Genomic DNA, 48,440 nt, shown 5'->3' on the forward strand with positions numbered 1-48,440 from the left:
GGTTTCAAACAGGCGCTCCGGCAGGTTGTCTCGGATCAGACCGAACAGCGCGTCCAGCCCATCCTCTTGTTCGAACAGGTCGAACACCGTTTGCGTGGTGCTGTTCATGCGGTCGATGTCATATTCAGCAAAGACCGGCAGATTGTTCACCGCCGACTGGATCTTGACCAGCTCCGACGTGCGGATGTTCTCGTCTGAGGCAGAGATCGCGACCATCAGGGCAACAAGGCAGTCCTGCGGCGTCATCGGGTGGGAGGGCGTATCGTCGTCTTCGGTGCTCACAAGACTGATCCTTGGAATAAGAGGAGGTTGCGTTGCAGATTATTGACCTATGCCCGCGCCCGCAATAGGTACGCGAGCGCTGCGTGCCCCAAGACGGGGCGCGCGACCCTAGGAGACTTTCCGCATGTCCGAGATCCGCGACGCCGCCCTTACCTCGAAAGCCTGGCCCTTCGAAGAAGCGCGCCGCGTGCTCAAACGCTATGAAAAGGCACCGCCCGAGAAGGGCTATGTGCTGTTCGAGACCGGCTATGGCCCCTCGGGGCTGCCGCATATCGGCACGTTTGGCGAAGTGGCGCGGACGACCATGATCAAGCGCGCCTTCGAGGAAATCTCGGACATTCCGACGCGGCTGATCTGTTTTTCGGACGATCTGGACGGGATGCGCAAGGTGCCGGGCAATGTGCCCAACCAGCAGGCGTTGCAGGAGCATCTGCAAAAGCCGCTGACATCGGTCCCCGATCCGTTTGGCGAATACGAAAGCTTCGGGCATCACAACAACGCCATGCTGCGCCGGTTTCTGGACACGTTCGGGTTTGAGTATGACTTCATCTCGGCCACCGAGTTCTACCGGTCCGGCCAGTTCGACGAGGTGCTGCTGCGCGCGGCAGAGCGCTATGACGACGTGATGAAGATCATGCTGAAATCGCTGCGGGACGAACGCCAGCAGACCTATTCGATCTTCCTGCCGATCCATCCCGAAACCGGTCGTGTGCTGTATGTGCCGATGAAAGAGGTCAACGCCAAGGATGGCACAGTCACCTTTGACGACCCGGATGGTCGCGAATGGACGCTGCCGATCACCGGCGGCAACGTGAAACTGCAATGGAAGCCGGATTTCGGCGCGCGTTGGGCTGCGCTGGGTGTCGATTTCGAGATGTACGGCAAGGATCACAGTACCAATACGCCGATCTATGACGGCATCTGCAAGGTGTTGGGCGTGCGTCCGCCCGAGCATTTCACCTATGAGCTGTTCCTGGACGATCAGGGGCACAAGATCTCGAAGTCGTCGGGAAATGGTGTGTCGATCGACCAGTGGCTGACCTATGCCTCCACGGAATCGCTGTCCTATTTCATGTATCTCAAGCCCAAGACGGCCAAACGGATGCACTTTGACGTGATCCCCAAGGCGGTGGACGAGTATCACCAGCAGTTGCGGGCCTATCCGACGCAGGACCTGAAAGGCCAGTTGAACAACCCGGTGTGGCATATCCACGGCGGCGATGTGCCCGAAAGCCGGATGGTGGTGCCGTTCTCGATGCTGTTGAACCTTGCCAGCGTGGCGGGCGCCGAGGACAAGGAAACCCTGTGGGGCTTCATGCGCCGCTATGCCCCGGAAGCCAGCCCGGAGACGCATCCCGATCTGGATCAGGCGGCAGGTTTTGCCGTGCGCTACTACAATTATTTTGTCAAACCTGCCAAGGTGTTCCGTGCCGCAACTGATCTGGAGCGTGAAGCCCTGATGGAGTTGCGCGACGGTCTGGCCGCCTGGGACGGACCTGCGGATGGCGAAGCCTTGCAGGGGCTGGTATTCTCATGCGGGCGCGAGCGGTTCGACCCGATGCGCGACTGGTTCAAAGCACTTTACGAAGTGCTTCTTGGTGCCAGCCAAGGCCCGCGCTTCGGGGGGTTCATCGCGCTTTACGGTGTCGATGAAACGGTCGCATTGATCGACAAGGCCCTCGCCGGAGAGTTGCTGGCGGCCTGAGGCACGTTTTGACCGTAGAGCAAACTGCGCCATCTCCCTGCCTAGATTGCAGGGAGATGGATCATGCGGAGTTTGATTTTTGGGCTGGTTGCAGCGGTGGCGTTAGCTGGCGGCGTGGCGGGACAGGACACACCTGAAACGGGCATCAAGGATGTGATCTCTTCCCAGTTGGAAGCATTCCGGCAGGATGATTTCGCACGGGCGTTCTCTTTCGCCAGCCCGTCCATCCAAGGCATGTTCGGATCGCCCGAGAATTTCGGCGGGATGGTGCAGAACGGCTATCCGATGGTCTGGCGTCCGGGGCGCGTGGATTTTCTGGAACTTCGCCAGATCGAGGGCAGTCTCTGGCAAAAAGTGCAGATCGTGGACCAGAGCGGCCGGGTGCATCTGCTGGACTATCAGATGGTCGAGGGCCGCGACGGCTGGCGCATCGGCGGTGTGCAGATGCTGGAACTGCCCGGCATGGCGGTGTGACGGCCCGGTTGATTTAACGAGACTGTCTAATCTATTGCAATGGCGTGCCTTTTTTGGGCGCGCCATTTTCGTTTCAGGAAGTAGTGCTGCATCGGGCGCAACACCTACCGTCACGGTGCTGTCGGGCGGCGTTAAGATCGCGTTGGTATTTCCCTCAAAGCGGCCGGGTGAGCACCCGGCACTGTTGATCAGCAGGTCGGGAAACCGGCCCTGCGGCGGGTGAGGCCCGTTTGCAGGTGGGCTGTGCGTGCGGAAAGGGAATGGAATGAACAAGGCAATCACCGACGGGGTGCAATTCATGCCGGCTGCTTTCGAGGCAGGGTTGGGAAACTGGTCGCGCGGCGATGGCGTGCCGGGGTCTGACAGCTATCACAATGTGGCGACGGCGGCCTATGTGCCAGCGGATCAGGATTTTGGCGGGTGTCTGGAGCTTCAGAAAACCGAAGGCGTCCAGAAACTGCGCTACAAGGGGCAGACGCCCATTTTGCCGGGATGCTACATTCGCGTGACCGCGCGGATCAAGGCGATGTCGGGCAATCTGCCCTCTGTCCGGATCGCGGGTTGGGCCGGATCTGCGGGCAGTGTCCATGTAGAGGGCTTGCCGGAAACCGATGTTGCGGTGCCGCTGACCGCGTATGGCAGCGTCGTCGAGGTTTCGACCATCATTGGCAGCGGCAACCGGCCGGGGGTGGACCTGGTCTGGGGGACAGAGCCGATCTATGGCCATTTCGGCATCGACCTGACGGGCCAGAACGGTGCAGTCGTCCGGATTGACGACATCCGGATCGAGGATGTCACCCAGGTCTTCTATCGCGACCTGATGAACTGGGTCGATGTGCGCGATTATGGTGCGGTGGGTGACGGCATCACAGATGACAGCGCGGCGTTTGAGGCTGCTGACGCGGCCGCCGATGGCAAACGCGTGCTGGTTTCCAAGGGGATCTACTACCTCGGTAGCAGTGTGACGCTGGAAAACCGTGTCCAGTTCGAGGGCAATGTCATCATGCCCGACAACGCCATCTTGTCGCTGACGCGTGATTTTCATCTGCCTGCCTATATCGACGCTTTCGGCAATGAAGAACTGGCGTTTCGCAAGGCGGTCCAGTCTTTGCTGAACAATTCCGACCATGAGGGTCTGGACCTTGGCGGGCGGCGGGTGTCCGTGACATCGCCGATCGACATGCAGGCAGCGGTCAACAACCGGACGACCTTTGCGCAACGCCGTCATATCCGTAATGGCCAGTTGCGTGCCGAAGGCGGCCCAGCCTGGGAAAACGACGTCGTGACCAGTCAGGCGAGCTACACGGCCTCAAAGCCGTTTACGCTGACCAACGTGATCAATGTCGCGAACATCCCCGTGGGGTCTCTGGTCGAAGCGAATGGCGTCGGGCGCGAGATCTATGTCCGCGACCGCAATGTGGCCGCGCAGCAAATCACCCTGTCGCAGCCACTGTCCGATGCGGTCGGCACGCAGAACTACACCTTCACGCGGTTCAAGTACCTGTTGGATTTCAGCGGCTTCGACAAGCTCACCTATTTCTCGATGTCGGATATCGAGTTTCAGTGCAACAACATGGCAAGCGGCGTTCTGATGCCCCCGTTGGGCGGCATCTTTCAGTTCCGCGACTGTTTCTTCAACCGTCCGCAGGATCGCGCCATCACCTCGCACGGGTCGGGCTGTCAGGGCATGCTGGTGGACCGCTGCAATTTTGAAAGCCCTGAAAATGGCCTGGCTGCACAGGACAGGACGGTTGTGGCGATCACCGCCAATGCAAATGACGTGAAATTGCGAGATAACCGGGCATCGCAGTTCCGGCATTTTGCGGTGCTGTCCGGATCGAACAATGTCGTCACCGGTAACCACTTCTTCCAAGGCTCAATGGGCGGGGTGCGCACGGCCGGTCTTGTTCTGGCGCTTCGGGCCTGCAACACCACGATCACCGGCAATTACGTTGATAACTGCTTCATCGAATGGACGAACGAGCGCGAACCCGAACCCGACTATACCGGTGGTTTCGGCTTTGCGGGCGTGTCGATCACCGATAATGTCTTCCTGGCGGGTGGCGTGGCGAGCTGGTTTTCGTTCATCGTGATCAAACCCTATGGTACGGGGCATTTCATCAACGGGTTGAACGTGTCGGGCAACACCTTCCGCTGTGTGGATGCGGTGATGAACCGGATCGAGCGTGTGGACACCAGCTATGCCAATCTGGAAATCGGGCAAATGCGCAAGCTCTACTTCTCTAACAATACGCATCACAACGTGGAGTACCCGACGCATAACCCGCTGACCGTCAAGCATAGTCAGAATACGGCGGCGCAAACCTGGCAGGTGGAATGCGCGCCGCATTTGCCGTTCAATGGCTACGCGCAGAATGTCGACGGGGTGGCATTGCGCGGCAGGATCGCAAACGCGTCCAACGCAGCCCAATATGTCTCGCCGCATGCGTTCGAACAGAAGGGACCAAACAGGTCTCAGGTCCATCTGGTCTGGCCGTCGTCAGTGAAGGGCGATGTGAACGTCCAGGTGCGGATGGACAAGTAAGCCTTCATGGGGCCGGGGCGTTTTGCACGCTTCGGCCCTATTCTGATTGGTACGGATCAGAAATCCTGCCAGAGACCGAATTTGATCCCAAAGTTTCGGCGTTCCAGCAGATCTGCCGAAGCGCCGACCTCCAGGTGACGGGACTTGCCGAAAGGCACGACGACAGACGGGGCTAACTGCGCGGTTGCGGCCCGACCAAACGGTTTTCCGGTTTGCAATTGCAGGATAAGCATCCGTCCGCGATCATCTTTCAGGCCTAAGGTCAGATCCAGTTTCAGGTCAGTTGCGCCGGTCATCTGGATCTCTGCCAGAGCATCCGCCGCCATCCAGCCTTTATCCAACCCGCGGCCCCAGGAAATGCCGGGGCGCAACACGATCTGCGTGTCGATGACGCCGAGCCCAAGCTCTGCCGCGATGGGGCTTCCGGCCTTCGTTGTGGACAGCGGCTGCCGGACAAAGACAATGGCGCGGGACGTTCCGTCGCTAGAGTATCCCGCATCCAGCCCAAGCGTATGGCGGCCGTTCAACCCGTATTCGAGATAGGCCGAACTGTACGAGGTGAGTGTCATAAAGGTGTCGTCAAAGCTCAGACGGGTCGCGACGCTGGCAAATCCCGTGCCTTCCTGCCGTGGCCAGGCACCCGCATTCGCAAGCGTCCCGGTCAGGCAAATCAGAAGGCAGAGACACTTCAGCATCGCAACCCGTCCTTTGCAGCCCCGCGTCCAGCATCGGACAGGGTTGGTTAATGGCGGGTTAAGGCGGAGCGAGCCTGGCTTTGCGCGGACAGGCGGGCTTGACGTGGCGATTTGCGCACCGCAGCTTGGCGCAAAGCCTGTCACCGCGGCAAGCGAATCGTCGGTCACCGGGCCGCAAGCAGAAGAGGCAGCTCTATGACAGGAAGCGTCATCACCGTCGCGCAGCAAAAGGGCGGGTCCGGCAAGACGACTGTGGCGGTGAACCTGGCCGTGGGTTTCGCCCGCGCAGGCAAGAGCGTCGCGGTGGTGGATGTGGACCCGCAGGGCAGTCTGGGCCGCTGGTTCATGGCCCGGCTGGACCGGCTGGAAGATGCGGGGATCGAGTTTGCGACCTCCTCGGCCTGGGGGGTGACGTATGAGTGCCGCAAGCTGGCCGACAGCCATGACATCGTGATCGTCGACACGCCGCCCAAGGCCGACAGTGATCTGCGGCCCGCCTTGCGCGCCGCCGATCTGGTCGTGGTGCCGGTCTCTATGAGCCATGTCGATCTGTGGGCCACCCAAGGCGTGCTGGATCTGGCACGACGTGAAAACCGGGTGTCACTGGTGGTGATGAACCGTGCGCGGGCAGGCACGCGGCTGGGCGCGGATGTCGCCGAGGCCGCCTCGAAGCTGGAGGCACAGCTTGCAACGGCGCAATTGGCGAACCGTGTTGTCTATGCTGAAACGCTGGGGCAGGGGCTTGGTGCCATTGAGGCACCGCGCGGTCCGGCCCGCGATGAGGTGACAGCACTGTGCGAAGAGGTGGCGCTTTTGCTGGAGGACGCGTAAGCACAGCCCAGCCGAAAGACGGAGCCGCCTGCCATGACCGACCTCGACGCGCTGATTGCGCTGATCAAAGCCGAACCCTCGACCAGAGGGCACACGATTTCCAAGTTGGGATATTTCTGTGCGCCGTTCCGGCCCGGTTCCGGCCCGCTGTCGGACAAGGTGATCAAGGTTTACCGGGGTATGCGCGATGATGCGGCGCTGGACCGGCTGAAACGCTGCCACGACGATTATTTCGACGCGCTGCGGCAATGCGATGTGACAATCCCCGACACCGAAATGCATCTGGTGACCATCGACGGCGCGCGCCAGCCGGTGATCGTGCAGGACGCGCTGCCGGAAAGCAGCCTGATGCGGCCGCTGATGCAAGGTGCCTCGCTTGACGACGCGCTCGCGATGATGGAGGCCGCAGGGCAGTGTATCGCAGGCTTCTGGCACGGGGCGCAAAAGATCGACACGCGCATCGGTTTTCACCCCTCGATCCGCAATTTCGCCATTGTTGATGGCGTGGCTGTTTTCTTCGACACGTTCCCGCCGCTGATCCACTATTCGCGGGACGAGATGGGCCGGATGTTGCTGCAATATTCCGACAAGCGGCTGATGCGGCTGGTGGGACCACTGATGCAGAAACGCGTGACAGGCATTCAGGATGAATGGTATTCGCCGCCCGAAACGCTTGTCGGGCTGGTCGGGTCAGCCTGCCGGTTGCGGCCGCCAGAGGCAGAGGCATTCCTGACCTGGGGACGCGATTTTGCCAACCGCCGCATGCAGCCCTGGGCCGAAGAGGCCTTGCGCGGGATGCAGGAACCGCCGCGCCTGCCGGGCTATTGGACGGGTTTCCGCAAGATATTGGGTCTTCAGGGCGAACCCAACGTCTGAGGCATGAATACAGGTCTTTGCCTGATCCTCCGAACCTGCCAGACTGGTACAAAACGGAGGATGCCATGCCGACAACCATCAATTTCCCCAGCAAGGTCCAGACGGTCATCACCACATTCGAGATGACGCCCGGCACCTGTCAGGATCTGCTGGACGAGCTGACCGAAGCCTATGAGGTCTTTATTTCCAAGCAGCCGGGCTTTGTTTCGGCAGGCCTGCATGTGAATGACGCACAGACCCGGATTGCCAATTATTCGCAGTGGAACCGCCGCGAGGATTTTCAGGCGATGCTGCGCACGCCCGAAATGCGCGAGCGGAATCGCCGGATCAACGGGCTGTGCCGCGCGTTCGAGCCTGTGATGTACGAGGTCGCCGGAACTTTCTGACATGTTTGCATCCTATACCGTCTGTCGCGGCATATCGCTAACTGGCTGTGATTCGGACTTCATATGTGCATTCATGGATGTGCGCGTCATCGCCCGGCATCAATGGAATGAACACGCTTGGCCGTCAGGCTGATGCGGGATTGGCAAAAAGGAGATCGCAGATGTATCGAAATATTCTGATTCCGATTTCGTTCGACGAGGATCGGGACGTCAAGGGCGCGCTGGAGGTCGCCCGAGCGCTTTCCATCGAAAGCGCCAAGATCACGCTGTTGCATGTCATGGAGCAGATGCCCACCTATGCGATCAGCTACATTCCAGAGGATTATCTTCAGGAAAGCCGCAAAGCGATCAACACCGAACTGGCCAAAATGGCCTCGACGCTGCCGAATGGCGAGGGGGTGCTGCGCGAAGGACATTCCGGGCGGACGATTCTGGATTTCGCTTCGGAAATCGGCGCGGATTGCATTGTCATCGCCTCGCACCGGCCGGGGATGCAGGACTATCTTCTTGGCTCGACCGCGCATCAGGTCGTGCGCCATGCGCGCTGCGCGGTCCACGTTCTGCGATAGGCTGATTGCAAGCAGGCCGATGCAGAACGCCGCGGGACTGCCCCGCGGCGTATGGCTTGGCGTTGTAGCCGGTCCTCTGCTCGCCAGATGATTGAGGGGGCTCTGTCAGATTTGCGCCGGGCAAGCCAAGTCCGCGCCTATCCTGCAAAGGTCAAATGTACCTTCACGGCGCGGGTGCGGTCGGCGGCGGTTTCAAACGCGGCCAAGGCGTCCTCTACCGGGAAACTCTGCGAGATCATCGGGCGCACATCGATGCGCCGGGAAGAGATCGCAGCAGCCGCCTGTTCAAATTCCGGGTGGAAGCGGTGCGTGCCCTGAAAGGCGACTTCCTTGCCGACCAGCAGGTTGACGGGCAGGGCGACATCGCCGGTCACGCCGACCTGCACAAGCGTGCCGCGTGGGCGGATCGCCTCTATCGCGCCACGGATCGCGGGCTGCGCGGCAGAGCATTCAAAGACCACGTCGAAATGGCCCTTGTTCTCGGTGAACCGGCTCATGGCGCTTGCGTTAGTGCTCATGTTGATGGTTTGCGTAGCCCCCATCGCCTCGGCGGCTTTCAGCGGCACGTCCTGAAGGTCGGTGACGACAATCTCCGACGCGCCGGCCTCGGCCGACACAGCGGCGCACAGCGCGCCGATCGGGCCTGCGCCGGTGACCAGCACGCGCTTGCCCGCCAGATCGCCCGCGTTGTTGCGGGCATGCAGGCAGACCGCCAGCGGTTCGGAACAGGCAGCCTCGGCCAGCGAGACATCCGTGGAAACCGGCACACATTGCGCCGCGCCAATCACGATACGGTCGCGAAACAGCCCCTGTTCGTGCGGAAACCGCATGGCAGAGCCGCGAAACCGCATATTGAGGCAATGCTGGTGCAGCCCTTCGGCGCAATAGGTGCAATCATTGCAGGGGCGGCTGGGATTGAGAGCAACATGCTGGCCCGGCGTCAGACCGGTCACACCGTCGCCCAGTTCCACGACAACACCGGCGGCCTCATGGCCCAGAATGATCGGTTCCTTCACCCGGATCGGCCCAAACCCGCCATCTTGAAAGTAATGCAGGTCAGACCCGCAAATCCCGCCTGCGGACAGCGCGACCAAGACTTCGCCGGGGCCGGGCGCGTCCAGTTCTGCGGTCTCGATACGGATGTCAGCGGCAGCATAAAGACGGCAGACGCGAGTTTGCATGGAAGCTCCAGTCTTGAAGGGTGGGTGATTGTTATTCAAGTATAGCCCGACAAAAGCGCGACTGCGAGTGGATTAAGCCGCAAGCCGATTACGAATCCAGCCGCATCTGTCCCAGCTCCTTGGCCAGCGCATCGCTCATCAGCATCTTCGCGGGCCCGATGGCGGCAGAGGCAGAAACCATGATGCCGATCCGTACTTTCGCCAGTGACGCCTGAATCAATGGCACGAAACAAAGATCCCCGCGCTCTACCTCGTCATAAAAGCCGATCTTGGTGTACAGTCCGATCCCCTGGTTCGACAGGATCATCTCTTTGGCCAGAAACAGCGTATTGGTGTAGACATGCGTGGACAGGGGCGTCACCAAAGTCGAGATTGCCTGATCTATGATCGAGTTGCCGCCGCGCGCATCGCTTGTGCGCACCAGCCTATAGCCGGCAAGATCACCGATCTTCACGCTGGGGCGGGTCGAAAGAGGATGATCGGGGCGCGTGATGATGCCAAAAGGCGCTGACTTTTCCGACAGCACGCGCACATCAGGATGTGGTGTGAAGATGAAGGCGACGCCGATCTCGGCATCGCCCGACGCCACCGTTTGCACCACGTCCTCTGGCTGGGCGGTGGTCACAGAGATCGAGATATCGGGGAATTTGCGCGCGAATTCATTCATCGCGCGGGGCAGTGCGGTGACGGCCATCGAATCCATCGTGTGAATGGTGATGTGGCCGGTCCGCAGGTCGCGCATATCATCCATCAAAACCTTGGCGCGTTCATAATCGTGCAATACTTTTCGGCAGTGTTCCAGGAGAATCGCCCCCATGGCGGTCAGCTCCACGCCTTCGGGGGTTCGGTCGAAAAGCCGCATTCCAAGGCTTTCCTCGACGCTCAGGATCTTGCGATTGACCGATGTGGATGACACGTTCAGCACCAGTGCGGCCTTGCGGATCGACCCTTGGCGCGCGGTTTCGTCGAAGTATTTCAAGAAGATGGAGTGCATGAAGCCGCTCGCCATTCGGGTGTTGTCAGGGGTGGTGCGTATTATGCATCGCCGTTGGCATATCTTTGTTCTACCTGCATCGCATCAGGAATCATAGGCTTACTAGGACAAGGCCGAACAACAGGCCGGTCCCGAAACCTCAACAGGAGAGTTTGACAATGACGCGAGACACCCAGAACGGACTTACCCGGCGTAGGGCGCTCACGACTTTCGGTGCGGCTGCAGGTGCTGCCTTTGCAGGCAACCTGGTCGGCATCCGGAAGGCTTGGGCCCAGGATATGCACACGGTATCGCTGCAACTTGGCTGGCTGGCATCGAACGGCATTCTGGGCGAGGTCGCCGCCGCCGATCAAGGTTTCTACGCGGATGAAGGGCTGGAGCTGGATGTCGTGGCCGGTGGCCCGAACATTGATGGCGTCGCTTCTGTCGCCTCTGGCCGTGCCGATATGGGGTCGATCTCTTCCAGCCCGTCACTGATGCTGGCGCGGTCGCAGGGATTGCCGATCAAATGTATCGCCGCAGGCTATCAGCAGCACCCGTTCACATATTTTTCGCTGAAAAAGAATCCGGTGCGCGAGCCCAAGGATCTGATCGGCAAGACCGTCGCCACCAATGGCACCGCGCGCATCCTGCTTCAGGCGATGCTGGCCGCGAATGACATCCCCGAGGATGAGGTGAACGTTCTGGTCATGGGGTCTGACATGTCGCCGCTGCTGACGGGGCAGGCGGATGTCGTGACCGGATGGCGCACCAATACAAGCGCGCTGGCCGTGCTGGGCGATGACCGGGTGGATATGTCTCTGTGGGATGCGGGCGTCAAGCTATACGCAAACCCCTATTACGTCACCGATCAGACACTGGCCGAAAACCCCGAACAGGTCGAAGGCATGCTGCGTGCCAGCGCCCGCGGATGGGCCTGGGTGCATGACAACCCCGAAGCGGCGGTGGATATTCTGGTCAAGCGCTACCCCAACATGGACCGCGACAATGAATTGGCGACGGTTCAGATGGTGCTGGACTACAGCTTCAACGCCAACACGGCAGAGAATGGCTGGGGCACGATGACCCGTGAAAACTGGCAGGCGCAGATCGACGCCTACGACAATCTTGGTCAGTTCGAAAACGCGGCACCCGCCGTGGATGAAATCATGACGCTCGATGTGCTGGAAAAGACCGCTGCATCGCGTGCCAATTACGGATGACAGGTATGATGGAAGCGAAAAACTCCCTTCAAGGACAAAAGGTAGGTGCCCCTGACAAGGCACTTGCCGCCTCGCTCACCGATGCGACGGTGCGGTTCGGCACTTTCACGGCCATTGACGGGCTGAACCTCGATATCGAAGAGGGTGCCTTTTACACGATCCTCGGCCCCTCGGGCTGTGGCAAGTCCACAATGCTGCGGCTGGTCTCGGACCTGATCCCGGCGGCGGCTGGCGACGTGTCGATCTTTGGCAAGACGACAGAACAGGCGCGACTGGCGCGTGAGTTTGCTTTCGTCTTTCAGGACGCGACCTTGCTGCCCTGGCGGTCGGCGCTCAAAAATGTGGAACTGCCGCTGGAGATTGGCGCAAAACGCGGCGTTGACGTGCCCTTGGGCAGCCGCAGCCCGCGTGAGTTGCTGGAGCTGGTCGGCCTGAAAGGGCGCGAGGATGCGCTTCCCCACGAGTTGTCCGGCGGGATGCGTCAGCGCGTCGCCATTGCCCGCGCGCTTGTGTGTCAGCCGAAACTGCTGCTGATGGATGAACCGTTTGGTGCGCTGGACGAGATGACCCGCGACCACCTGAACCTGCAACTGCTGGACATCTGGCGCGAGACCGGGACGACGATCCTGTTCGTCACCCACTCGATCGCCGAGGCGGTGTTTCTGGGCCAGAAAGTCATCATGATGCGCGCCCATCCCGGACGTCTGCGCGAAGTGGTGGATATTGATCTGCCGGAACCGCGCACGATCAAGCAACGCGACCAGCAGGAATTCACCGCCTATTGCGGTTACCTGCGTGACCTACTGGAGACATGCTGATGGCTGTGGCAGAAAATATCACCATGCCCGATCTCGAAGCGGCGGAACGCGCAGAGGCGCGGCGTCGGAAGGTCGTGTCCACCGCCGTGCCGCTGGGCACCGCGGCGGCCCTGATCCTGCTGTGGCAACTGGGTGTGAAATTGTTCGGCGTGCCGACCTATGTCGCCCCCGCACCATCGGATGTGGCCGTCGCCTTTGTCGAGAAATTCGACATCCTGCTGATGAACTTCTGGCCGACACTGATGGAAAGTGTCGCAGGCTTCGCGGTGGGTAATATCGTGGCGATCCTGATTGCCGTGGCCTTCGTGCATTCGCGCCATGTGACCATGGCCTTCTTCCCGATCGCCGTGTTTATCAACACCATCCCGATCCTGGCGATTGCGCCGATTCTGGTGCTGATCTTCGGCCCCGGCATCACCGCCAAGGTGGTCATCGCGGCCCTGATCTGTTTCTTCCCGACGTTGGTGAACATGGTGCGCGGACTTCAGGCCATCAGCCCGCAAGCGTTGGAACTGTCGCGCATCCTGTCCGCCTCCAAATCCGAGGTGTTCTGGAAGATGCGTCTGCCTGCCTCGCTGCCGTTCCTGTTCTCGGCACTGAAGATCTCGGCCACCACATCTGTCATCGGCGCGATTGTCGGTGAATGGGTGGGCGCGGATCTGGGGCTTGGTGCTTTGATCATCGACGCCACGTTCAACTTCAACTCACCCTTGCTTTACGCGACGGTTTTCATGTCCTCCGGCCTGTCGGTGCTGATGTTCGCACTGGTCACACTGGCCGAGAAACTGATCATCCGCTGGTAAAGTAAGTCACTTAATACACACGAGAAATGGCGCCCGGTTCGGCATTCGGATCACGGCGCATCAGGAGGAGTTTGTCAAAATGACCGATCGTATCAAGGATCACATCAGCACCCGTGCCGAACAAGTGCCCGTTGTCGCAGACACCGATGTCGTGGTGATCGGCGCAGGACCGGCAGGCCACGCGGCCGCTGTTTCCGCCGCACGCAACGGCGCATCCGTCACACTGGTTGAACGCTACCACCACCTTGGCGGCATGGCCTCCGGCGGGATGGTTCTGGTGCTGGACGACATGGTGAACGAGGGCAACGAGATTGTCACAACCGGGATCGTCAGCGAGTTTGTCGACCGGATGGAACGTCAGGACGGCGCGGTTTACCCGCCCTCCGAGGATTGCCTGACCAACTGGGAGATGTGGAAAAAGTGGTCCCGCTGGGGTGCCATCGACTTTCACAAATCCGGCATGCCGCAGCCGATCATTCATGCCGTGGCCTTCGACCCCGACGCCTGGAAGCGCGTCAGCCTTGATATGGTCAAGGATGCCAATATCAACCTGCGCACCCATAGCTGGTTCTCCGAAGCGCTGGTCGAGGATAACCGTATCACCGGGGTGATCGTGCAGACCAAACTGGGCCGTCAGGCAATCCGCGCCAAGATGGTGATCGACGCGTCCGGCGATCTGGATGTCGCGTCGTCGGCCGGTGCATCCTTCATCACCGGACAGTTCATCGTCACCACGGTGTTCCGTCTGATGGATGTCGATACGAACCGCGCCGAGGCGTTCGAATACGAGAACCCGGAAGAGTACAAAAAGCTTGACCGTCAGGCGCGTCGCGTGATTGGCGGAGCTTGGGGCATGTGGTGGCTGAAGACGCCGCTGCCCGGTGTGGTGTGGTGCAACTGTCCGCATATGCCCGGCTATGACGGCATGTCGCCCGAACACATGGTCGAGGCGGAATTCGAAGGCCGTCGCCGGATGATGGAACTGCTGGAGTTTGCCCGCAAGAACCTGCCCGGTTTCGAGAATGCCAAGATGCTGGGTGCTGCCGAGCAGATGGGTATCCGTCAGACGCGGCTGTTGCAGGGCGAATATGTCGTCACCAAGGACGATGTGAAATCGCGCCGTCACTTCGCGGATTCGGTGTGCCGGGGCCGTGACTACTATACGCCGTACCGCGCATTGCTGCCCAAGGGCATCGACAACCTGATCGTCGCGGGGCGTCACTACTCGGTCGAAAGCGAAGCGCAAAAACAATCGCGGGAGATTCCACCCTGCATGAGCCAGGGCGAGGCTGCAGGCGTCGCCGTAGCCAAGGCGCTGGACGCAAATTGCGCGCTGCGCGATGTGGACGTCACCTCGATCCAGAAACAGATGCGCGCGCAAGGTGCCGATCCGGGCGATGTGCCCTCGGCCAATGCGCTTGTCGAAGAACCCGTTGACGCGTGAAGGAGTTAACTATGTCTGAACAACATCTTCCATTGGAGGGCGTTCGCGTCCTCGACTTCACCCAGGTGATGATGGGCCCCTGCGCCACGCAGATGCTGGCCGATTTCGGTGCCGATGTGATCAAGATCGAACGGCCCGGTGCGGGGGATCTGTCGCGGAACTTCTTCGGCGAAACCTCGGAGGAGGCGATGAACAACGCGGTTTTCGCCTCTCTCAACCGCAACAAGCGCTCGGTGGAGATCAACAGCAAATCCGACGAAGGCCGTCAGATGATCTATGATCTGGTGGCGCAGTCCGATGTGGTCGTGGACAACTTCCGCGCCGGCGTGATGAAACGTCTGGGCTTTGATTTCGAGACGCTGAAAAAGATCAATCCGCGAATCATCTGCGCTTCAGGCACAGGGTTCGGCGAGGTTGGGCCCTATGCCCACAAGGGCGGGCAGGACGTATTGGCGCAAGCCATGACCGGCGTGATGGAAAAGACCCAGGATCCCGCGATCCCGAAGTCGATCTACCCCACCACGCTGTGCGACTACACGGCCGGCATGCATATGGTGCAGGGCATTCTTGCCGCGCTTCTGGGGCGCGAAAAGACCGGACGGGGTCAGAAAGTCGGCGTGTCGCTCTACGATTCGATCATCGCCATGCAGATGCAGGAGGCCGCGCAATGGTCCAAGCATCGTGAGGTGCTGAACTGGGCCGCCATGCCGCTGACCGGCGTGTTCGACACCACCGACGGTGCGGTCGTCGTGGTCGGGGCCTTCAAGGTCAACCCGCTGCAAGACATCTGCAAAGCGCTTGATCTCGAGGATCTGTCGCCGGAATACCCCAACCTGACTGCTCAGCGGGCCAACAAACCTTATCTGCAAGGTCGGTTCCGCGATGTCTTTGCCACCAACACGACCGCCTATTGGATCGAACGGCTGGAAGAGCAGGATCTGCTTTGCGCGCCGGTAAAGTCGCTGGGCGAGGCGCTGGACGATGAGCAGACCAAGGCAAACGGAATGCTGGTTGATATGGAGCATCCGATCCTGGGGCATCTTACGCTTGTCGGATCGCCCGTGCACCTCAGTGAGGCACCGGTCATCATACGCCATACACCGCCGAAACTGGGCGAGCATACCGAAGAAGTGATCCGCGAGCTTGGCCTTACCGCCGAAGCCCGAAAGGAGGCCGTATGAGCGTCCTGTTCGACGTCAAGGATCACGTCGCCTATGTCACCATCGACCGCGCCGACAGGATGAACGCGGTCGATCCCGACACCGATGCGGCGCTCAACGACATCTGGCAGCAGGTTGAGGCCCGCGATGATATTCGCTGCGTCGTGCTGACCGGTGCGGGAGAGCGCGCCTTCAGCGCCGGTGCCGACATGAAGGCCGGCGGGGGCCATAGCGGGCTGGAATACTGGGCCGCGGCCAACCCGAACGGGTTCGGCGGCATTGCCCTACGGCAAACGCTGAACGTGCCGGTGATCGCGCGTGTGAACGGCCTGGCCCTTGGGGGCGGGTTCGAGATGGTGCTGGGGGCGGATATCGTCATCGCGTCCGAGTCCGCGAAATTCGGACTGCCCGAAGCCAAGGTCGGCCGGCTGCCGCTGGATGGCGGCATGGTCGCGCTGCAACGGCTGATCCCGCGCAACATTGCCGCTGGCATCATGCTGACCGGCCGAATGCTCAGCGCCTCGGATGCCGCGCATTACGGGCTGGTCAACGCGGTGGTGCCTGCGGCGGATCTGGATGCCGAGGTTGCGGCCTGGGTCAAGGACATCCTGTCCTGCGCGCCGCTATCCGTGGCCGCGATCAAGGACACGTTGCGCAACACCGCCCATCTGACACCGACCGAGGCGCGCGACCTGCGCCGCCCCGCGCTGGTGACGGCTCTGCAATCCGAGGATTCCGAAGAAGGCGTCCGCGCCTTTCGCGAAAAACGCGCCCCTGTTTGGCAGGGCAAATAACCGGAGGAGACATGGCACTCGTCATCCAGAACCAATGCATCGACATCAAGGACGGGATTTGCACCACGTCCTGCCCGGTGGACTGCATCTACGAAGGCGAGCGGATGTACTACATCCATCCGACCGAATGCATTGAATGCGGCATGTGCGAATCCATCTGCCCGGTCGATGCAATCCGTTACGACGACGAGTTGGACGCCGAAAACGCCGTGTTCGCCCAGATCAACCGAGAGGTTTTCGAGGACGAAAACGGCGAGATCGTTGAACCGGGCGGATGGCGCAAAGACGACCCGCCCGTACCCGATCACCCCAAACTTGCAGATTACGCCCGGCGCGAACCTGCCGATCAGGAAAGTTGAGGAGACATTCATGCAAGGTATCATTGCCGCCGTGCCAACCCCCGTCGATGCGGCGGGGGTGCCTTCGGAAACGCTGTTTCTGGAACATGCACGCTGGGCACTGGCCAATGGCTGCGACGGGCTGAACGTGCTGGGCTCGACCGGCGAGGCAAACAGTTTTGACAGTGCCACGCGCCGTCAGATCATGGCTTGGGCGGCGCGCGGGCTGGATCTGGACCGGCTTATGGTCGGCACCGGCACGCCGTCACTGGCCGAAACGATATCCCTGACCATCCATGCGGATGATCTGGGCTATCCGGTCGCGCTTGTGCTGCCACCCTATTATTACACGCCGCCATCGGAGGACGGGCTGGTACGCTGGTACACGGCCCTGCACGAGGCTTTGGGCGATCGCCCCATAAAGGTCTGGTTCTACAACTATCCGCAGATGACCGGCTTTGTGATCCCCGAAGAGGTGATCGCCCGTTTGCACGCTCTGGCACCGGAGCGGTTCAACGGGATCAAGGATTCCTCGGGTGATCTGGACTATTGTCGCCGGATCGTCACGGCGCATCCGGGTTTCGCTGTCTTCCCCAGTTCCGAAACCAGCCTGTCGATTGCGCCAGAGGCGGGCTTTGCCGGCTGCATCTCTGCCACGGTCAACCAGTCTGCACCGCTTTGTGCGCGGGTCTGGAAGGGCGAGGCCACGCCCACGCTGATGGAGCAGATCGGCAATATCCGCGCAGCCATCGCGGCCGGACCGCTGATCCCTTCGGTCAAGCATCTGGTGGCGCGGCGCACCGGCAACCCGCTTTGGGCCAACGCGCTGCCGCCCTTCACCAAACTCAGCGACCCGGAACGCGCGGCACTGGATCATATGGTCCCCGAAGAAGAGACGGTTGCCTAGATCGCCCTATAAACAGGAGGCCTTTCCCATGGCTAATGAAGACGTCTGGGCCACACGCTTTGTGGCGCTCGCCCGAGAGATGGCAAGCTGGTCCGAAGATCGCGACCGGCATGTCGGTGCGGTGATCGTGGGGCAGGGCCACGAGGTCCGTGCCAGCGGTTATAACGGCTTGCCGCGCGGGGTTTCCGCGGCAGATGACGCGCGGTTCGACCGGGCCAGTGGCGAGAAATTCCACTGGGTCGAACACGCCGAGCGCAACGCGATCTACAACGCTGCGCGGTCCGGCGCGGCGCTGGAGGGCTGCACGATCTATGTCACGCGGTTTCCCTGCGCCGATTGCGCCCGCGCGATTATCCAAAGCGGCATCGCCCGCGTGGTCAGCCCGGCCCGTCCGGAAAACGACGGCGCGCTGGATCATAGTTTTGAGGTGTCCGAGGTCATGCTGGCCGAAGCAGGCATCGCTTTCACGGCCGTCCCTGAATTGCCGTGAGCTGTTGTCGCGCGACTTCGGAAAACCTGCTTCGGACGGCAGCGCGCCATCCGGTGCGCGGCCGGATACGGGATTGATTTTCCTTTAGAACCACTGACCCGGTTCCATCAGTCCGAGATCAAGCAATTGACGTGAATTCCACTTGAATTGCGTCGAATTGTGCCAGCGGAAATTCTGGATCTCGAAGGTGGAGCCGGGGTTGCGTTTCAGCGCCTTCGCGGTGCGAAAACTGGCAATGACCGAGGTCAGGTTGTGATGCCACGGACAGGCGAAGGTGTTGAACTCTTCGTCGTTGAACGTGTGGTCGTCGCGCAGCAGCAGCCCCGGCTTGGCGCGAAACAGCGAGATCCGGTCAATGCGGCGACGACCCTGGGGGACATGCTCTTCGTAGCGCCAGCGCAGACCGCCGTAGAAATCGAGTTGCCGCTCCTTGGCTTCATGGCTGATCGGATCCTTGCGCGCCAGAGCGTAATACCCCGACATGTCGACCCAGGCATCCTCCAGCGATACGGCATCGGGGTTCTGCACAAGATCGCCGGCATAAAGGTCCAGAACGGTGCTCAGCATCGCGTCGCGCCGTTCCTCGGCATGAAAGCCGAGCATTTCGCCAATCGTGCGGCTTTCGCAAAACGGGAAAAACAGGTATTCGGCGTTGTAGCAGTAATGCAGCCAGACGCCGGGGGCGGCGGCAATGACGGCGTTGACGGCATTGGTCAATGCGCCCTCGGTGCCCATGTCGTAGCTGACCTGATGCACGGTGGTCGCCAGATCGGGCGGCAGCGTTGCCCCCTCGCGCATGAAGACCACGATTTCCGCGAAACCTGTCTTGTGCTGGTGGCGCAGGGTGCTTTCAATCTCGACATCATCTTCGGAAAAGACCAGGGCGACAGGCCCCTTTGCCAGCGCCGGTTTGCCCTTTTCCAGAAACGCCGCTAGCCCCGGATAGATCATCGTGTCTGCCGCCCCTCTGAGGTTTGACGCAAAATCGGTGAAATCGCCATGCATTGCAACCCACCGCCATTTTGCGATATGCCGCCGCTCTGAGACATGCGAGGATTGCGCCATGACCGCGCCGAAGAAACTGTTCATCAAGACCTATGGCTGCCAGATGAATGTCTATGACAGCGAGCGTATGGCCGAGGCCATGGGAGGGCAGGGTTATGTCCAGACGCAAACCGTCGATGACGCGGACATGATCCTGCTCAACACTTGTCACATTCGTGAAAAGGCGGCCGAGAAGGTCTATTCCGAACTTGGGCGCTACAAGGGGCTGAAGGTGGCCAAGCCCGATCTGAAGATCGGTGTGGCGGGCTGCGTCGCGCAAGCCGAGGGCGAAGAGATCATGCGCCGTCAGCCGATGGTCGATCTGGTCGTCGGCCCGCAAAGCTATCACCGCCTGCCAGAGATGGAGGCGAAGATCCGTGAAGGCAAAAAGGCGCTGGACACGGATTTCCCCGAAGAGGGCAAGTTCGACAAGCTGATCGCGCGACCCAAGGCCAAGCGCGGCCCGACCGCGTTTCTGACCGTGCAGGAAGGCTGCGACAAGTTCTGTGCCTTCTGCGTGGTGCCCTATACACGCGGGGCAGAGGTCAGCCGCCCGGTGGATCGCGTGATGTCTGAGGCGCGCGACCTGGTCGACCGGGGCGTACGCGAAATCACTTTGCTGGGCCAAAACGTCAACGCCTATCACGGCGCGGGTCCGAACGGCGATATGGGCCTTGCACAGCTGATCTGGGCGCTCAATGACGTCGATGGGCTGGAACGCATCCGCTTTACCACCAGCCATCCCAACGACATGGACGATGCGCTGATCGAAGCGCATGGCGACTGTCCGAAACTGATGCCTTACCTGCATCTGCCGGTGCAGGCCGGGTCCGACAAGATCCTCAAGCGGATGAACCGGAGCCACACCGCCGCAAGCTATCTGCGCGTGATCGAACGGCTGCGCGCGGTGCGCCCCGACATCCATATTTCCGGCGATTTCATCGTCGGTTTCCCCGAAGAGACCGAAGAGGATTTTCAGGCCACGCTGGATCTGATCGAGGCCGTCCGCTATGGCTCTGCCTATTCGTTCAAATATTCGACCCGCCCCGGCACCCCCGCCGCAGAGCGCCCGCAAGTGCCCGAGGATGAGAAGGATGATCGTTTGCAACGTTTGCAGGCGCTTCTGACGCGTCAGCAACGGCAATTGCAGGACGATATGGTTGGCCGCGACGTCAGCGTGCTGTTCGAAAAGTCCGGTCGCGAGGCAGGGCAGATGGTCGGCAAATCGGAATATCTTCATTCGGTGCATGTCACCGCCGACGGCGTGTTGCCGGGCGATATGGCGCGCGTGCATATCCTTGAAAGCCGGACAAATTCCCTGTCCGGGCAGCTCATTTGAGGTTGCTTGCCCCGACCGGCCTCACCGCTTTGACCGGGCGGGGCGCAAGACGGGTGGCCGACAGCGCCTGTCCCGCCTGATGGGCGGCATTTCACCCAAACGGAACAGAGAACCGTCATATCTCTGTCAGATACATCACATTTTGCGTGTTAGGCTTGCGCTACCCACAAGCTGTTGGCACGATCATGGTGACTCGCAGCAGTGGAGAATTGCGTGGATACAGGCACATTGACCGAAGTCCTGATTGAATTTCCCGACAATCGATTGCTGATCGACCTGTGCGGCGAATATGACCGCAACCTTGCCGATATCGAAAAGCGCCTTGATGTGCAGATCGTGCGCCGTGGCAATCTGCTGGCTATTCTCGGGGAAGAAAGCGCCCAGATCGAGGCGCGAGACGTCCTCAATGCGCTTTATCAACGGCTTGAGGCCGGACGCACCGTCGATCCCGGCGATATTGACCGCGAGTTCCGTATGAACGCACCCGAAGAAGCAGCCCCCGGCGCCGATGCGCAGATGGAGATGTTCTCGGGCGGCAAGGTCGAGATCAAGACCCGCAAGAAGCTGGTCGAACCCCGGACAGAAGCCCAGCAAGCCTATGTGCGGTCGCTCTTCAACAATGAACTGGCTTTCGGGATTGGCCCGGCAGGCACGGGCAAGACCTATCTGGCCGTAGCCGTGGGCGTGAACCTGTTTATCTCGGGCGCGGTTGACCGCATCATCCTGTCGCGTCCCGCTGTCGAGGCGGGCGAAAAGCTGGGCTATCTGCCCGGCGACATGAAGGACAAGGTCGATCCCTACATGCAGCCGCTTTATGACGCGCTGAACGACTTTCTGCCCGGCAAGCAATTGGCGAAGATGATGGAGGAAAAGACCGTCGAGATCGCGCCACTGGCCTTCATGCGGGGGCGCACGCTGTCCAATGCCTTCGTGGTGCTGGACGAGGCGCAGAACGCCACGACAATGCAGATGAAGATGTTCCTGACCCGTCTGGGCGAAGGCAGCCGCATGGTGATCACCGGCGACCGGACGCAGGTTGATCTGCCGCGCGGCATGCCCTCCGGTCTGGCCGATGCCGAACGGCTGCTAAGCCACATCCCGAAGATCGGCTTCAATTACTTCACCTCTGCGGATGTTGTGCGACATCCGCTGGTGGCCGCGATCATCAGGGCCTATGAGGGCGATTCTCAGGGCTAGGGGCAATGCGCCAATCATGGCGCAGATGCCCCGGCTGGATGGACAAGACAATGCTGACCGACACGATTATCGAGGATGACCGCTGGCAGGCGCTCGGGCTTGCTGCGCTGGCCGAGGCGGCGGCAAAGGCAACTCTTGCCCGGCTGATGCTGGAGCCATCCGAATTCGAGATCGCCTTGCTGGCCACCGACGATGCCCGCATCGCCGTGCTCAACGCCGATTTCCGGGGCAAGCCGCAGCCGACAAATGTGCTGAGCTGGCCATCGGACGAACGCGGTGCCGAGGCCGACGGCGACGCGCCGGAACTGCCCGCCCCGGACCCCGACCCGGAACTTGGCGACATCGCCATCGCCTATGACACCTGCGCACGCGAGGCGTCCGAGGCCGGAAAACCGCTCAGCGATCATGTGACGCATCTTATCGTGCATGGTGTTCTGCACCTTCTGGGATATGACCATGTGCGTGACCGCGATGCCACGTTGATGGAATCACTGGAACGCGAGATACTTGGCAACATGGGGTTGCCTGACCCATATAGGGAAGATGACAGGGTCTGATGGCCCGCCTCTGGACAGGAATGATGGACGACAACGAAGAAGGCAGTTCTAGCGCAGCGCAAAGCGCGCAGGACGAAGAACAACAAGACCGGCCGGAAGGATTATTCCGCCGTATCATCGGGGCGCTCAGCCCCAACGACACTGCTGAAGACGCGCCTGACCCCGATCCCGCGGGCAGTGCTGTGCTTTTCTCGCGCGGCATGATCAATCTGCGTCGGATGCGGGTCGAAGACGTTATGGTCCCCAAGGCGGACATCATTGCCGTTCCCGACACAATCGAAAAACGCGATCTGGTGCAGGTGTTCCGCGACAGTGGAATGACCCGTCTGCCGGCGTTTTCCGGCACGCTGGATACGCCCGTGGGCATGGTGCACCTCAAGGACCTCGCGCTCAGCCACGGGTTCAATGGCAACACCACCGAATTCGATCTCGGCACGATGCTGCGGCCGTTGTTGTTTGTGCCGCCGTCGATGCCGATCGGCGTGTTGCTGACCAAGATGCAGACCGAACGCAGGCATATGGCGCTGGTGATCGACGAATATGGCGGCGTTGACGGGCTGGTCACGATCGAGGATCTGATCGAACAGGTCATCGGCGAGATCGAGGACGAACACGACATCGACGAGGGGCAGAACTGGACCCGCGAAACGCCGGGCTGCTATCTGGCGCTGGCCAAGACCCCGCTGGAAGAGTTCGAGGCAGAGATCGACCTGCAACTGGCCGATGGCGAAGAGATCGATCGCGAAGAGATCGACACGCTTGGCGGCCTGGTCTTCGTGCTGGCAGGCCATGTGCCCGCGCGGGGCGAGATGGTGCCGCACCCGTCCGGCGCGGAATTCGAGGTTGTGGATGCCGATCCGCGCCGCATCAAGCGTCTGCGCGTGCGTCTGCCGGGCGCGACCGTGGGGCAAGGGGGCAGAGCGGCTGTGCCCTCACAACAGGCTGCAAGTGGCTGACCAGACGGCGCGGGTGGGGCGACAGGATCGTTGGTTCTGGCACCTGCCGCTTGCCGCCGCTCTTGGTGCCGGGGCCGCGTTGGGGCAGGCACCCTGGGATATTCTGTTCATCGCCATTCTATGCTTTGCTTGCGGGTGTTTTCTGTTTCGAACCGCCCAGTCCGCGCGGGCCTCGGGCTGGACCGGATGGGCCTTCGGGACCGGATATTTCGCGCTCGCCCTTAGCTGGATTCCCGAACCGTTCATGGTGGACGCCGCGCGGGACGGATGGATGGCACCCTTCGCATTGGTGGGTATCTCTGGCGGGCTCGCTCTGTTCTGGGCGCTGCCCTTCTGGCTGGCGCATCGCTTGCGGGGCGGGCTGCTTCTGCTGGTCCCGCTCTGGGCGCTGGCAGAGATGGCGCGCGGCACGGTCCTCACCGGGTTTCCCTGGGGGTTGCCGGGCTACGCATGGGCACCCGTGCCCGCCGTACAATGGGCCGCTGTCATCGGCACTTACGGACTGAGCTTCATTCTGTTCGCCATTGCTGCGCTGCTTGCAACCTTGCGCGCAGGACCGGTGCTGATCGCTGGCGCGGTGACAGCAGCTTTGATCGGAACCGGCGTCTGGATGGGGGGCGGCATCGCGCCCGACGCTGATGCGCCCGTGGTCCGCCTGATCCAGCCCAACGCTGCCCAGCATGAAAAATGGAACCCCGACAAGATCCCGACCTTCTTCAACCGGCAGGTCGATTATACCGCCGCCGAATCGGACCCGCGCCCCGATCTGATTGTCTGGTCCGAAACCGCACTGCCGACCTTGCTGAACCACGCCGACGAGGCTTTGGCGATCATCTCGGACGCGGCGGGGCCGGTCCCAGTTGTGCTGGGCCTCCAGCGGGAAGAGGATTTCACCTATTACAATTCCGCCATCGTGCTAGACGGCAGCGGCACCGTCACGCAGATCTATGACAAGCATCACCTCGTGCCCTTTGGCGAATACATGCCCTTTCCCGGCCTGTTTCGGTCCCTCGGAATCGAGGCTTTGGCGCAGCGCGTCGATGGCAGTTATGGCTCGGGTCCGGGGCCGCGATTGCTTGATCTTGGCAAACTGGGCCAAGCGCTGCCGCTGATCTGTTACGAGGCGGTGTTTCCGCAGGATCTGCGCGGCACCGACCGCCCGCGCTTTCTGCTGCAACTGACCAATGATGCGTGGTTCGGTCAGTATTCCGGTCCCTATCAACATCTTGCTCAGGCCCGGTTCCGCGCCATCGAGCAGGGTCTGCCATTGCTGCGCGCCGCCAATACCGGTGTGTCTGCGGTGTTCGATGCGCGCGGGCGGATGACGGCCAGCCTTGGATTGGGGCAAGCGGGCTATGTCGATGCGGCGTTACCTGCGGCCTTGCCGTCAACGATTTATTCACGCACTGGCGATAGTCCCCTGCTGGTGTTGTTGGTGTTGCTCAGCTTGGGCGCGATCTGGCGGGCGACCCGCGTTTCGCGTTGACCACCTCTGCCTGCCGACGTATCCCGACCTAACTGAAATTCCCGTCACAACGGCTTCCTGGCGTGACGGCAGACATCAATGGAGCACTTCCCATGTCGCGAAACAACTATATCTTCACCTCCGAGTCCGTCTCGGAGGGCCACCCCGACAAGGTTTGCGACCGGATTTCCGACGCAATCCTGGATGCGTTCCTGACCGAAGAATCCTCGGCGCGGGTCGCCTGCGAAACCTTCGCCACCACCGACCGTGTCATCATCGGCGGCGAGGTACGCCTGTCCGACGAGGACAAGGCGCGGAAACTGAGCGACGACATGGCCAGCGTCGTGCGCGACTGCGTTCGCGATATCGGCTATGAGCAGGATAAATTCCACTGGAAGACGCTTGAAGTGACGAACCTGCTTCACGCCCAGTCCAAACATATCGCGCAGGGTGTGGATGCCGCCGAAGGCAAGGAAGAGGGCGCCGGCGATCAGGGCATCATGTTCGGCTATGCCACCAACGAAACCGATGCGCTGATGCCCGCGCCGATCCAGTTCAGCCACGCCATCCTGCGGCGGCTGGCAGAGGTCCGCAAGGACGGCACCGAACCCACATTGCGTCCCGATGCCAAATCCCAGATCTCGCTGCGCTATGAAGACGGCAAGCCGGTCGAGGTCATGTCGATCGTGCTGTCCACGCAGCATTCCGAAGAGAGCCAGACCAAAGACGATATCCGCGCCATTGTAGAGCCTTATATCCGCGAAGTGCTGCCCTCTGGCTGGATCACCGAAAAGACGCAGTGGTGGGTCAACCCGACAGGCACTTTCGTCATCGGCGGGCCGGACGGCGATGCGGGCCTGACGGGCCGCAAGATCATCGTGGACACCTATGGCGGCGCGGCACCCCATGGGGGCGGCGCGTTTTCCGGCAAGGATCCGACCAAGGTGGACCGGTCCGCCGCCTATGCCGCGCGCTACCTGGCCAAGAATGTCGTCGCCGCAGGCATGGCCGAACGCTGCACCATCCAGCTTAGCTATGCCATTGGTGTTGCCCGGCCTCTGTCGATCTATGCCGACACGCATGGCACCGGCGCGATTGAACCTGCCGCGATCGAGGCCGCGATCCCCAGGATCATGGACCTTAGCCCGCGCGGTATCCGCGAGCATCTGAAGCTGGACCGCGCGATCTATCAGGGCACCGCTGCCTATGGTCACTTTGGCCGCGCGCCGGAGGAAAATGGCAGTTTCAGCTGGGAACGTACCGATCTGATCGAGGCGCTGAACAAGTCAGTCTGAAACGCAAGGAAACCCGCCTGTCCCGTGAAGCGGGACAGGTGCCATTCCCGGTTCGTGCCATCGGGGGATTGCAATAGCTGCGCTTGTCCTGCCCGGCAGAGTTTCTCAAGCCTGAAAGAAATCCGGACCATCGCTTGGGGTTGATCCCCGGAGGGGCCTTCGCCTATCGTGCGCCAAATCTTAATTTTTGGTTAATTTGGTGTGCACATGTTACGAATTTCTGCGTTTTCCGCAATTTGTCTAAGCCTTCTGGGCTGCGGCCCGATGCTGGCAACACAAGAAGAGCTTGATACCCGGCAGGCGCTTGCCGCGCAACAATGCGAAGGGCCGTCCTCTGACAGTTGCCAGTTCATCAACAGCCCCGTGAAGCTGCAAAACGACAGCGTCCGCATCGGCTCGCGTCTTGCGGATTTTTATCCGACCGCAGAGCGGCTTGAATTCGTTGATGTCACGCAGCGTCGCTGGGTCGCGCCAGAACGCACGCTGACGGATGGCGCGTCGATTCCACGGATCTTCGTGCCGATTGTCGGGTCGCCCAGGTCGCAGGAATTTGTCAACGCCGCAGCAATCCACGACGCCTATTGCGGTATCGGAAACGAGCAGCTGCCGGAATATCACTCAGCCCCCTGGCAGGATGTGCACCGCATGTTCTACGATGCCCTGCGCGTCGGCGGCACCGAAGCAGGCCGTGCGAAAGTGATGTTTGCCGCCGTCTATCTGGGCGGTCCGCGCTGGAACAGCCCGCCTGAGCGCCTGGATATGGTGCCGGATGCCTACCTCAGGGATGCGATGATCAAGACCCAGACTTACATCGGTGAAAATGATCCTACGATGCCAGAGCTGCTCGCCTATCTGAAATGGCTGGAACGCAGGCTGATCAAGAAATGGGTGCCGGCCAACGAGGATGGCGACAACAATAGCCGGAATGGCCGGGCCGAAACGGGCAGGGACGCTCAGGACGGCGGCACTGACAACGGTGCTGGCATCGCGGGTGGCGAAATCATCGACGGCCCTGCTAGACAAGACGGCGGCACCTTGGCGTTGACTGGCGCAAACTCTGCCGACGGTCTGGCCACTTCCACAGATGTGACCCGCGCTGCCCGCTAACTGGGCTGACAGGGTCGACATTGGGCCGTGCGGCATTGCGCTGCACGCCGCACGGCGCTAGACGCTCTGCCCATGACCGGACAGGACAGGCGTGATACGCACCCTTCAGGCGCCCCGTGGCGCAACTTTTACGGCCGTTTCAAGGGCAAGGCCCTGCGGCCCAGCCAGGAGGTTTATCTTCAGGAAGACCTCGATGCGCTGTCGCCCGGCACGGTGGACTGGGAAACCAACCCGGATCGCAACCCTCTGGATCTTACGGGCCTGTTTGGCGATGCCCCGGTCTGGCTGGAAATCGGCTTTGGCGGCGGCGAACACATGGTGCATCAGGCGGTGCGCAACCCCGGCACAGGCATCATCGGCTGCGAACCCTATATCAACGGCGTCGCCATGTTGCTGGGCAAGATCCGCGATGCGGGCACCACCAATCTGCGGGTTCATCCCGGCGATGCGCGCGATATGTTCGACGTGCTGCCAGCGGCTTCCATCGACCGCGCCTTCCTGCTCTACCCCGATCCCTGGCCGAAAAAACGCCACCATCGCCGCCGTTTCGTAACGCCCGATCACCTTGCACCGCTGGCCCGTACCCTCAAACCCGGTGCGATCTTCCGCGTGGCCACGGATATTCCCGACTATGTGCGCCAGACCCTGGAACAGGTCCCGCGCTTCGGTTTCGAGTGGCTGGCCGAACGCCCGCAGGATTGGCGCGAACCGTGGGAGGACTGGATTCCCACCCGCTACGAGCAGAAAGCGCTGCGCGAAGGCCGCAGGCCGCATTATCTGACCTTTCGTCGAACGAAAGGCTGACCAAGGGCCGCACGACAGGTGATTTACGCCCCCTTCCGCTTGCGCTATCAGACGACCAACTCGCAGTTCACGCAAAGGTCTTCAGATGTCTGCACATGGCACCCCGATCCCGATGATGTCGCGCAAGTCCGGTCCGCTTGTCGGAGAGGCAAACGTACCGGGGGACAAGTCGATCTCGCACCGTTCGCTCATCCTTGGCGCGATGGCCGTGGGCGAGACGCGCATCACTGGCCTTCTTGAAGGGCAGGACGTGCTGGATACCGGCAAGGCCATGCGCGCCTTCGGGGCCGAGGTCGAGGATCTGGGTGGCGGCAATTGGCGCGTGCAGGGCGTGGGTGTCGGCGGCTTTGCCGAGCCGGACAACGTCATTGATTGCGGCAACTCGGGCACCGGCGTGCGGTTGATCATGGGGGCCATGGCCACCACGCCGATCTCTGCCACCTTCACCGGCGATGCCAGCCTCAATTCGCGGCCCATGGCGCGCGTCACCGATCCGCTGGCGCTGTTTGGCGCGCAGGCAGTGGGGCGTGCCGGTGGCCGTCTGCCGATGACAATCGTGGGGGCGGCAGATCCGGTCCCCGTGCGCTACACCACACCCGTCCCGTCTGCGCAGGTCAAATCCGCCGTGCTGCTGGCGGGGCTGAACGCGCCCGGCCAGACAGTGGTGATCGAGAAGGAAGCCACCCGCGATCACACCGAACGGATGCTGGCCGGTTTCGGTGCCGAGATCACCACCGAGGTCACCGACGAAGGCCGCGTCATCACCCTGACCGGCCAGCCGGAACTGAAGCCGCAGGACATCATCGTGCCGCGCGACCCAAGCTCTGCGGCCTTCCCGGTCTGTGCCGCGCTGATTTGCGAAGGCTCAGATGTGCTGGTGCCCAATATCGGTTTGAACCCCACGCGTGCGGGCCTGTTTACCACCCTGCGCGACATGGGTGCCAACCTGACCTACGAGAATGAGCGTGAAGAGGGCGGCGAACCCGTTGCCGATCTGCGCGCGCGCTACTCGCCCGATATGCGTGGCATCGAGGTGCCGACCGACCGGGCCGCCAGCATGATCGACGAATACCCGGTGCTGTCGGTCGTCGCCACCTTCGCCAGGGGCCGGACGCTGATGGCCGGCGTCAAGGAATTGCGCGTCAAGGAATGTGACCGCATTGATGCGATGGTGACGGGCCTGCAAGCCAATGGTGTGCAGGTTGAGGAAGGCGACGACTGGTATGCCGTCGAAGGGCAGGGGCCGGGTGCCGTGCAAGGCGGGGCCGAGGTGCAAAGCCATCTTGACCACCGAATCGCCATGGCGTTTCTGGTGATGGGGCTGGCCACGCAAACCCCGGTGCGGGTCGATGATGGCGGGCCGATTGCGACCTCCTTCCCGATATTCGAGCCGCTGATGGCAGAACTCGGGGCACAGATCGAACGATCGGGGACCTGACGCGCGCCGCGCAAGCGGTTTTACAACCTCATTCAGGGGGAATTTTTATTGGCTTTCACCATTGCAATCGACGGGCCAGCAGCCGCAGGCAAGGGCACGATCTCCAAGGCGGTGGCCGCGCATTTCGCCTATGCCCATCTCGATACCGGCCTTCTTTACCGGGCGGTCGGGCGACGGATGCTGGACGGGGTTGACCCGTTGGAGGCCGCAACCTCGCTGCTGGCCGAGGATCTTGAGGCGGATGATTTGCGCACGCCCGACGTGGCACAGGCCGCCAGCCGGGTCGCGGTGATCCCCGAGGTGCGCGCCGCATTGGTCGATTTCCAGCGCGCCTTTGCCCGGCGCGACGGCGGGGCCGTGCTGGACGGGCGCGACATCGGGACGGTGATCTGCCCCGATGCCGAGGCCAAGCTGTTCGTCACCGCCAGCGCCGAGGTGCGCGCCGAACGCCGCTTTCGCGAATTGCTTGACCGGGGGCTGGAGACCACGTTTGAAACCGTCCTTGCCGATGTTCGCGAACGCGATACGCGCGACATGGACCGGGCGGCCGCACCATTGCTGCCGGCCGAGGATGCCGTGCAAATCGACACATCGGGCATGAGCATCGACGATGCCGTTGCCGCCGCGATTGCCGCTGTGACACAAAAGGGCGCAACGCAGGCCTAGTCACCTTGGCCTAGATCCCGCGCGCCGCCTCTGCAAACGCGGCGATTCTTGCGGCATCCTTCACGCCCGGCGCGCTTTCCACGCCAGAGGACACATCCACCTGCCGCGCCCCGGTCATCTGCACCGCCAGCGCCACGTTCGCGGGCGTCAGCCCGCCTGCCAGCATCCACGGCACTGGCCAGCGCCGCCCGGCGATCAGCCGCCAGTCGAAGGCAAGCCCGTTTCCGCCCGGCAATTCGGCACCCTTGGGTGGCTTGGCATCGACCAGAAGCTGGTCGGCAACACGGCCATAGCTGTCCAGCGCGGGCAGGTCCTCTTCCGAGGCGACTCCGACCGCCTTCATCACCGGCAGGCCGTAACGCGCGCGGATCTCCTGCACCCGCTCGGGCGTCTCGCGTCCATGCAGTTGCAACATGTCCAACGGCACCTGGTCCGTGATCTCGTCCAGCAGCGCGTCATCGGCATTCACCACCAGCGCGACCTTCGCCAGTCCCGGCGGCGTCAGCAAGGCAAGCGCGCGCGCCTGCGCGGTAGTCAGGTTGCGCGGCGATTTCGGGAAGAACACGAAACCGGCATAGGCCGCGCCCGCATCGGACACGGCCTTGATGTCAGCCTCGGTGCCGAGGCCACATATTTTTACACGGATGTCGGACATCGGCGCAGGCTTAGCGCGCCTCGTCGAGAATGGCGAGAACCTCGTCCTTGCCCTCGTCACGCTGGCCTTTGACACGGCGCAGCTCACGCTCCAGCTTCTTGACCTCGGACGCCTTGCGGCTGGCCTCGGCACGCACTTTGTGCTCGCGCAGCCACTCCCAGAAGAAGCCGATCAGCAGGCCTGCGGCAATCCCGCCGAAAATCACGATGAACAGCGGCAGCTGGATGGAATGGGTCAGCCCCAGCAAATCGGCCAGTTCCGCAGGCAAAAGCCGCAACGTGACGAAGCCACGATTGGCCAGAGCCACGGCAATCAGCACAATGGCCATAGCGCCCAGGAAGGCATAGCGAATGTAGCGCATGAAGTTTACTTTCCGTTCAGCCTGTCGCGCAGCAGCTTGCCGGTCTTGAAGAAGGGCACATGTTTCTCCTCGACATCGACCGACTCTCCGGTGCGCGGGTTACGTCCCACCCTCGCATCCCTTTTCTTGACGGAAAAGGCCCCAAAGCCGCGCAGTTCGACGCGATCTCCGCGTGCCATCGCGTTGGTAATCTCTTCAAAGATCGTATTCACGATCCGCTCTACATCACGTTGATAAAGATGCGGATTATCATCCGCGATCTTCTGGATTAGCTCCGACCGGATCATATATGTTGCCCCCCTCGGGCATGCCCCACGGTTCTCGTTTATCCTGAGAACTATAGGATCAAACGCGCAAAAAGGAAATGTTTTCCGGGCGTTGGAGGCCGAATAATTGTGATGTATCTCGCCGCGTACCGCCGAAAACGCGCCGGACCGTCATCACAAGCGCGATGCTGCGTTGCGGCATTGATGCCGATGGGCACATAACGCCCTGCGGCCAGCACTTGATTCGTATACAATCATGCGATTTCATTCCGAACATAATCCGAGACTTTATTGCTACGCAGGAATTTTGCATGGGGCCAGTCACCCGTTTTCTGAACGACGTTGTGGACGAACTCGAAACATTGGGGCTGACGGGGGTGTCGCAGCGGGTTCACTACCGGCGCAACGGCGATCAGGCAGCGCAGAAATACTATTTTGACGTGATGACCGCCAAGGCAGACGGTGCTTTCAAATACAAGATGCTGCCCGATTACAAATCCGTCCTGCATCAGTTTGAGGAAAACCCGAATACCAATACCGATGCCTTCAATACCAAATGGGTCAGCACCACCGGGGAGCGCGAAGAATACGTTTTCAAATACGTTGGAACCGCACAGACCGGGCGGTTCGCCATGCTGACGGACGATTACAATCTTTCCACATCCAGTGGTTATTTCGAATATTCCAACCGCAATATCGGCACCTATAATTACCGCCCCAGCGGGGACGTTCCGGGCCACACCGCCTTTGATATTCTGCCATGGGTCCTGTGGGGCAATAACGAGGCGGACGCGAACGACTGGCCGCGTCACGAACGGCTGCAAGCGCTGCTGGACTCGCTTGGCCAGCCATTTTACAGCAGCCTGACCAATCTGAATGCCGCAATTGAAGCCTCCTACAATCCGGACCTGCCAGCGCCGAACAGGTCGGCAGGGAGCATGGGCGCGGACGTCTTCATCGCCACCGCCGGCCAGGATTTCTTCATCGGCAGGGGTGGTAGGGATACTGTCGACTTTTCGCTGTCAGACCGCGCCGTCAGCGTGTCTTTGATCCGCAGCTACGAGGACGGGCAGGGGTTCGACGGCTGGGCGAAAGGCGATGGGTTCTGGAATATCGAAAACCTCGTCGGGTCAGACTTCGGCGACATTCTTATCGGGAACGGCAAGGCAAACCTGCTTGAAGGCGGGGCAGGCGCGGACATCCTGTCAGGCATGGGCGGGAATGACACGATTGACGGTGGCGCAGGGGCCAACACGATTTTCGGCAATTACGGTGACGACACGATCTATGTGCACAACATCCAGACAGAGGTCGATGGCGGTGTCGGTTTCGACACGATCATCTCGACCATGTGGCAGCTTCATACCGGTTATTACGCCACTTTCGCCAATGTCGAGGTCTTCAGGCTGATCGACTCCGGCCCGTTGGCGGAAACTGCCGAAGACATATTCGGGTCAAACGCCGATGAAGTGCTGATTGGAAACCAATACGACAACAGGCTTTCCGGGGCCGGGGGCAGCGATTTTCTTGACGGCGGGTTTGGCAACGACGATCTGGAAGGTGGGCTGGGCAATGACACCTATGTTTTTCGCGAGGGCTGGGGCGTGGATGTGGTCGGCGAAGAGGGCGGTTGGGACAGGCTGAGATTCCCCGATACGTCGCTGGATGATCTCAGGCTGGTGCGCGAGATCGGCGTCAACAGCGGCCATCTCAGCATTTACCACAGCAATGGCACCGATCATGTCTTTGTGGGGAATCATTTTTCCGCCGCCGCGTACCGGGCAGACCGGCTGATCGCGAAAGACGGCGTTCTGGATCTTCGCGCGGGGCTGCCCTTCACCGGAACGGATGCAAGCGACAGCCTGGCCGGCACCGACTACGCCAGCGGAGATTTCATCGACGCCGCCGGCGGGGATGACGGGATCTATGCCGGTGACGGCGCCGACACCATCATCGGCGGGTCCGGCAACGACCTTCTGTCGGGCGACGGTGGTGACGACATTTTCATCTTCACGCCGGGTTTTGGGCATGACGAAATCTACGAAGCCGGCGTCTATCAGGGCGAGGTGGATTCCTCCGGCGACACGATCAGGATGAACGGGTTCTCAATCGGCGCCGTCAGCGCCGACGTCGATTCGCAGGGGCGGATGACCATCTCGGTCACGGACGCGTTTGGGGCAGTGACCGACAGCATCTTCATTCACAGCCAGACCTACAATTACGGCGATGGCAATCTGATCGAATGGATCAGCTTCGATGACGGTGCCTTGATGCCCCTGACAGAGTTCTGAGGCGCTAACGAAAAAGGCCCCGGCGCTGTGCCGGGGCCTTTCGTCATCTTGTGAAACCCTAAGGTTTATTCGTCGCCGGTTTTCAGCGCCGCACCCAGGATGTCGCCAAGCGATGCGCCCGAGTCGGAAGAGCCGTACTGCTGCACTGCTTCTTTCTCTTCTGCAATCTCGCGGGCTTTGATCGACAGGCCCAGCTTGCGGGTCTTGGCGTCCACGTTTGTCACGCGCACGTCGATCTTGTTGCCGACCGAGAAACGCTCGGGGCGCTGTTCGGAACGGTCACGCGACAGGTCAGAGCGGCGGATGAAGGATTTCATGCCCTCATATTCCACTTCGATGCCGCCATCTTCGATCGCGGTCACTTCGACAGTCACGATAGAGCCGCGCTTCACGCCGCCAACCGCTTCTGCGAACTTGTCGCCACCAAGTGCCTTGATCGACAGCGAGATACGCTCTTTCTCGACATCAACCTCAGAGACAACCGCCTGAACGATATCGCCCTTGCGGTATTCCTGAATGGCTTCCTCGCCACGCTGGTCCCAGCTGAGGTCGGACAGGTGAACCATGCCGTCGATCTCGCCTTCGAGACCGATGAACAGACCGAATTCGGTGATGTTCTTGACCTCGCCCTCGACATGCGTGCCTTCGGGGTGGGTTTCGGCAAAGACTTCCCACGGGTTGCGCATGGTCTGCTTGAGACCCAGCGAAACGCGGCGCTTGGCCGGATCGATTTCCAGAACCATGACTTCGACTTCCTGAGAGGTCGAAACGATCTTGCCGGGATGCACGTTCTTCTTGGTCCAGGACATTTCCGAGACGTGAACCAGACCTTCGACACCGGGCTCCAGTTCGACGAACGCGCCGTAATCGGTGATGTTGGTCACGCGGCCAGTGTGCACGGATTCCAGCGGGAATTTCGCGGCAACCATATCCCACGGATCTTCCTGAAGCTGCTTCATGCCCAGGCTGATACGGTGGGTTTCCTTGTTGATCTTGATGACCTGAACCTTGACGGTTTCGCCGATCGACAGGATCTCCGAAGGATGGTTCACACGACGCCATGCCATGTCGGTGACGTGCAGCAGGCCGTCCACGCCGCCCAGGTCAACAAACGCACCGTATTCGGTGATGTTCTTGACCACGCCGTCCACTGCCTGACCCTCAGTAAGGTTGGCGATGACTTCGGCGCGCTGTTCGGCACGGGATTCTTCAAGAATCGCACGGCGCGAAACAACGATGTTGCCACGACGACGGTCCATTTTCAGGATCTGGAACGGCTGCTTGAGACCCATCAGAGGGCCGGCATCGCGCACGGGGCGCACATCAACTTGAGAGCCGGGCAGGAACGCAACCGCGCCGCCCAGATCGACAGTGAAGCCGCCTTTGACACGACCAAAGATCGCACCTTCGACACGCTCGTCGTCGGCATAGGCTTTTTCCAGACGGTCCCAGGCTTCTTCGCGGCGGGCCATCTCACGCGAGATGACAGCTTCGCCGCGCGAGTTTTCCGCGGACCGCAGGAAAACCTCGACTTCGTCGCCGACATTGATTTCGGGCGCTTCGCCGGGGTTTGCAAATTCTTTAAGATCGACGCGGCCTTCCATCTTGTAGCCTACGTCGATGATGGCCTGGCCTGCCTCTACGGCGATGACCTTGCCCTTGACGACAGTCCCCTCATCGGGTGTGTCCATTTCGAAGCTTTCGTTCAGAAGGGCTTCGAATTCCTCCATAGATGTATTTTCAGCCATGTGGCGCTTAGATCCTTTAAGATGTTTTCTGGCCGAGCGGTTGTCTCCGCCGGTCTTGGGGATGTCCGCGCTTACGGCGGATCGGATTGGTCTACAGACAAACCGCAAAACAAAGAGGGCCGGTGTTTCCGACCCTGCTCGATCTCGATGTTGCGCGGCAATTTCACCTTGTCGACGCGCGCGGTATAGCCGGGTTGAATGGGATACACAACCATGTAGTGCATTGATTGGCGGCAGGGCTGCGGCGTATCGGCGGTAAGGCGGGCAGGGGGAGGAAAAACACATCCTGCGGCCATTTCCTTCGCCGGACGGGGACGTTATGTATGGGCACGAATAACACGGGGCGCATCCGATGAACGATCTCTTCAACAGCTTCATGTCCGGGCCCGACGAAAACGGCCGTTTTGGCAAGTTCGGCGGCCGGTTCGTGTCCGAAACCCTGATGCCGCTGATCCTCGAACTTGAGGAACAGTACGAGCGGGCCAAGACCGACACGGATTTCTGGGACGAGATGAATCATCTCTGGACCCATTATGTCGGCCGTCCCAGCCCGATGTATTTCGCAGAGCGTCTGACCAACCATCTGGGCGGTGCCAAGGTTTATTTCAAACGCGACGAGCTGAACCATACCGGCGCGCACAAGATCAACAACGTGCTGGGCCAGATCATTCTGGCGCGTCGCATGGGCAAGACCCGGATCATTGCCGAAACCGGAGCGGGCCAGCACGGCGTGGCCACGGCGACGGTCTGCGCCAAGTTCGGCCTGAAATGCGTGGTCTATATGGGCGCGCATGATGTCGAACGTCAGGCACCCAATGTCTTCCGCATGCGCCTTCTGGGGGCAGAGGTGATCCCCGTGACCTCTGGCCGCGGCACGCTGAAGGACGCGATGAACGACGCGCTGCGCGACTGGGTGACCAATGTGCGCGACACGTTCTACTGTATCGGTACGGTGGCGGGTCCGCATCCCTATCCGGCAATGGTCCGCGACTTCCAGTCCATCATCGGCAAGGAAGCGCGCGAGCAGTTGCACGAACAAGAGGGCCGTCTGCCTGATACGCTGATCGCCGCCATCGGAGGCGGGTCCAACGCGATGGGCCTGTTCTACCCGTTCCTTGACGAACCTTCCGTCAACATCATCGGGGTCGAGGCCGGCGGCAAGGGCGTCAATGACAAGATGGAACATTGCGCCTCGCTGACCGGCGGGCGTCCCGGCGTGCTGCACGGCAACCGGACCTATCTGTTGCAGGACGATGACGGCCAGATCCTCGAAGGCTTCTCGATCTCCGCCGGTCTGGATTATCCCGGTATCGGACCTGAACATAGCTGGCTGCATGACACGGGCCGCGCGCAATATGTCTCGATCACCGACGCCGAGGCTTTGGAAGCGTTCCAGCTGTCCTGCGAGATGGAGGGTATCATCCCCGCGCTGGAACCCAGCCACGCGCTGGCCCATGTGATGAAGATCGCGCCGGACCTGCCCCGCGATCACATCATCTGCATGAACATGTGCGGGCGCGGCGACAAGGACATCTTCACCGTGGCACGCCATCTCGGTTTCGACATGAGCGCCGAGCCGTGAAACACCCACCCCGGTCGCTTTGCGAACCGGGGTCTTTCGCCTGACTTTCCGCCTGAATTTCGCCGTCGGGGCCTTTTGTACGTTTGAGGCGTACAAAAGGCACAAAAGGCGTCAAACCCTGTCGGACGAATGCGCCTCCAGCACGGCCAGCGGCACGATGTCCAGCGCCCGGATATGGGTCGCGACCAGGTCAACCTTGGGCGCGCAGCCCTCCTCATGCGCTTGCAGAAAACGCCCCGCGCACAGGCACCAGCGATCGCCGGGCTTCAGGCCTGCAAAGGAAAATTGCGGTTGCGGGGTCGACAGATCGTTGCCGACATATTTCGAATAGGCCAGAAACTCCGCCGTCATCACCGCGCAAACCGTGTGGCTGCCCTGATCCTGCGCACAGGTATTGCAGGCACCATCGCGGAAATACCCCGTCAGCGGCGAGGTCGAGCAACTCTCCAGTCCGCCACCCAAGACATTGATTTCAGGATCTTTCTTCATTGACTATTCTCCGTCCGGGTCTGGCATCTGCCTGTGTATATGCTAAACGTGGGGTTGATTGGTTTTGATGTTACACCAATCAGGGTTGATCCGGCCAGAGCCGATGCAACAATGGGCTGTGTCTTTGCCGCCGGGTTTCAACGCCGTCGCGCGCCGCAACCAGCCCCAGCTACCGGAACCGATCCGCCAGTTTTTGCAATGCGCTGCGTTTGTCAGGTGTCTCTGAAGTTTCTGTTTTCGTTTCAGAGGCTTGAACGATCTTCTCGGGTTTCGTTGCCGCTGTCTTGCCGCCCTCCGGTCCGGTGCCCGACGCCTTGCGGGGAGGTGCCATTCGCAACGCGACTGCATTCATAAACCGCCCCGGATCACCTTCCGCCAGCGACGCCGCGCCGTCCGAGATGCCACGCATCAGATCGTCCAGCCAGTCCGCATCGGCCCGCGCAAAGTCATGCAGCACATAACCTGAGACCAATTCCTTGCGGCCGGGATGGCCGATGCCCAGGCGAACCCGTTGATAAGACTCGCCAATATGGCCATGCGTCGAGCGCAAACCATTGTGCCCGGCATGTCCGCCGCCGGTCTTGACCTTCACCCGTCCGGGCGCAAGGTCCAATTCGTCGTGAAAAACACAGACATCCGATGGGTCCAGCTTGTAAAACCGCATCGCCTCGCCCACCGATTGCCCCGACAGGTTCATGAAGGTCTCGGGCTTCAGCAACAGCACCTTTTCAGACCCCAGCTTGCCTTCGCTCATCTTGCCCTGAAACTTCGATTTCCACGGTGCAAACTCATGATCCGACTGGATTATGTCCACTGCCATAAAGCCGATGTTATGCCGTGTCCCCGCATATTTCGCGCCCGGATTGCCCAAGCCGACAAAGAGTTTCATGGGTTTCGCCCCCTGTGCTGTGCTCTCCCGGCTACATAGGCCGGGACGCGCGCGAAGAAAAGCCGTGCGACAAACGCAAACGGCCCCCGCCACAAGGGCAGGGGCCGCGATACCTGGCTCGTTGAGGCTGGGATCAGCTCTCTTCGACTTCGGTTGCCGGAACCTCGTCGGCTGCGACCTCTTCTTCTTCATCATCGCCAGAGGATTTCAGGCTCGACGGAGCGGACAGGTTGGCAATCACGAAGTTGCGCTCAACCGTGACCTTCGCACCCTTGGGCAGATCGACTTCGTCGATATGCATCACGTCGCCAATATCCTTGCCGGAAAGGTCGATCGTGATGTGGTCGGGAATGTCACCCGCCTGCACGTTCAGTTCGACTTCCGGGCGAACGGTGGTCAAGACGCCACCTTTGGTCAGGCCGGGGCATTCTTCGTGGCCGATGAATTCAACCGGAATGAACAGGTTGAGGCGCGTGGTGCGGCGCAGGCGCAGCAGGTCGAAATGCGTCGGCAAATCCTTGACCACATCGCGCTGCACGTCGCGGCAGATCACGCGGACGTCTTCCTGGCCTTCAACCTTCAGGTTGAACAGCGTGGACTTGAAGCGGCCTGCTTTCAGGCGCTTGAGCAGTTCGTTGAAAGGGATCTGAATTGCCAGCGGCTCTTTGTCGCCACCAAATACGATGCCCGGAACCATTTGTGCACGACGTGCAGCGCGAGCGGCGCCCTTGCCCGTCCCCGTGCGTTCCTGGGCGTGAAGATCAGGGATCTCACCAGCCATTTTGTAGTCTCCATAAATAAAGGCGGGGTTCCTCCAAGGCTGTAACCCCGCGTGAAGCCGCGCGTATAGGACAATTCCCTCAGGTTGGAAAGTCGATTCGAAAGCACGCTTTCCAAAGCGCTTTAATATGTTACTTTGCAGCGCGTGCGCAGCGATGTACCACATGCGGGCAATGTCGGACCAGTCTTGCAGGGACGAGGCGGCAAGCCGGGAAATGCCGTGAAGGGGTTCTGATGTCATATACCAAAGCCATCGCGGTTTCGCGCGCGCCGATGCTTGCGCTGACCGCAGTGGGCGCGTTCTGGGGCACGTTTGCCGCCTCGGTTCCTGATCTCAAGCAAACGGCAGGTCTCAGCGATGCGGATATGGGCCTGGCTCTGTTGTTCTCTGCCGTGGGCGGTTTTGTGGCGATGTATCTCAGCCCGCGGATCGGCGCGCTTCTGGGGCGGCGGGTGCTGCCCGTCTCGGGCGCGCTTCTGGTCGGGGGGTATCTGCTGCTAAGCTTGGCGGATGGATTTGCCTCATTTGCAGCGGCGATGCTGTTTTCCGGGCTGATGGTGGCGCTGTTGGATGTCAGCGCCAATGTCCGCATCTCGGTTCTGGAAGAGCGTCACGGGATGCCGCTGATGAACGTCAACCACGCGATGTTTTCCTTTGCCTTTGCGGGCGGCGCGCTGGTGACGGGGATTGCACGGCGCGCAGGCTATGGCCCGGACCAGATCCTGCCAGTGATGGCGCTGGCGGGGCTGGCGCTTGCGGTGTTCATGCATGAAGGGCGCCAATGGCGCGGATCGCCACCGCCTGACATGACACAGCCCGCGCATTTGCCATGGACACTGATCTTGCTGACCGGCGGCATCCTGTTCGCGTCTTTCATCGGGGAGAACGCGACCGAGGCCTGGTCGGCCTTGCTGATCGAACGCACGCTTGGCGCGGCCGAAGGCACGGGCGGGTTCGGACCGTCGATGCTGGGGTTGGCGATGGGCGTGATCCGTCTGTGTGGGCAGGCGGCCGCGCGCTGGCTTGGCGAGGGGCCGTTGATCCTGTGGTCGGCGGTCTTGGGCGTTGTGGGGGCGCTGACGATCGCATTGGCGGTCAATGTGCCGATGGCCATTGCGGGCGTCGCGGTGATGGGGGCAGGCATGGCGGTGATCGTGCCTTGCGCCAATTCTCTGCTTGGGCGGTTGGTGCGGCCCGATCAACGGTCGCTGGTGATTTCACGCGCCTGGATGGTGGGGTTTGTCGGCTTTTTCGTCGGGCCGTCGATGATGGGCCTGATTGCCGAGCATCTGGGGTTGCGGATGGCGTTCATCGCCACCGCATTGCTGGTGGCGACGATCATCCCGTCAGTTCTAACGTTGATGCGCGCTTCGGCGGCGCGGCCCGTCGTGGCAGAGTAGCGATCCGACGCTACTGCCAGCGGCCTTCGAAATCTTCGGGGATCAGCAGAATGTCGCGGTCCAGCTCGTCCATCCGGCGGCGTCCACACAGCGCCATCGAGACGTCGAGTTCCTTCTCGATCACTTCCAGCGCCGCGGTCACGCCCTCTTGCCCCATGGCGCCCAGACCATAGACAAAGGCGCGGCCGATATGGGTGCCCTTGGCACCCATCGCCAACGCCTTCAGCACGTCCTGACCGGAGCGGATGCCGCTATCCAGATGCACCTCGGTGTCATTTCCGACGGCTTGCAGGATCGGGTCCAGCATGCGGATGGAGCTGAGCGCACCGTCCAGTTGCCGCCCGCCGTGGTTCGACACCACGATGGCATCGGCACCGACTTTCAGCGCCATCTTGGCATCTTCGGGGTCCAGAATACCCTTGAGGATCACCTTGCCGCCCCATTGCTCCTTGAGCTTGGCCACCTTGTCCCAGTCCAGTGCCGGGTCAAACTGTTCGGCTGTGTAGGACCCAAGGCTTGCCAGATCCTTTACGCCATGCACATGGCCGACCAGATTGCCGAAATTGCGACGCTTGGCCCCCGCCATGCCCATGCACCAGCCCCATTTCGTGCTGAGATTCAGCAGCGTCGCAGGGGTCAGCTTCGGTGGGGCCGACAACCCGTTTTTCAAATCCTTGTGCCGTTGCCCGAGGATTTGCAGATCCAGCGTGATGACCAATGCCGAACAGCGTGCCGCCCGTGCCCGTTCGATCAGGCGCGAGGTGAAATCGAGGTCCTTCATGGTGTAAAGCTGGAACCAGAACGGCTTGGTCGTCGCTTCGGCCACTTCCTCGATCGAGTTGATCGACATGGTGGACAGGGTGAAGGGCACACCAAATGCTTCGGCCGCGCGGGCGGCCTTGATCTCGCCATCGGCACATTGCATGCCGGTCGAGCCAACCGGGGCGAGCGCCACCGGCATTCTGACCTTCTCGCCGATCATTTCGCTTTGCGTGCTGCGACCGGTCATGTCGACAGCCACACGTTGCCGCAGACGGATCTGATCGAAGTCAGACGAATTCTCGCGGAAGGTCTGCTCTGTCCAGCTGCCCGATTCAGCGTAGTCGTAGAACATCTTCGGCACGCGGCGCTTATAGATGCGCTTGAGGTCTTCGATGCTGGTGATGACGGGCATGGCAGTGTCTCCGGAGGATTGGTGAGGTTTTCTTACCAATGCCCGGACCGTCAGGCAATGCGGCATTTGTCATTTCATGCGGTGTCAGGCGCGATGGGTCCCGTCTGACAGTGTTTTCACAAAGCTCAGCACGTCCGTGACCGGTTTTCCATCGGCAAGCGCGCCCACAATGGCAGAGCCGACAACCGCGCCATCGGCGATGCTGGCGATGCTCTCGGCGGCTTCGGGGGTTCTGATGCCAAAGCCCACAATCACCGGAAGATCGGTCTGCGCCTTGATCCGCGCCACTTCCGGTCCGACATCGCCGGCCTCTGCCGCCGCCGCACCGGTGATACCGGTGATCGATACATAATAGACAAAGCCCGAGGTGTTCTGAAGCACTTTGGGCAGGCGTTTGTCATCCGTGGTGGGCGTGGCCAGACGGATGAAGTTGAGCCCGGCGGCCTGCGCGGGGATGCACAATTCCTCATCCTCTTCGGGGGGCAGATCGACGACGATCAGACCGTCGATGCCCGCAACCTTGGCATCGGCAAGAAACGTGTCCACCCCGTGATTGTAGATCGGGTTGTAATAACCCATCAGCACGATCGGGGTGGTGTCGTCGGCCTCGCGGAACGCGCGTGCCATCTGCAAGCTGCGTTTCAGCGTCATGCCGCCCTCCAGCGCGCGCTGGCCCGCCAGTTGAATGGTTTCGCCGTCAGCCATCGGGTCGGTGAAGGGCAATCCCATCTCGATGATGTCGACGCCCGCACCCGGCAGGCCGCGGATCAGTTCCAGAGACGTTTCGTAATCGGGATCGCCTGCCATGACATAGGCGACAAATGCTTTCTTGCCCTCGGCCTTCAGGGCGGCGAATTTGGCGTCGATGCGGGTCATGGCAGGTCCTTTCGGGAAGTTCCTGACCGATGTGCCGAATTGGCGCGGGGAAATCAAGACGCTCTGACGTCTGCGCAGGGGCTTGCGCGGTTGCTTTGACGCTCGTTCCGCTGCGAATGACAGCACCATGTGTTGCAGCGCGGCGGGCTTGGATCTAGAAGGCGCGGGAAACCTAGCTGGGAAAGATGTGTCATGGGATTCAAGATGGGAATTGTGGGCCTGCCGAATGTGGGCAAGTCGACTTTGTTCAATGCGTTGACCCGAACCGCTGCGGCGCAGGCGGCGAACTTCCCGTTCTGCACGATCGAGCCCAATGTCGGCGAGGTCGCGGTGCCCGATGCGCGGCTGGACAAGCTGGCCGCGATTGCGGGTAGCAAGCAGATCATTCCGACCCGGATGACCTTTGTCGATATTGCCGGTCTGGTGAAGGGTGCCTCGCAAGGGGAGGGCCTTGGCAACCAGTTTCTGGCGAATATCCGCGAAGTCGATGCCATCGCCCATGTCCTGCGCTGTTTCGAGGATGGCGACGTGACCCATGTGGAAAACCGCGTCGATCCGGTGGCCGATGCCGAGACCATCGAAACGGAACTGATGCTCGCCGATATTGATTCCATCGAAAAGCGGATGCAGAACCTGACGCGCAAGGTGCGTGGCGGCGACAAGGAAGCGGTTCAGCAGGAGCGGCTTTTGAAGGCGGCGCTGGCGGTGCTGGAAGACGGCAAGCCCGCCCGCACGGTCGAGGTGGACGCGGATGACCAGCGGGCGTGGAAATTGCTGCAATTGCTGACCACAAAGCCGGTTTTGTATGTGTGCAACGTGTCCGAGGAAGACGCCGCCGAAGGCAATGCCCATTCCGCGCGCGTCGCCGAAATGGCCGCTGCCGAAGGCAATTCGCATGTCATCATCTCTGCGCAGATTGAGGAAGAAATCAGCCAGTTGGAAGATGAAGAAGCCGAGATGTTCCTGTCTGAGATGGGGTTGGATGAGCCGGGCCTGGATCGGCTGATCCGCGCGGGCTATGAGCTCCTGCATCTTGAGACCTATTTCACGGTCGGCCCAAAGGAAGCACGCGCCTGGACAATCCGTCAGGGGACGTCCGCGCCGCAGGCCGCAGGGGTGATTCACGGCGATTTTGAAAAGGGCTTCATCCGCGCCGAGACGATCGCCTTTGACGATTTCGTGGCGTTGGGGGGCGAACAGCCCGCCAAGGAGGCCGGAAAGATGCGCGCCGAGGGCAAGGCTTATGTGGTCAAGGACGGCGACGTTCTGCACTTCCTTTTCAATACCTGAGTGTTGCACCGCTGTTTCGGCGCCGGGGTGTGCGGTAGACGCGGACCTGTGCGCGCCTCACAGGCCTGACGGGCGGGGATGTGCCCGCTGAATTGACGCCGTGATGCGCCGGTTTGACCATCGGGGACGGTGGCGCTAACAGTTGGGCTGAACGGCAGGTGCGTCAACTGTCCCGCGAGGCCCCGGCTCGGGGGCCGGGGCGGATCTGCACAACCAAGCCGATGAGGTCTTAAAACCGCCTCAAGACAGTCAGGAGATTCACACCCATGTCACAAGCAGAGATTGGCCTGATTGGCCTGGGAACCATGGGGGCGGCACTGGCGCTGAACATCGCGGATCACGGCTTTGACATTGCGGTGTGGAACCGCACGACCAACGTCACGCGGGACTTTCATGCCTCTGCCGGACAGCTTGCCGCGCGGATCACGCCGACCGAAACGCTGGAGGCGCTGGTCGAGGCCATTGCAGAGCCACGCGCGATCATTTTGATGGTGCCGGCGGGGCAGGCGGTGGACGACCAGATCGCGGCGCTGAGGCCGCTTCTGGGGCCGGATGATCTGATCATCGATGCGGGCAACGCCAATTTCCACGACACAAACCGCCGGTCGCGCGATGGCTCTGGGCCGTTTCTGGGCATTGGTGTGTCGGGCGGAGAAGAAGGCGCGCGCCACGGGCCCGCGATCATGGGGGGCGGCCAACGTGCCGACTGGAACCGGGTCGCGCCCATCCTGACCGCCATCGCCGCAAAGTTTGACGACACGCCTTGCGCCAACTGGATGGGCGAGGAGGGGGCCGGACATTTCGTCAAGGCCGTCCATAACGGCATCGAATATGCCGATATGCAGATGATCGCCGAGATCTACGGCATCCTGCGCGATGGCATGGGCTATGGGCCCGATCAGGTTGCCAAGGTTTTCAACCGCTGGAACGGGGGTCCGTTGCAAAGCTATCTGGTCGAGATTTCGGGCAAGGTCGCAGGGGCCGCCGACAAGGAGACGGGGAAACCGCTGCTGGAGGTCATCGTCGACGCGGCGGGCCAGAAGGGCACCGGGCGTTGGACGGCAATCGAGGCGCAGCACCTGGCCGCCCCCATTCCTTGCATCGAGGCGGCGGTGGTCGCGCGCAACCTGTCATCCCGCCGCGATGCGCGGGCCGATGGCGAGCGTCTGTTCGGCGCTGGACCGGTGCCAATGGGCGATGCCGCACCCACCGAAGACGCGCTGGAAAACGCGCTTATCTGCGGCAAGATCCTGTGTTACGCGCAAGGCTACGAGATGATCGCGGCAGCGTCAGAGCAATATGGCTGGTCGCTGGACCTGCCCACGATTGCACGGACCTGGCGGGCGGGTTGTATCATCCGCTCGGCGATGCTGGACGATATGGCGACGGCATTGGCAGAAGGGGGCGACCGCAACCTGATGTTCGCGCCGCATTTCACGAAACGGATCCAGAAAAGCCATGCAGCCTTGCGGCAGGTCGTTGCCACAGGCGTTGCACATGGCGTGGCGCTGCCGGCATTGGGGGCAGGGCTGGCCTATTTCGACGCGATGCGCACCGCGCGCGGGACTGCGAACATGATCCAGGGTCAGCGCGATTTCTTCGGCCTTCACGGGTTCGAGCGTTTTGACGGGCGCAAGGATCAGCACGGGCCTTGGGCGGACTAGGCCGGACGACCTTGGCCGTGTCGCCTGCAAAAGGTCAGGACGCCTTGAGCACCATTTTGACGCTGGGTTCCTTATGCGGCTTCTTGTCGAGCTTGAGCAGAAGCTCTGACAACTCGGGTTCATGCACCCGTTTGGCGGCCGCTTTAGGGGTAAACCAGTGGCGCTTGCGCTCGTCCCGCTCTTTCCAGTTACGCTTCAGCTTCTTGACCATCATCGGGTAGACCCGGACCCTGCAACGCAGCGTCTTCTTGTCGTCCAGAACCTTGTCGTAGTGGTAAATGCCCAGCTCTTCGTCGGCAATGAACCCTTCGGCACCGGCTTCTTCCAGAGCTTCAATCTCGGCCGCCGCCCAGGGTTTCTTGTTGTCCATGATCCAGCCCTTGGGGAGAACCCATCGCTTTGTCTCGCGAGAGGTCACCATCAACACGCTGATCTTGCCTTTTTCGTCGCACCTTATGGGCAGCGCGGCGATTTGTTCGCCCCTCCGCTTCATTCTTCTGCTCCTTGGGTCTTTTCCAGACCACTATTTTACGCAACCTGTTGCTTGTATGGTTCGGCTGCTTGCGCCCTGTCGGGCTTTATCAACTACAGTATTTCTTAAGATTTTAGTTTCTACATCGTTAATTATAGGGCTTTGTTAAACGAAAATCCAGCCGGATGAACCGCGCGTTGTCTGGCGCGCTGCCAACAAGCGGGAAGGTGCGGCCCGCGTCAGCGGGATCAAAACGACCTTCGAGATCAAACAGCCCGCAGCCGCGCCTAGTCGCGCAACTCGTCCGGTTTCACGCCCCACAGGTCGGCTTTGTGCGCCCAGCCCTTGTAGCCCCCCGCGCTAAGCTGACACCATTTCAGGGTGCATTCGTTGAGCCGCGCGATGACGCCCATTTCCAGCCGGGCCGAGACCTGGGCGTCGTCATCGGGTCGGACGTGCAGATCAAGCATCTCGCGTTCCACCAGAACCGTGCGTACCCCGGAAAGAAGCGAATAATGCACCCAACCGCCCGCGCCGTCACGGTCTCGCACCCGGCGCCAATGGCCATATTCGGCGGTGATTTCCAGCGGCATGTCGCGGCGTTTGAACACCCAGTCGATGCGGTGGGTCAGTGATGGGCCACGCCGGACATTGCCTTCGCTCGCCTTCATCGACACAAATCTCGGCACCGGCAGGTTCGTCACCGGGCCACGCTCTTGCGCATACGCCGAAACCCCCAGCAAGACCGCGAGGATAAGCCCTAATCCGATGGGTTTCATTCGACCTGCCCCGGTTGCGCATGTGTTTTTCGCGCAGGGTTCTTGTGCCCCGTCGCTGCTTGCGCCACTGTGCCAAAAGCTACGCGGGTTTGGAAGAAGCAGGAGTGCATGATGCCATCAAAACGCCTGAGTGTTGTCGTGACGCGACGCTTGCCGGAAGTGGTTGAAACCCGGCTCAAAGAACTTTTCGATGTTCGTCTGCGGGACGATGATACGCCTCTGACGCGCGCAGAACTGGTCGCGGCAGTGAAAGAAGCCGATATTCTGGTTCCGACCGTGACCGATCAGATCGACGCCGCGTTGATATCCCAAGCCGGAGACCGGCTGCGCCTGATCGCGAATTACGGTGCGGGTATTGATCATATTGACGTGAACACGGCGCGGCAACGCGGCATTCTTGTGTCCAACACGCCCGGCGTCGTGACGGAAGACACCGCTGACATCACGCTTGCCCTGATCCTTGCTGTCACCCGGCGTTTGCCCGAAGGGCTGGCGGTAATGCAGACCGGGGACTGGAACGGCTGGGCACCGACCGCCTTTCTTGGCGGACGCCTTGGCGGGCGTCGCCTGGGCATCCTGGGTATGGGACGGATCGGAACGGCCGTCGCACGCCGGGCGCAGGCATTCGGCATGCAGATCCACTATCACAACCGTCGCCGCCTGCGTCCCGAAAATGAACAGCAGGTCGAGGCAACATATTGTGAAAGCCTCGATCAGATGGTCGCGCGGATGGATGTCATCAGCGTGAACTGTCCGCACACCCCGTCCACCTTTCACCTGTTGAACGCGCGGCGGTTGAAGCTGCTGAAACCCAGCGCCGTGGTTGTGAACACCTCGCGCGGCGAAGTAATAGACGAGCCGGCCCTGACCCGCATGCTCAAAGCAGGCGAGATCGCGGGTGCGGGGCTTGATGTCTACGAGCAAGGTTCACAGTCCAACCCCGACCTGCGCAATCTGCCCAATGTGGTGATGCTGCCGCATATGGGGTCCGCCACACAGGAGGGGCGGGTAGAGATGGGCGAAAAGGTCATCATCAATATCAAAACCTTCGCCGACGGTCACCGCCCACCCGATCAGGTCGTGCCCGCCATGCTGTGACGGGCGGTCGCTCGGCGTTTTAGCACCCGATCCAGCTGTCGATGACGCGTTTGGCTTGTAAGCCCACGGGCAAAATGAAGGCTGTCCAAGTACAGCTCTACTAGCCGAGGGACAGAGCAAGAGACGCGTCGCCGGTGAATTGGTTATCTCCGAAAGGCCCGTGCGTAGGATTGTCCAAGCCAGAATCTAGTCACCCGGAACTGTAATTCGTATCATAGACTGAACGGGATATCGGGAGATGATGCGATGGTGGGCCGAGTTGC

The 48,440-nt window shown here is 61.1% G+C and carries 48 protein-coding genes and 1 riboswitch (1 of these 49 only partly in view); of the genes, 32 read left to right on the forward strand and 16 right to left on the reverse strand.

Annotation, left to right across the window (positions count from 1 at the left end; all coding sequences use genetic code 11):
* A protein-coding gene (locus ACN0WV_RS13440; RefSeq protein WP_084353436.1) for a tellurite resistance TerB family protein crosses the window boundary here: on the reverse strand, positions 1 to 246 show its 5' portion. Its footprint begins 156 nt before the window's first position; only the first 246 of its 402 coding nucleotides appear in the window; the start codon lies at positions 244 to 246; its stop codon lies beyond the left edge, outside the window.
* 160 nt (positions 247 to 406) lie between these two features.
* Here ACN0WV_RS13440 and ACN0WV_RS13445 point away from each other — a divergent pair, with 160 nt between their 5' ends.
* From ACN0WV_RS13445 to ACN0WV_RS13455, 3 genes are all read left to right on the forward strand, one after another.
* Positions 407 to 1,987 (forward strand): lysine--tRNA ligase, encoded by a 1,581-nt coding sequence (locus ACN0WV_RS13445; protein ID WP_417606434.1) that lies wholly within the window; start codon positions 407 to 409, stop codon positions 1,985 to 1,987.
* Between the two features lie 63 nt (positions 1,988 to 2,050).
* The gene (locus ACN0WV_RS13450; protein WP_417606436.1) at positions 2,051 to 2,461 is read left to right on the forward strand and encodes a DUF4864 domain-containing protein; all 411 of its coding nucleotides are present in this window, start codon (positions 2,051 to 2,053) and stop codon (positions 2,459 to 2,461) included.
* Between the two features lie 265 nt (positions 2,462 to 2,726).
* Positions 2,727 to 5,006, forward strand: coding sequence for a glycosyl hydrolase family 28-related protein (locus tag ACN0WV_RS13455; protein ID WP_417606437.1), 2,280 nt, complete (start codon positions 2,727 to 2,729; stop codon positions 5,004 to 5,006).
* 56 nt (positions 5,007 to 5,062) lie between these two features.
* On the opposite strand, the gene ACN0WV_RS13460 is transcribed toward ACN0WV_RS13455, so the two are convergent.
* A complete protein-coding gene (locus ACN0WV_RS13460; RefSeq protein ID WP_417606439.1) occupies positions 5,063 to 5,701 on the reverse strand; it encodes a hypothetical protein in 639 nt (212 codons plus the stop codon).
* Positions 5,702 to 5,896: 195 nt separating this feature from the next.
* Between ACN0WV_RS13460 and parA the strand changes: the two genes are divergently transcribed.
* The 4 genes from parA to ACN0WV_RS13480 all read left to right on the forward strand — a co-directional run bounded on the left by parA (position 5,897) and on the right by ACN0WV_RS13480 (position 8,363).
* Positions 5,897 to 6,532 (forward strand): ParA family partition ATPase, encoded by a 636-nt coding sequence (parA, locus tag ACN0WV_RS13465; protein ID WP_417606441.1) that lies wholly within the window; start codon positions 5,897 to 5,899, stop codon positions 6,530 to 6,532.
* Positions 6,533 to 6,565: 33 nt separating this feature from the next.
* Positions 6,566 to 7,408 (forward strand): DUF6206 family protein, encoded by an 843-nt coding sequence (locus ACN0WV_RS13470; RefSeq protein WP_417606443.1) that lies wholly within the window; start codon positions 6,566 to 6,568, stop codon positions 7,406 to 7,408.
* Positions 7,409 to 7,473: 65 nt separating this feature from the next.
* On the forward strand, positions 7,474 to 7,794 hold the full coding sequence (locus ACN0WV_RS13475) for an antibiotic biosynthesis monooxygenase family protein (RefSeq protein WP_084353429.1): 321 nt from the start codon (positions 7,474 to 7,476) through the stop codon (positions 7,792 to 7,794).
* 161 nt (positions 7,795 to 7,955) lie between these two features.
* Positions 7,956 to 8,363 carry a universal stress protein gene (locus ACN0WV_RS13480; protein WP_084353428.1) on the forward strand — a complete coding sequence of 136 codons (408 nt, stop codon included), beginning with the start codon at positions 7,956 to 7,958 and terminating at the stop codon, positions 8,361 to 8,363.
* Between the two features lie 137 nt (positions 8,364 to 8,500).
* Here the strand turns inward: ACN0WV_RS13480 and ACN0WV_RS13485 are convergent, their stop codons facing one another.
* Positions 8,501 to 9,544, reverse strand: coding sequence for an L-idonate 5-dehydrogenase (locus ACN0WV_RS13485; protein WP_417606445.1), 1,044 nt, complete (start codon positions 9,542 to 9,544; stop codon positions 8,501 to 8,503).
* An 88-nt stretch (positions 9,545 to 9,632) separates the two neighbouring features.
* A complete protein-coding gene (locus ACN0WV_RS13490) occupies positions 9,633 to 10,538 on the reverse strand; it encodes a LysR family transcriptional regulator (protein WP_084353485.1) in 906 nt (301 codons plus the stop codon).
* Between the two features lie 158 nt (positions 10,539 to 10,696).
* On the opposite strand from ACN0WV_RS13490, the gene ACN0WV_RS13495 reads away from it, so the two are divergent.
* The 9 genes from ACN0WV_RS13495 (at position 10,697) to ACN0WV_RS13535 (ending at position 18,494) form a co-directional block, all read left to right on the forward strand.
* A complete protein-coding gene (locus ACN0WV_RS13495; protein WP_417606447.1) occupies positions 10,697 to 11,740 on the forward strand; it encodes an ABC transporter substrate-binding protein in 1,044 nt (347 codons plus the stop codon).
* The gene (locus ACN0WV_RS13500) at positions 11,737 to 12,558 is read left to right on the forward strand and encodes an ABC transporter ATP-binding protein (RefSeq protein ID WP_235866626.1); all 822 of its coding nucleotides are present in this window, start codon (positions 11,737 to 11,739) and stop codon (positions 12,556 to 12,558) included. Before ACN0WV_RS13495 ends, ACN0WV_RS13500 begins: the two co-directional genes overlap by 4 nt.
* Positions 12,558 to 13,361, forward strand: a complete 804-nt coding sequence (locus tag ACN0WV_RS13505) for an ABC transporter permease (RefSeq protein ID WP_417606448.1) — start codon at positions 12,558 to 12,560, stop codon at positions 13,359 to 13,361. Before ACN0WV_RS13500 ends, ACN0WV_RS13505 begins: the two co-directional genes overlap by 1 nt.
* 79 nt (positions 13,362 to 13,440) lie before the next feature.
* On the forward strand, positions 13,441 to 14,805 hold the full coding sequence (locus ACN0WV_RS13510; RefSeq protein WP_084353424.1) for an FAD-dependent oxidoreductase: 1,365 nt from the start codon (positions 13,441 to 13,443) through the stop codon (positions 14,803 to 14,805).
* Between the two features lie 11 nt (positions 14,806 to 14,816).
* Entirely contained in the window at positions 14,817 to 15,986 is a 1,170-nt protein-coding gene (locus tag ACN0WV_RS13515; RefSeq protein WP_417606450.1) for a CaiB/BaiF CoA transferase family protein, read from the forward strand.
* Positions 15,983 to 16,759, forward strand: a complete 777-nt coding sequence (locus ACN0WV_RS13520) for an enoyl-CoA hydratase-related protein (protein ID WP_417606452.1) — start codon at positions 15,983 to 15,985, stop codon at positions 16,757 to 16,759. The genes ACN0WV_RS13515 and ACN0WV_RS13520 overlap by 4 nt, the downstream gene beginning before the upstream one ends.
* An 11-nt stretch (positions 16,760 to 16,770) precedes the next feature.
* Entirely contained in the window at positions 16,771 to 17,118 is a 348-nt protein-coding gene (locus tag ACN0WV_RS13525) for an indolepyruvate ferredoxin oxidoreductase subunit alpha (RefSeq protein ID WP_084353421.1), read from the forward strand.
* Between the two features lie 10 nt (positions 17,119 to 17,128).
* Entirely contained in the window at positions 17,129 to 18,004 is an 876-nt protein-coding gene (locus ACN0WV_RS13530) for a dihydrodipicolinate synthase family protein (RefSeq protein WP_417606454.1), read from the forward strand.
* Between the two features lie 28 nt (positions 18,005 to 18,032).
* Positions 18,033 to 18,494, forward strand: coding sequence for a deoxycytidylate deaminase (locus ACN0WV_RS13535; RefSeq protein ID WP_417606456.1), 462 nt, complete (start codon positions 18,033 to 18,035; stop codon positions 18,492 to 18,494).
* 84 nt (positions 18,495 to 18,578) lie between these two features.
* Here ACN0WV_RS13535 and ACN0WV_RS13540 read toward each other — a convergent pair whose 3' ends face one another.
* Entirely contained in the window at positions 18,579 to 19,445 is an 867-nt protein-coding gene (locus ACN0WV_RS13540) for a hypothetical protein (RefSeq protein ID WP_417606500.1), read from the reverse strand.
* 112 nt (positions 19,446 to 19,557) lie between these two features.
* On the opposite strand from ACN0WV_RS13540, the gene miaB reads away from it, so the two are divergent.
* From miaB to ACN0WV_RS13590, 10 genes are all read left to right on the forward strand, one after another.
* Entirely contained in the window at positions 19,558 to 20,877 is a 1,320-nt protein-coding gene (gene miaB / locus ACN0WV_RS13545; protein ID WP_417606458.1) for a tRNA (N6-isopentenyl adenosine(37)-C2)-methylthiotransferase MiaB, read from the forward strand.
* Positions 20,878 to 21,090: 213 nt separating this feature from the next.
* Positions 21,091 to 22,074, forward strand: coding sequence for a PhoH family protein (locus tag ACN0WV_RS13550; protein ID WP_417606462.1), 984 nt, complete (start codon positions 21,091 to 21,093; stop codon positions 22,072 to 22,074).
* A 50-nt stretch (positions 22,075 to 22,124) separates the two neighbouring features.
* A complete protein-coding gene (gene ybeY, locus ACN0WV_RS13555; protein WP_417606502.1) occupies positions 22,125 to 22,631 on the forward strand; it encodes an rRNA maturation RNase YbeY in 507 nt (168 codons plus the stop codon).
* A 23-nt stretch (positions 22,632 to 22,654) separates the two neighbouring features.
* Positions 22,655 to 23,587 (forward strand): transporter associated domain-containing protein, encoded by a 933-nt coding sequence (locus tag ACN0WV_RS13560; RefSeq protein ID WP_084353482.1) that lies wholly within the window; start codon positions 22,655 to 22,657, stop codon positions 23,585 to 23,587.
* The gene (gene lnt / locus ACN0WV_RS13565; RefSeq protein WP_417606464.1) at positions 23,580 to 25,073 is read left to right on the forward strand and encodes an apolipoprotein N-acyltransferase; all 1,494 of its coding nucleotides are present in this window, start codon (positions 23,580 to 23,582) and stop codon (positions 25,071 to 25,073) included. The genes ACN0WV_RS13560 and lnt overlap by 8 nt, the downstream gene beginning before the upstream one ends.
* A gap of 38 nt (positions 25,074 to 25,111) precedes the next feature.
* Positions 25,112 to 25,159, forward strand: a riboswitch (SAM-SAH riboswitch).
* Between the two features lie 6 nt (positions 25,160 to 25,165).
* On the forward strand, positions 25,166 to 26,347 hold the full coding sequence (gene metK / locus ACN0WV_RS13570) for a methionine adenosyltransferase (RefSeq protein ID WP_417606466.1): 1,182 nt from the start codon (positions 25,166 to 25,168) through the stop codon (positions 26,345 to 26,347).
* A 207-nt stretch (positions 26,348 to 26,554) separates the two neighbouring features.
* A complete protein-coding gene (locus tag ACN0WV_RS13575) occupies positions 26,555 to 27,454 on the forward strand; it encodes a DUF1353 domain-containing protein (protein WP_084353413.1) in 900 nt (299 codons plus the stop codon).
* Positions 27,455 to 27,526: 72 nt separating this feature from the next.
* The gene (gene trmB / locus ACN0WV_RS13580) at positions 27,527 to 28,258 is read left to right on the forward strand and encodes a tRNA (guanine(46)-N(7))-methyltransferase TrmB (RefSeq protein WP_417606468.1); all 732 of its coding nucleotides are present in this window, start codon (positions 27,527 to 27,529) and stop codon (positions 28,256 to 28,258) included.
* An 85-nt stretch (positions 28,259 to 28,343) separates the two neighbouring features.
* The gene (gene aroA, locus ACN0WV_RS13585; RefSeq protein ID WP_417606470.1) at positions 28,344 to 29,696 is read left to right on the forward strand and encodes a 3-phosphoshikimate 1-carboxyvinyltransferase; all 1,353 of its coding nucleotides are present in this window, start codon (positions 28,344 to 28,346) and stop codon (positions 29,694 to 29,696) included.
* 48 nt (positions 29,697 to 29,744) lie between these two features.
* Positions 29,745 to 30,362 (forward strand): (d)CMP kinase, encoded by a 618-nt coding sequence (locus ACN0WV_RS13590; RefSeq protein ID WP_417606472.1) that lies wholly within the window; start codon positions 29,745 to 29,747, stop codon positions 30,360 to 30,362.
* Between the two features lie 10 nt (positions 30,363 to 30,372).
* Here the strand turns inward: ACN0WV_RS13590 and ACN0WV_RS13595 are convergent, their stop codons facing one another.
* The 3 genes from ACN0WV_RS13595 to ihfB are packed head-to-tail and all read right to left on the reverse strand — an operon-like array spanning position 30,373 to position 31,665.
* Complete coding sequence (locus tag ACN0WV_RS13595; RefSeq protein WP_417606474.1) at positions 30,373 to 31,017, reverse strand: phosphoribosylanthranilate isomerase; 645 nt, start codon at positions 31,015 to 31,017, stop codon at positions 30,373 to 30,375.
* 10 nt (positions 31,018 to 31,027) lie between these two features.
* The gene (locus ACN0WV_RS13600) at positions 31,028 to 31,378 is read right to left on the reverse strand and encodes a lipopolysaccharide assembly protein LapA domain-containing protein (RefSeq protein ID WP_417606476.1); all 351 of its coding nucleotides are present in this window, start codon (positions 31,376 to 31,378) and stop codon (positions 31,028 to 31,030) included.
* Between the two features lie 5 nt (positions 31,379 to 31,383).
* Positions 31,384 to 31,665 carry an integration host factor subunit beta gene (ihfB, locus tag ACN0WV_RS13605; protein ID WP_084353407.1) on the reverse strand — a complete coding sequence of 94 codons (282 nt, stop codon included), beginning with the start codon at positions 31,663 to 31,665 and terminating at the stop codon, positions 31,384 to 31,386.
* A 290-nt stretch (positions 31,666 to 31,955) separates the two neighbouring features.
* Between ihfB and ACN0WV_RS13610 the strand changes: the two genes are divergently transcribed.
* Complete coding sequence (locus ACN0WV_RS13610) at positions 31,956 to 33,935, forward strand: hypothetical protein (RefSeq protein ID WP_417606478.1); 1,980 nt, start codon at positions 31,956 to 31,958, stop codon at positions 33,933 to 33,935.
* A gap of 65 nt (positions 33,936 to 34,000) precedes the next feature.
* Here ACN0WV_RS13610 and rpsA read toward each other — a convergent pair whose 3' ends face one another.
* Positions 34,001 to 36,061, reverse strand: a complete 2,061-nt coding sequence (gene rpsA, locus ACN0WV_RS13615; protein ID WP_417606480.1) for a 30S ribosomal protein S1 — start codon at positions 36,059 to 36,061, stop codon at positions 34,001 to 34,003.
* Between rpsA and trpB the strand changes: the two genes are divergently transcribed.
* A complete protein-coding gene (trpB, locus tag ACN0WV_RS13620) occupies positions 36,036 to 37,265 on the forward strand; it encodes a tryptophan synthase subunit beta (protein WP_084353403.1) in 1,230 nt (409 codons plus the stop codon). The genes rpsA and trpB overlap by 26 nt on opposite strands.
* A gap of 111 nt (positions 37,266 to 37,376) precedes the next feature.
* On the opposite strand, the gene ACN0WV_RS13625 is transcribed toward trpB, so the two are convergent.
* The 3 genes from ACN0WV_RS13625 to ACN0WV_RS13635 form a co-directional block, all read right to left on the reverse strand.
* Positions 37,377 to 37,754 (reverse strand): DUF2237 family protein, encoded by a 378-nt coding sequence (locus ACN0WV_RS13625; RefSeq protein WP_417606482.1) that lies wholly within the window; start codon positions 37,752 to 37,754, stop codon positions 37,377 to 37,379.
* Between the two features lie 169 nt (positions 37,755 to 37,923).
* Positions 37,924 to 38,643: an aminoacyl-tRNA hydrolase gene (pth, locus tag ACN0WV_RS13630; protein ID WP_417606484.1), complete on the reverse strand. Its 720-nt coding sequence runs from the start codon at positions 38,641 to 38,643 to the stop codon at positions 37,924 to 37,926.
* Positions 38,644 to 38,776: 133 nt separating this feature from the next.
* Complete coding sequence (locus tag ACN0WV_RS13635) at positions 38,777 to 39,424, reverse strand: 50S ribosomal protein L25/general stress protein Ctc (RefSeq protein WP_084353400.1); 648 nt, start codon at positions 39,422 to 39,424, stop codon at positions 38,777 to 38,779.
* Between the two features lie 233 nt (positions 39,425 to 39,657).
* Here ACN0WV_RS13635 and ACN0WV_RS13640 point away from each other — a divergent pair, with 233 nt between their 5' ends.
* Positions 39,658 to 40,824: an MFS transporter gene (locus ACN0WV_RS13640; RefSeq protein WP_417606485.1), complete on the forward strand. Its 1,167-nt coding sequence runs from the start codon at positions 39,658 to 39,660 to the stop codon at positions 40,822 to 40,824.
* A gap of 10 nt (positions 40,825 to 40,834) precedes the next feature.
* On the opposite strand, the gene ACN0WV_RS13645 is transcribed toward ACN0WV_RS13640, so the two are convergent.
* On the reverse strand, positions 40,835 to 41,998 hold the full coding sequence (locus ACN0WV_RS13645; RefSeq protein ID WP_417606487.1) for an alpha-hydroxy acid oxidase: 1,164 nt from the start codon (positions 41,996 to 41,998) through the stop codon (positions 40,835 to 40,837).
* An 84-nt stretch (positions 41,999 to 42,082) separates the two neighbouring features.
* Positions 42,083 to 42,874: a tryptophan synthase subunit alpha gene (gene trpA, locus ACN0WV_RS13650; RefSeq protein ID WP_417606489.1), complete on the reverse strand. Its 792-nt coding sequence runs from the start codon at positions 42,872 to 42,874 to the stop codon at positions 42,083 to 42,085.
* Between the two features lie 192 nt (positions 42,875 to 43,066).
* Here trpA and ychF point away from each other — a divergent pair, with 192 nt between their 5' ends.
* The gene (gene ychF, locus ACN0WV_RS13655) at positions 43,067 to 44,164 is read left to right on the forward strand and encodes a redox-regulated ATPase YchF (RefSeq protein ID WP_084353396.1); all 1,098 of its coding nucleotides are present in this window, start codon (positions 43,067 to 43,069) and stop codon (positions 44,162 to 44,164) included.
* A 266-nt stretch (positions 44,165 to 44,430) separates the two neighbouring features.
* Positions 44,431 to 45,828, forward strand: a complete 1,398-nt coding sequence (gene gndA, locus ACN0WV_RS13660; RefSeq protein ID WP_417606490.1) for an NADP-dependent phosphogluconate dehydrogenase — start codon at positions 44,431 to 44,433, stop codon at positions 45,826 to 45,828.
* A gap of 34 nt (positions 45,829 to 45,862) precedes the next feature.
* On the opposite strand, the gene ACN0WV_RS13665 is transcribed toward gndA, so the two are convergent.
* Both ACN0WV_RS13665 and ACN0WV_RS13670 read right to left on the reverse strand, forming a co-directional pair.
* Positions 45,863 to 46,321 (reverse strand): NUDIX hydrolase, encoded by a 459-nt coding sequence (locus ACN0WV_RS13665; protein ID WP_084353394.1) that lies wholly within the window; start codon positions 46,319 to 46,321, stop codon positions 45,863 to 45,865.
* Between the two features lie 266 nt (positions 46,322 to 46,587).
* The gene (locus ACN0WV_RS13670) at positions 46,588 to 47,079 is read right to left on the reverse strand and encodes an SH3 domain-containing protein (protein ID WP_084353393.1); all 492 of its coding nucleotides are present in this window, start codon (positions 47,077 to 47,079) and stop codon (positions 46,588 to 46,590) included.
* A 111-nt stretch (positions 47,080 to 47,190) separates the two neighbouring features.
* Between ACN0WV_RS13670 and ACN0WV_RS13675 the strand changes: the two genes are divergently transcribed.
* Positions 47,191 to 48,177, forward strand: coding sequence for a 2-hydroxyacid dehydrogenase (locus ACN0WV_RS13675; RefSeq protein WP_417606493.1), 987 nt, complete (start codon positions 47,191 to 47,193; stop codon positions 48,175 to 48,177).
* Positions 48,178 to 48,440: the final 263 nt, after the last annotated feature.

Origin of the sequence: Primorskyibacter flagellatus (assembly GCF_048268605.1) — a bacterium.
GTDB classification, from domain to species: domain Bacteria; phylum Pseudomonadota; class Alphaproteobacteria; order Rhodobacterales; family Rhodobacteraceae; genus Primorskyibacter; species Primorskyibacter flagellatus.

Coding starts and splice junctions, on each gene's coding strand:
- pth (WP_417606484.1), bottom strand. CDS start 38,643: ATGAAACTCTTTGTCGGCTTGGGCAATCCGGGCGCGAAATATGCGGGG.
- ACN0WV_RS13515 (WP_417606450.1), top strand. CDS start 14,817: ATGTCTGAACAACATCTTCCATTGGAGGGCGTTCGCGTCCTCGACTTC.
- ACN0WV_RS13525 (WP_084353421.1), top strand. CDS start 16,771: ATGGCACTCGTCATCCAGAACCAATGCATCGACATCAAGGACGGGATT.
- ACN0WV_RS13645 (WP_417606487.1), bottom strand. CDS start 41,998: ATGCCCGTCATCACCAGCATCGAAGACCTCAAGCGCATCTATAAGCGC.
- parA (WP_417606441.1), top strand. CDS start 5,897: ATGACAGGAAGCGTCATCACCGTCGCGCAGCAAAAGGGCGGGTCCGGC.
- ACN0WV_RS13495 (WP_417606447.1), top strand. CDS start 10,697: ATGACGCGAGACACCCAGAACGGACTTACCCGGCGTAGGGCGCTCACG.
- ACN0WV_RS13475 (WP_084353429.1), top strand. CDS start 7,474: ATGCCGACAACCATCAATTTCCCCAGCAAGGTCCAGACGGTCATCACC.
- ACN0WV_RS13625 (WP_417606482.1), bottom strand. CDS start 37,754: ATGAAGAAAGATCCTGAAATCAATGTCTTGGGTGGCGGACTGGAGAGT.
- aroA (WP_417606470.1), top strand. CDS start 28,344: ATGTCTGCACATGGCACCCCGATCCCGATGATGTCGCGCAAGTCCGGT.
- ACN0WV_RS13595 (WP_417606474.1), bottom strand. CDS start 31,017: ATGTCCGACATCCGTGTAAAAATATGTGGCCTCGGCACCGAGGCTGAC.
- ACN0WV_RS13560 (WP_084353482.1), top strand. CDS start 22,655: ATGGACGACAACGAAGAAGGCAGTTCTAGCGCAGCGCAAAGCGCGCAG.
- ACN0WV_RS13535 (WP_417606456.1), top strand. CDS start 18,033: ATGGCTAATGAAGACGTCTGGGCCACACGCTTTGTGGCGCTCGCCCGA.
- ACN0WV_RS13575 (WP_084353413.1), top strand. CDS start 26,555: ATGTTACGAATTTCTGCGTTTTCCGCAATTTGTCTAAGCCTTCTGGGC.
- ACN0WV_RS13490 (WP_084353485.1), bottom strand. CDS start 10,538: ATGCACTCCATCTTCTTGAAATACTTCGACGAAACCGCGCGCCAAGGG.
- ACN0WV_RS13460 (WP_417606439.1), bottom strand. CDS start 5,701: ATGCTGAAGTGTCTCTGCCTTCTGATTTGCCTGACCGGGACGCTTGCG.
- ACN0WV_RS13470 (WP_417606443.1), top strand. CDS start 6,566: ATGACCGACCTCGACGCGCTGATTGCGCTGATCAAAGCCGAACCCTCG.
- trpA (WP_417606489.1), bottom strand. CDS start 42,874: ATGACCCGCATCGACGCCAAATTCGCCGCCCTGAAGGCCGAGGGCAAG.
- ACN0WV_RS13480 (WP_084353428.1), top strand. CDS start 7,956: ATGTATCGAAATATTCTGATTCCGATTTCGTTCGACGAGGATCGGGAC.
- ACN0WV_RS13600 (WP_417606476.1), bottom strand. CDS start 31,378: ATGCGCTACATTCGCTATGCCTTCCTGGGCGCTATGGCCATTGTGCTG.
- ACN0WV_RS13500 (WP_235866626.1), top strand. CDS start 11,737: ATGACAGGTATGATGGAAGCGAAAAACTCCCTTCAAGGACAAAAGGTA.
- ACN0WV_RS13675 (WP_417606493.1), top strand. CDS start 47,191: ATGCCATCAAAACGCCTGAGTGTTGTCGTGACGCGACGCTTGCCGGAA.
- ACN0WV_RS13520 (WP_417606452.1), top strand. CDS start 15,983: ATGAGCGTCCTGTTCGACGTCAAGGATCACGTCGCCTATGTCACCATC.
- ACN0WV_RS13505 (WP_417606448.1), top strand. CDS start 12,558: ATGGCTGTGGCAGAAAATATCACCATGCCCGATCTCGAAGCGGCGGAA.
- ACN0WV_RS13510 (WP_084353424.1), top strand. CDS start 13,441: ATGACCGATCGTATCAAGGATCACATCAGCACCCGTGCCGAACAAGTG.
- ybeY (WP_417606502.1), top strand. CDS start 22,125: ATGCTGACCGACACGATTATCGAGGATGACCGCTGGCAGGCGCTCGGG.
- ACN0WV_RS13445 (WP_417606434.1), top strand. CDS start 407: ATGTCCGAGATCCGCGACGCCGCCCTTACCTCGAAAGCCTGGCCCTTC.
- ACN0WV_RS13640 (WP_417606485.1), top strand. CDS start 39,658: ATGTCATATACCAAAGCCATCGCGGTTTCGCGCGCGCCGATGCTTGCG.
- trpB (WP_084353403.1), top strand. CDS start 36,036: ATGAACGATCTCTTCAACAGCTTCATGTCCGGGCCCGACGAAAACGGC.
- ychF (WP_084353396.1), top strand. CDS start 43,067: ATGGGATTCAAGATGGGAATTGTGGGCCTGCCGAATGTGGGCAAGTCG.
- ACN0WV_RS13485 (WP_417606445.1), bottom strand. CDS start 9,544: ATGCAAACTCGCGTCTGCCGTCTTTATGCTGCCGCTGACATCCGTATC.
- ACN0WV_RS13610 (WP_417606478.1), top strand. CDS start 31,956: ATGGGGCCAGTCACCCGTTTTCTGAACGACGTTGTGGACGAACTCGAA.
- ACN0WV_RS13635 (WP_084353400.1), bottom strand. CDS start 39,424: ATGGCTGGTGAGATCCCTGATCTTCACGCCCAGGAACGCACGGGGACG.
- ACN0WV_RS13450 (WP_417606436.1), top strand. CDS start 2,051: ATGCGGAGTTTGATTTTTGGGCTGGTTGCAGCGGTGGCGTTAGCTGGC.
- ACN0WV_RS13455 (WP_417606437.1), top strand. CDS start 2,727: ATGAACAAGGCAATCACCGACGGGGTGCAATTCATGCCGGCTGCTTTC.
- metK (WP_417606466.1), top strand. CDS start 25,166: ATGTCGCGAAACAACTATATCTTCACCTCCGAGTCCGTCTCGGAGGGC.
- rpsA (WP_417606480.1), bottom strand. CDS start 36,061: ATGAAGCTGTTGAAGAGATCGTTCATCGGATGCGCCCCGTGTTATTCG.
- ihfB (WP_084353407.1), bottom strand. CDS start 31,665: ATGATCCGGTCGGAGCTAATCCAGAAGATCGCGGATGATAATCCGCAT.
- ACN0WV_RS13665 (WP_084353394.1), bottom strand. CDS start 46,321: ATGAAGCGGAGGGGCGAACAAATCGCCGCGCTGCCCATAAGGTGCGAC.
- ACN0WV_RS13540 (WP_417606500.1), bottom strand. CDS start 19,445: ATGATCTATCCGGGGCTAGCGGCGTTTCTGGAAAAGGGCAAACCGGCG.
- ACN0WV_RS13530 (WP_417606454.1), top strand. CDS start 17,129: ATGCAAGGTATCATTGCCGCCGTGCCAACCCCCGTCGATGCGGCGGGG.
- trmB (WP_417606468.1), top strand. CDS start 27,527: ATGACCGGACAGGACAGGCGTGATACGCACCCTTCAGGCGCCCCGTGG.
- ACN0WV_RS13670 (WP_084353393.1), bottom strand. CDS start 47,079: ATGAAACCCATCGGATTAGGGCTTATCCTCGCGGTCTTGCTGGGGGTT.
- miaB (WP_417606458.1), top strand. CDS start 19,558: ATGACCGCGCCGAAGAAACTGTTCATCAAGACCTATGGCTGCCAGATG.
- gndA (WP_417606490.1), top strand. CDS start 44,431: ATGTCACAAGCAGAGATTGGCCTGATTGGCCTGGGAACCATGGGGGCG.